Raw genomic sequence first — 47,492 nt, forward strand, 5'->3', positions numbered from 1 at the left:
GCCCTGACCTGCTACAAGAAACTCGCCAAAATCACCACGTAGGACACTGTCTAAGGCGTCCGCCGTGCTCACCGTCGGAGCCGCCGCTGTGGCGGCGGGAACCAGCGCCGTGGCACTGGTCCTACCTCAACATCAGTGAACCTTTTCCAGCAGCCTCGAAAGGCTGCTGGAAAAGGTTCAGTGTCCCGGAATCGCTGCCGAATCTCCTGCAACGTGCCGGTATCGGCCACCGGCCATGAGAGGTCGACAGAGCATGATGTATCGCACTTGCGGCAAGCCGGGTTCCTGGGCGGACGCCCGGAGCTCGCTCGCGTACACGTGTCCGAGGATGATCCGCTGCCGTCCCTTCGCGTGCCTTACGCTCGGCCTTGCCACTTCGGTCCGGAGGTGACGGATCTGCTCCTCCAGCTTCTTGAGCTGGCGGGCCTGCCGCGGGCACGGAGGGAGCCGTCCGGACACGTCTTTCAGGCGGCAGCTCCTCATGCCGCATCGGAGTGGCCCCGGCTCAGCAGTTCCTCGATGAGGGGCTGCAGCGGCCCCGCGTGGTCCATGGGGGCCGGGCTCGGTGCTTTCGGGTGGAGCATGGAGGAATCGGAGAAGGGCCCCACCGGCCGCCGATGAGCGGGCGCACGACGGTGTCGAATGCTCCGGCCGCCTCGAACGCGGCCGCCCGCCAGGACCGCCGGTGGACCCCGCCGACGCCGTCACCGTGTTCGCCGAGCCGTGGAGACGGCGAGCAGTCGGCCTGGGGCGACGACCTCGGTCCATTCGGCACTAGATGTCGAATTTATTCGAAAGAAGAGTGCACCCTCCACTTTCGATAGCGATGGGCATCACGAATGCCCAAAAGGGACGGATTGATAAAACCGTCATGAATCAGACTTATCAGCCATCTTCGGGAAATTTTAATAGTTATTAGTTTCTGTAAAGTGCTCTGGTGAGAGACTCAGGGAGTTGAGTGACTTTGCCGATGAAACGCGTGTCGATCGCGCTGGCGGCGGTGCTGGTGTCCACGTCGGGTGTCGGCATGACACTCGGGGCCGTACCGGCTGCGGCCGCCCCGGTTCACCCCGTGATGAACACCGGTGAGTACCCGCCGGACGGCGTGTACTTCCGCAACAGCCCCCAATGGAATGACACCAGCAGGATCAGCGGCTGGGGCGTTTACGCGGGCAACCGCGTACAGCTTCGGTGCTGGGGCACGGGCACCGACGTCCCGCGCCGCGACGGCGGCCGCAACACGCTTTGGTACAGGGCACTGAACGTCACCCGCCTCGGTGCCCCCGGCGGGCGCGAGAACAGCGGCTGGATCAACGCCCATTTCGTGAACGACGGGACCGGCCCCGGCCAGGTGGTGTCCGGTGTGCCGCGTTGCGGCGGCGTGACGACGGCAACGGCTCCCCAACCGGCCTCCAAGCCTGCGGAGGCGCCCCTGGTGTGGGCCGGTTCCCCGGTGGAGTCCCAGTGGGACGGCGGCGAGCCGGCCTCCCCGCCCTCGGTGCATCACTGGCTGGCCAACGCCAGGGACCAAGGCCACTGGGCCGTGGACCTGCCCACCGCCTCAGGCCAAAAGGTCGTTCTGTACGTGGCGCCGGAGGCACGGGGCACCGCCGTCACCACCAAGGTCGACCAGATCGGCGCGGCCTGCGCCAACGGACGCAACGGGGGCAGCTTCGTCACCGTCGGCATCTACTCGGGGAGCCTGAGGGCGGGGTCCATCACCTACGCCCACATCAACCCCTCGGTCAGGCTCGGCCAGACGCTGAACCGCTGGGGCTCCGTGGTGGGAACGGTCGGCAGCGGCTATCCCAGGAACAGCGCCTGCTGGACGGGGCCGCACGTACACCTGCAGATGTACTCCACCAAGCGCTACTCCTGCTACAACAAGGGCTACACCCACAACTACCCGGTTCACCGCACGAACTTCGTCGGTTTCACCGGCGGGAACAAGGCTTCCGCTCCCCGGCGGGCCTGCCCTTAGCCACCCGGACCAGCCGAGGAGGGTCCGGAGACGTCACTTCTCCGGGCCCTCCTCGGCGTCGGCAGGAGGTCGACCGGGCAGGCCGGGAACGTCGGTGGGGGCCTGACGGATCCGGTTCTTCGGCATCTTTCGGTGCGGATCCTGGAGACATCGTTCGGTAGCTGTTATCGAGTGAAAGATGATGTTCGTCGGAATCTGGTCGAATGGTTCGGACACGGGGCATCGTCCGCTGGGTGCGGGTCGTCGCCGGGCGGGGAGCGGAGGCACGGGTGCGGGCTGGGTTGGAGCTCGCCGGACGGTACCGGCTGGAGGAGAGCCTGGGGCGGGGCGGCTTCGGGGAGGTGTGGTCGGCCGAGGACCTGCTGCGTGATCGGCGGGTGGCCGTCAAGTTCCTGTACCGGGAGGTCGCCGAGAACAGTCCGGTGTGGTTGAGCAAGTTCCGGCAGGAAGCGCGGATCGCGGTCCGGTTGAACCATCCGGGCATCACCGCGGTCGACGACTTCGGGGAGTACGACGGGCAGTGGTATCTCGTCATGGAGTTCCTCGAAGGGGGGAACCTCGCAGAGGAGATCACCCGTCATCCGCAGGGGCTGGCGATACCGCGGGTGCAGGTGTTGAGCGTCCAGATCGCCGAGGCGCTCGCGGCCGCCCACGGGCACGGGATCGTCCACCGGGACCTCAAGCCCGCCAACCTCGTGCTCCTCGCGGGGGACCGAGTCAAGGTCTGCGACTTCGGCATCGCTCACATCGCGGAGTCCACGACCACCCACACCCTGATGGGCAAGCAGGTGGGCACTCCCGCCTACATGGCGCCCGAGCAGTGGCTCGGCGAGGACGTAGACCACCGTACCGACCTGTACGCCCTCGGCGGCATCCTGTACACGCTGCTGACGGGTCGGCCTCCGTTCCGCGGCGCGTCCGTTCCGGCGCTGATGGGCCAGCATCTCAACCTGGAGCCCGCCCCGCCCGGTGAGCTTCGCCCGGACACGCCGCCCCACCTCGACCGGCTCGTCCTGGCGCTGCTCGCCAAGAACCCCGCTGACCGCCCCACCGGCCGGCAGCTCATCGACGGCCTGGACCCGGACGGTCGGCCCCGGCAGATCGAGGACGCGGCGCCGCGGGAGGAGCCCGCCCCCACGCCCGCCCCCGCCGTCCGGGAGACGCCCGGCGCCGACGTCCAGGAGATGATCGATACCGGCGTCCGGCGGATGGCGTCCGGCGACCTGGGGGCCGCGCGTGAACTCCTCCGGACGGCCGTCGGCGCGGGCGACCCCGACCGGGTCCCGCAGGCGATGGTCCACCTGGGCGGCCTGGAGGAGAAGCAGGGCGACCCCGCCGCCGCCCGCGACTGGTACCTGCGGGCCGTCGACTCCCGCCATGCCGAGTGGACCCCGCGATCGATGACGCTTCTCGGCTTTCTGGAAGCGGACCAGGGGAACCTCCTCGCCGCCCGGGACTGGTACCTGCGCGTGGTCGACTCCGGCCACCCCGACCAGGCTCCGAAGGCGATGTTCGATCTGGGCGGCCTGGAGGAGAAGCAGGGGAACCCCCTCGCCGCCCGGGACTGGTACATGCGGGCTGCGAACTCCGGCCACGCCGAGTGGGCCCCGCGGGCGATGTCGGCCCTGGGCGCGGCGGCGAGTGAGTTGGAGGACGGCGGGACCGCCCGGTACTGGTACATGCGGGCCGTCGAGTCCGGCCACGCCGAGAGAGCCCTGGAGGCGATGGCCTACCTGGGCGGACTGGAGCAGGACGAAGGGCACTCCCACATCGCGCGGGGCTGGTACCTGCGCATGCTCGACTCCGGCCACCCCGACTACGTACCGGAGGCGATGATCTACCTGGGCGCGTTGGAGGAGGACGAGGGGAACCTCCGGGACGCCTGGGGCTGGTACCGGCGGATCGTCGACTCCGGCCACGCCGAGAGCGCTCCCGAGGCGATGGTCCACCTGGGCAAGCTGGAGGAGAAGCTGGGCAACGTCCGGTCCGCCCACGACTGGTACCGGCTGGCCGCCGACTCCGGCCACCCCGACCAGGCCCCCCAGGCGATGATCCACCTGGGAGCGCTGGCAGAGGAGCAGTACCGCTTCCCGGAGGCGCGCGACTGGTACCTCAGGGCCGTCGGCACCGGCCACGAGTGCGCCGCCGAGGCGATGATCTACCTGGGCGCGCTGGAGGAGGGGCAGCGGAACCTCCCGGCCGCCGTCGACTGGTACCGGCGGTCCGCGGACTCCGGCCACCCCGACTGGGCCGAGCGGGCCCGGGAGAAACTGGCCGCACTCGAGAAACGCTCACGACCCGGCCTCACCCGGCAGTGGTTCTCCAGGTAGCCGGCACCCTGCCCCCGGCCGCCGCCCGAACGGGGGAAGGCCACCAGTGCCCGGGCCCGACGGTAGCGGCCTTCCTTCGGCTATGCCGGTCACCGGCACCGATGCTCACGATCTGCGCGGCTCAAGCCCCTGATCGAAGCCATCGGCGAGCCGCCGGTTCCCGTTCCACCGGCCGCTCAGTGCGATGCGGCCTTCGCGAACGCGGCGAGCGCGAAGACGAGGAGAACGAAATACAGGATGAGAAAGCCGAGCTGACGATTCGTCATGGCGATACCAGTCCTTCTTGTTATGCCAGTCCTACCAGTCGCCCGGGATCCGGATTGAGTGAACTACTGCCGGGACATGCTCAAGCTGTGTCCCGCCCCGGCGGACCTCCTCCACGTCCCCGCCTGCCACGCCGCGTCCGGTGTATCGATTCCAAAAGTCCGTGGCGACGTTGCCCGCCGCCCGCGACACGAATCCTCCGCCACCTCCCCAGAAGAGCGAGAATGGCGGGAGAAACTCACCGTCGGCATGAATCAAGCGTTGAACGGTAAGATCGTTTCATGGTGGAATCTTAGGCCGCACCGGGTCGATAGTCAGAACTTCGCAATCGAGTACTCCGGAATCAAGCTCATGCTCATGACGACGTTGTCGAACTACCAGGCCTCTATCAAGAGCCTCGAAGGGGAGGCCCTGTCGGTGAGTCCTCCCGGCGGCTTTCCCGAGAGCGCGCGCAACCGGAACAAGTGGACTCCCACGTGATGATGATCCCGAGAATTTCCTGCCTGTCCGCGATGGCCGTGGTCTTCGCGTTGAGCGGCTGCTCTTCCGGCGAGCGGGCGGTGGAGCCGTCGCAGGCGGTTCCTCAGAGCTGGCATGCGCCTGATGCCTGCTCCCTGGTCGAAGAGGGGTTCCGGGACGAGTTGCTGGGGCAGCCGCAGGAGCCGGAGCGGTCCGTCTACAGCGGATGCCATTACGGCCGGAGAGATGTCCACCGGAAACTCGACATATCGGTGCGCGAAGGGCTGTGGGAGACGCAGGAGCGAGACCTGAAGTCCAACACGAAGGCGGCCCGGCGGATGTACTCCGAGGCGGTCTCCGCGCGTTCCATGCCCTGTGAACCACTTCGGGTCCAGGACGTTGACGAAGCCTGCTGGTCCAAGGCGTCCGACGGGTTGATCAGCATCGAGATGCTCAAGGCGGACGTCATCGTGTCGGTCGCCTACACGAATGACGAGTACACAGGAGTGAAGGACTCCGTGCTGGCAGAGGCCGCCCGGAGGATAGGGCTGCACATCGCGGAAAGGCTGTGAGCGCAGGACGGCGAACGATGACACCGCTTATGAGCTGCGGCAGATCGCCAGATCCGGCAAGGTCATCCAGGAGGCCGCTCTCCACTGGGTGGGCGCTGTCAAGGCGTTGGACAAGGCATACCTTTACCCAGGGACGTTCGGAGCAATGGTCCTGTTCGGAATCGCCAAGGTCTACGAGGAGAACGAAGAGACCCTCGAAAAGGAGATCCTCGATGCCCGCGGCGTGCGTCCGCCGAAGGGCATAGCTCCCGAGAGAAGGTATCCGGGATTCTTAACCTCGAATGGCCCTCCCACGGACTCCGCGCCGGTGAGTGAGCCGGCCACCGAGGACGTACGCCTTGGACGGGGAAAAGAAGCTCCAGGACGTCGGTCCCTCGGGCGTCTGGATGTCGATCACCGGCAAGCTCTACCGCCGGACGGCTCCACCTGGATCGGGCTGGTGTCCAAGTTCCTGGAAACCTGGTGCGAGCGCGACACCCGCCGACGGAGATCCCGGCCTGAGAACACCCGCCCAGGCGGAGACCGACTTCACCTCAACCGGCGAGCAGACCACAACGGTCGGTTCGCCGGTGTCGCCGAGGTGGTTGCTTCTACAGTGCTGTTCTCCAAGAGCTGAGGAGACAGCGCGTGAACGTACGTAAGGTGCTCGGCATGGTCGTGGCCTGCGGGTTGCTGGTGACGGCTCCGGCCGTTTCTGCGGAGGCGGCGCCCAAGCCCAAGGTGCTGAAAGTGACGCCCAAGTTGAAGGGCAAGCTGGCGAAGCTGTTTCACGCGAAGGTCCGCGGCTACGGCGGCAAGTACAAGAAGCTGCGCAACACCGACGTCCATTACGGCCGGATCGGTGACCGGTACTGGGCGCTGTCCTGCCTCTACTACGCCGACAGCCCGGTCGGTGCCACCGACTGCGGCACCACCTTCACCAGGAAGGGCTCCCGCGGCGTCTGGAAGATCAAATCTCTTGACGGCGGTTTCTTCTGCCCGGCGGTCCCCATGCCCCTCTACCGCGCCTGGAAGCTCAAAGGCACCCCCTGCTGACAGACCGATGCCCGAGAGGCCGGGATGTTTCCGGGATATCGCGTCCCGCTCCGACCTATCGTGAGGCGATGCGCACAGTGGGAGTGGATCTGGCGGCGGAGTCCGTCAGGACGGCGGTGGCCTGGATCGACTGGTCCGCCGGTGGCGCCCGGGTCGGCGGGGTCGAACTCGGCGCGGACGACGGCATGATCCTCGACGCTGTCGCGAATGCCGACAAAGCGGGTGTCGACTGTCCGTTCGGATGGCCCGACGAGTTCGTCGACTTCGTCATCGCGCACCGGGACGGGAACGTCGAGGTGCCGGTCGGGCCGACCGGCCGCGAATGGCGTCGTGGCCTCACGCTCCGGGTGACGGACCGGGCGGTGCACGAGCTGACGGGACTCACTCCGCTGAGCGTGTCCGCCGACCGTATCGGGCACACCGCCATGAGGTGCGCGGGCATTCTGTCCGGACTCGCACAGCGGGGCGAGCCGGTCGACCGCAGCGGCGCGGGCGTCGTCGTCGAGGTCTACCCGGCGGCGTCCCTGAACCGGTGGGGGTTGAAGCACCGCGGCTACAAGCGGGCGGCGAACGTCGGCAAGCTCGGCGAGCTGGTCGATGAACTGCTGACCGCGGCGCCATGGCTCGACCTCGGTGCGTACGAGAAGAAGTGCAGACTCTCCGACGACGCGCTGGACGCCGTCATCGCAGCCCTCACCGCACGTGCGTCAGCCCTGCTGATGACGACGGCCCCGCCCCCGGAACACATCGGCACCGCCCGCCGTGAAGGCTGGATCGCGCTCCCCACCGGACCTCTGTCGAAACTGCCGGAACAGTCCTGACGCGTGGGGGTGAAAGTCTTCTTACGGAGCGGATGAAGTTCCCGAGCCCGTCATCACGTCAGAGTGAGAGGCGCCAGAGGTGCACGCTGCCGTGGGCCGTGCCGACGGCGAGGGTCCGGCCGTCCGGGCTGAGCTCCATGAAGTGGATGCGGGCTCCGCTACCGGAGACGGGCTCGCCGATCATGGTGTGTTTCTGGGTGTCCCACAGGCGGAGGTCGTTGTTGCGGTCGGCTGTGATGAGGAGGCGGCCGTCGGGGGTGAGGGCCAGGGAATGGACGGGGTGCGGGTGGTTGAAGGCTGCCACCAGGGCGTGGGTTCCGACGTCCCAGAGACGGGCCCTGCCGTCGAAGCAGCTGGTGGCCAGGAGGCGCCCGTCAGGGCTGAGTTCGGTCTTGGTGACCCAGTCCACGTGCTGGAAGCGCTCGCCCGCCTGGGTGTGGGTTTCGGTGTCCCACAGGACGGCCCAGCCGAGCTTCTCGTCCGCGCAGCCGCCGCCGGCCAGGAGACGCCCGTCGGGGCTGAAGGAGAGGGAGGAGACGGGCAGGCCGTGGTGCAGGGCCTTGATCTGGACGCGTTGTTCGATGTCCCACAGGTTGACCACCGACTCGTTGCAGCCGACGGCCAGACGGCGTCCGTCGGGGCTGAAGGCCAGGCTGAAGACCGTGTTGTCGCCTTGGTCGAGGTCCACGTCGGTCTTGGCTCCGGTGGCCAGGTCCCATAGGTACACGTGGTTGCTGAATCCGACGGCCAGACGGCGGCCGTCGGGGCTGAAGGCCAGTCCGCTGAGGCTGCTGGGGTCGGTGAGGGTTTCGCCCGTCTGGGCGCGGGTCTTCACGTTCCACAACCGGAGCTCTCCGCGGTCGGGGAAGTTGCCGATGGTGGCGAGCGCCTTGCTGCTCGGGTCGAAGGCCAGTGTGAAGAAGCCCTCCTGGGTCAGACGGCCGAGCGGGGTGAGGGCCGGCGGGCCGTCCTTACGCAGGAGGAAGTAGGCGGCCGGGGGGACCGCCGCGGCTAGGAGTCCGGCGGCTCCCAGGCCGAGCAGACGCCGCCGGTCGAGGAAGGGCGCGGCGGGCGAGGGAGCGTGCCGGAGAGCAAGAAGCCGGTCGGCGCTCTGGGCGGCGGTGGGCCTGCGGGAGGGGTCCCGGCTCAGCAGTTCCTCGATGAGGGGCTGCAGTGGCCCCGCGTGGTTCATAGGGGCCGGGCCGTCGTGCCCTTCGACGGCGTAGCGAAGGCTCGTGCCGAGCCTTCGGAGGTCCTCCTCCGGTCCGCCTGCTTCGGCGAAGCCGGGGCCGGGACCGAGGACGACCCGTTCCCCGTCTTCCAGGATGGAGCCGGGACCGATGTCCCCGTGTGAGTCTCCGACCGCGTGCATTTCGGCGAGGGCCGAGGCGACCTGCGCTCCGATCCACACGACGCTCGGAATTGGCAGCCGTCCTTCTTCCCGGACGGCCTGCTCCAGGGAACGTCTCGGTGCGGGGACGGCGGTGTTCGGGAGCAGCGGCTCCGTTTTCTCCGCCATGGTCGGTCACCTCACCACAGGAAGACGAGGCCCGTCGAGATCCCGATGATCGATCGTGATGGGACCGAAGCCGTTGGCGATCGCCCAGGAGGCCCAAGACCGCCAGATGGTGAAGGCCTTCAGCGTCTCCGCAGATCCCCCGGATACAGCAGTTCGAAGTGATGCATGCCCGGAAGGGCCAAGGGGTCGTGAATTGAATCAACAAGATTAATTGTGGTTCCGTGATGTGGTGGTGGCGTTATCTGCCAGCTTCGGGCAGTAGCGAGTCCTCTGAATGTCACTGACAGTGCAGGCGGCTTTCCCGACCGTACGCACGCTTTGTGGGCTACTACCAGCGGATATGAGATGGTAATAATTTCGATCTTCGCGCTCTAGTGTTTACTCGGAGTGCGGGATGTAGTGTGACTTAGATACACATCTGATCTATATGAATTTTCAATCACCCGGAATCCGGGGAGCCAGGCAGGCGGCTGGCGGCGGGGTTGCCCTGGGTGCCTTGTCACGCTGTGGACCGTTGGAGCGCTGGAGAGACTGTGAAGAAGAAGAAGGAAGCCGCCACGGTGACCGCGGCCGACATCGCGCGGCTCACGGGGTACGGGCGGGCGGCGGTCAGCAACTGGCGGCGGCGGTACGACGATTTTCCCCAGCCTGTGGGCGGGACGGCGAGCAGCCCGCAATTTGCGCTGTCGCAGGTCGAGGAGTGGCTGGCCCGGCGGGGGAAGGGCGTGGAGGTCGCGCCTGAGGAGCGGATCTGGCAGCAGATCAGGTCGGTGGCCGACGATCTGTCGCTGGCGCAGGCCGTGGCGGACGTGGGGAGCTTCCTCGTCCACGGGAAGCGGAGCGGGCTCGTCGACGGGGCCGCGTCGGAGCTGACGGAGCTGCGGGAGGCCGGAGAGGCGCCGGAGTTCTTCGAGTTCGTCATCGACCGGTATCTGGAGGCGCATTCCCGGCGGGTGGCGACCACGCGTCGGGAGAGCGCGAAGTTGATGGTCTCGCTCACCGAGGTGCGGGGGGCGACGGTCCTCGACCCGACGTGCGGGACGGGGACGCTGCTGTCCGCGGCGCACGCGGCAGGGGCCGTCCGGCTCTTCGGGCAGGAGATCGACCCCGTGGCGGCGCGCATCGCGGAGACGCGGCTGGCGTTGCACGGCGTCGAGGCCGAGTTCCACGCCGGCGACTCGTTGCGGGTGGACGCGTTCCCGGAGCTGAAGGCGGACGTCGTCCTGTGCGATCCGCCGTTCGGGGAGCGCTCCTGGGGCTACGAGGAGCTGACGGGGGACGTCCGGTGGGCCTACGGGCTTCCGCCGCGCGGGGAGTCGGAGCTCGCGTGGGTGCAGCACGCGCTCTGGCACACCGCGCCCGGCGGCCATGCGGCCGTTCTGATGCCGGCGGCCGCGGCCGACCGTCGGTCGGGGCGGCGGATCCGGTCGCAGCTGCTGCGGTCGGGGGCGCTTCGGGCGGTGTTCGAGCTGCCCACGGGGATGGCCTCCGGATCGCCCGCGCCACCGCATCTGTGGTTGCTGAGGCGGCCCGCTGAAGGGGACCCGCTGCCCAACCTGGTGCTGATGGCGGATCTGACCCAGCTCGAGGACTTCCAGGAGCCCGCGCTGGAGGCCTGGAAGGCCGTGCGGCGCGACGTCCAGCCGGAGGCGGAGTTCGCCCGGGGCGTGCCGATCATCGAACTGCTCGACGACACCGTCGACCTGACGCCTTCCCGGCATCTCGTGCGGACGGTGGCGCGGGGCGTGGACTTCGTGAGCGCCAGGGACGGCTTCTTCACCCTGGTCGACGACCTGCGCAAAGCGGTGGAGGAGCTGCGGACGCTCACCGACGAGTCGCGGGAACTGCCGATGACGACGGTCGCGGAACTCGTGCAGAGCGGGCTCGTCTCCCTCAAGCAGCCGCCGATGCGTATGGAGACCGCTTCGGGGAGCATCCCGGTGCTGATGGGCAAGGACGTGATACTGGGCCGGGAACCGTCCGGACGCACCGAGGACGGCCCGGGAATCGTCAGACTGGAAACAGGTGACGTGGTCGTGGCATTGGGGCCGCGCAGGATGGAAGTCCACGTCGTCGACGAAGGCGGGGCGGCGGCAGGTCCGCAGACCCAGGTCTTCCGGCCGGAGGAGGGGCGTTGCGACCCTGGTTTCCTGGCCTGTTTCCTGCGTGCCGCGGGTCTCACGCGCGCCTCGTCGACCAGCACCTCCCGTTCGGACGTGCGCCGCGCGCCCATACCCCGCCTTCCCGTGGAGGCCCAGCGGCCCTACGGAGAGGCGTTCCGCCGGCTCCGGGAAGTGGAGAGGACTCTCGACACGCTGCGCGATGCGGGGGAGGTTCTGGTCAACCTGGGATATCAGGGACTGGCCGGAGGCGACCTCGGTCCGTGAGGAATTCTCCCGGAGTTCCGCCTTTCTGATCTTCCCGCGGGAGGCTCGCCGGACTACCTTCTCCGTATCGGGTTCCGCTCTCGGGGGCTGGCCGGAAGGTGTACGCGGTGCGTCTGCTGTCGGGCAGGTACGAGCTGCTGGATCCGCTGGGCGAGGGCGGGATGGGGACGGTCTACCGGGCCCGGGACGGGGAGCTCGGACGGATCGTCGCGGTCAAGATGGTGCGGCCTGAGATCCGGCGGACGCGGGACTACCTGGCGCGCTTCAAGAGGGAGGCGCGGTTCGCGGCGGGGCTCAACCACCCGAACATCACCGTGGTGCACGACTCCGGCGAGGAACGGGTCGACGACGAGGTCGTCCCCTACCTGGTGATGGAGTTCCTGGAGGGCCGGACGCTCGCCGCGCTGATGGAGGAGGACCCGCCGGGCCCGGCCGAGGCGGCGCGGATCGTCATCTCCGTCCTGGACGCGCTGAAGCACAGTCATGAGCGGGGGGTCGTCCACCGGGACATCAAGCCCTCCAACATCATGATCCAGGAGGGGGAGGAGCGGCCGCAGGTCAAGGTGATGGACTTCGGGATCGCCCGGCCCGTGTCGCGGGACGTCACCCGCGTCACGGAGATGGGGGCGCCGATCGGGACTCCGGCCTACATGTCGCCGGAGCAGGCCGAGGGAAAGCCCGTCGACGAGCGGTCCGACCTCTACTCCACGGGGTGCGTGCTCTACGAGCTGCTCACCGGGCAGCCGCCGTCGGGTCCGATGCGGCCGTCGCGGACGCGTCCGGACCTGAACCGGGAATGGGACCGGATCCTCATGACGGCACTGGCCCCGGACCCGGAGGACAGGTACCGGACGGCCGCCGCGATGCGCCTGGCGTTGCAGCAGGTCAAGGACGCGCCCCTGACGGAACTCGACGCGCCGCCGGAGACGTCACGGGAGCGGTGGCGGCCGTCCAGGCGGGCCTTCCTTCTCGCGGGAGGAGGTGCCGCCACCCTCGCACTGGGCGGAGGAGGGCTTCTGTACGCCCGGACGGCGGAGAGCCGGACCGGGCTTTTCGGCGGGGGCTGGAAGTCGTTGTTCATGGACGAGGACGTTCAGGAGATCTTCCGCGCGAAAGGCCTCGACGTGACGGTCAACGACATCTCCGGCGGGGAGATGGCCTCCCTGCGGGGGAAGGAGCTGGACGGCTACCAGTTCTTCCTCTGCCCGGACGAGGACACCGCCTCGGACGTCGAGGGGAGCCTCAGGGACACCGGCCACTCGCCGCCCAAGCCCGCCCTGGTGTTCCACGACCGGATGGTGGTCCTGGTCCACCGGGCACTGCTGGACAGCCTGGAGAAGCAGGCGCTGATCAGGTTCGAACGCGGCTACTGGATCTTCGACTCGGCCGCCTACCTCGAGCGGCGGCTGACCGAGGAGAAGTGGACGTGGGGGCGGATCGGCGGGCCGGACCAGCACACCCAGCGGGACGCCCATGTGGAGGTCGTCTCCGGCAGGCCGTGCGACACCGGGGGCGGCAACCTCTATCTCAGCCTGCTGGTGCACGTCTACCGGGAGAGGCTCTCCCTGCCCGAGGACCAGATGGTCGAACGGCTGGGGGCGCTGTTCCGCAACAGCTGGCCGGACAGCACCTACGGGCTGCTGCGGGAGCTCTTCCTGGACTTCCCGCAGTATCCGATGATCTTCGTCTACGAGCATGACGCGCTCAAGTACCTGAACGACAGGGCGTTGGAGGACCCGCGGTTCCGGCCCACCGACTACAGCTTCCTGTACCCGGATCCGGGCGTCATCTCCCGGCACATGTTCGTGGGGCGGCAGGAGGCCTCGCGCCTCGGCGAGATCCTCGTCAAGCCGTCCTCGGAACTGCAGAGGATCATGGCGCGGTCGTTCTTCCTGCGGGGCACCGACGGGGGAGCGCTGTTCGAGGAGAGCGTCCGGAGGAGGGGCCTGGCCGGCTGCGTCCGTCCGGGCGGCGGGGAGTCGCTGGACGCCCCGAACCCGTCGAGCGCCGCCGCGTTCCCCGGGGCGGACCGGATGGCCGAGTGGCGGGAGGCGATCGTCAAATGCTCCGGATGACGAGGCGCAGGTCCTGGCTCGCCGGTCTCGTGGCCGTCGTCGTCCTGGCCGGGGCGGTGGTGGTCTGGGAGAGGACCAGGCCCGAGCCGATCCGGATTCTGGCGGTTCCGGAGCTGGGGGATCTGCGGCCGGTGCTGGCGGAGTTCACGCGGGAGACGGGGATCCCGGTCGAACTGGTCCTGGAGGAGCACGTCCGGATCGCCCGGCGCGTGGCGGAGGGGCGGCCGGACTTCGACGCCGTCTGGTCGCACACGGATCCGGAGTCCGGCGGGCATGTGCTGGGTTCGGGGACCACCGTGATGTCGTCGCCGGTTCTGCTGGGGCTGCGGGAGCCGCTCGCGGAGTCGATGGGGTGGAGGGAGGGGGCGAACTGGACGGCGGTCGTGGACGCCGCGGGCAGAGGCGAATTCACGTTCGGGATGAGCGCGCCCGAAAGCTCCTTCAGCGGACGGGCCGTCGTGCTGGCGGCGGCGACGGGGCTGGTGGGAGCGGTCGACGGGCTGTCCGCGCGGGACGTCTACCCGGTGGCGGCCCCGCTGCACGTGCTCTCCAAGGCGGAGGCCTTCACCGCTCCGACCGACGCCGGGCTGGTCACGTGGTTCCTGAAGGACCGGGGGAAGACCGTGGACGGCCTCTTCACCTACGAGTCGGAGATCGCACGGCTCAACGACTCCGGCCGGCTCGCGCAACGGCTCGTCGCCGTCCGGGTCGAGGGAGCGGTCACCGCCCGGTACGCGCTCCGCACCCTGCTGAAGCCGCGCACGGCGGAGGCCGGTGAGGGGGTCTCCCGCCTCACCGGCCGCCTGCTCGACCGGGACGTCCAGCAGCGGATCTCCGAGCTGACGCACAGGCGCCCGGGCGCTCCCGGCGTCACGCCGCCCGAGACGCTCGCGGGTCCCTCCCCGAGACCGCTCGACGTGCCTGCGGACCAGTACGTCGTCCACAGGCTGGTCGACGCGTACTTGGGGAGATACCGCTACGACGTCCGCATGCTCTTCATCTTGAACGTGTCGTGCTCCATGCGGACGCACATGAAGGAACTGCGGGAAGCCGTGACGGCGCTCGCCGGATCCCCGACGATCGGCACGCCCCGGGGCGGTGACGGGCACCTGATCTTCCTGCCCTTCGGCTCCCGGCCCGCCGAGCCGAGGACGATACGGCTGTCGGCCGGGGACCCCGCGACGGGCCTGCGCGACGTGGACGCCCTGCTGGACGGGCTGGCCCCCCGGGGGAACGCCGCGCTCCATGACGCGCTCGTCGCCGGGTACCGCGAGCTGGAGAGGTTCCCCGAGGACGACCGCGTCGTCTCGATCATCCTGGTCACCGACGACGCGGGTTGGCGGGAGCGCGACTTGGCGAGGTTCCTGAGCCGTCACGCCACGCTCGCGCCCTGGCTCCGGGCCGTCCCGGTCTATCCGGTGATGGTCGGCGAGACGGGCACGCTCCCGCTGAAGAGGCTGGCCATCGAGACCGGCGGGCAGATGCTCAGCGCCCGCCGTCAAGACGACTTGGCCACGGATTTCCTCATTGCCCGTTCTGGGCGGCGGTGAAGGCCTCAAGGGCTTCGACGACGAGGCGTTCGCTCGTCTCCTTGGTGAGGCCGGTGGAGCTGAGGGGTCCTGAGCCGTTCTCGTGTTCGAGGAGGGCCAGGAGGATGTGCTCGGTGCCGACGTAGTTGTGGCCCAGGCGCAGGGCCTCGCGGAAGGTGAGCTCCAGGACCTTCTTGGAGGCCGCGTCGTAGGGGGTGAGCTCGGGCGGCTCCTCGGCGGAGGGCGGGAGGGCCTCGGTCGCGGCCTGGCGGACGGCGTCCAGGAGGACGTCCTGGGCGCGGATCATCTGGGCGGCGAAACCGTCGGTCTCGTGCAGCAGGCCCAGGACGATGTGGGCGGGCGTCAGCTCGGCGCTGCCCGCGGCATGAGCCTCGTTCGTCCCGGCGACCAGGACGTTCTGGGCGCGGGGGGTGAAGCGGCTGAAGCCCTGGCCGGGGTCGAGGGGGTTCTCGTCGGCCTTGGGGACGAAGCGTTTCTGGGCGGCCTGCTTGGTGACGCCCATGCTGCGGCCGATCTCCGTCCAGGAGGCGCCGGAGCGGCGGGCCTGGTCCACGAAGTGGCCGATGAGGTGGTCGGCGACGTCGCCGAGGGCGTCGGCGGCGATGACGGCGTTCGAGAGCTGCTCCAGTTCGTCGGAGCCGCTCTTCTTGACCGCGTCGATGAGTTCGTCGAGCCGTACCGGGTTGGTGAGCTTGAGCGGGTTCGTCATGCGTCAACCATAGGTTGACGATGATGGGTTCGTCAACCATGGGTTGACGATCGGCTCCCGGTTTCGGGTGGCGCTACCCCAGTTGGTCGCGGCGGCGCGTCAGCCAGGCGATCTCGGCGGTGTTGCCTGCCAGGTCGATGGCCTTGTCGTAGGCCGCGCGCGACTCGGGACCGCGGCCGAGGCGGCGTAGCAGGTCGGCTCGGGTCGCGTGATGGGCGTGATAGCCGGCCAACTCGTCCTCGAGACGGTCGACGAGCGCCAGCGCGACCTGCGGGCCGTCGAGCTCGGCGACCGAGATGGCCCGGTTGAGGGCGACGACCGGCGAGGGGTCGAGGCGGACGAGCCGGTCGTAGAGGGCGAGGACCTGTGACCAGTCGGTGTCGCGCACGTCGCGGGCGCTGGTGTGCACGGCGTTGATCGCCGCGAGGACCTGGTAGCGGCCCGGAGCCGCACCGGCGGCCAGGCGTTCGCGTACCAGCCGGTGGCCCTCGGCGATCAGCGCCCGATCCCAGGCCCCGCGGTCCTGCTCGTCGAGGGCGATCAGTTCGCCGCTCGGCGAGACCCGGGCGGTGCGGCGGGCCTCGGTCAGGAGCATCAGCGCCAGCAGCCCGGCCGCCTCGCCGTCCTGCGGCATGAGGGCGCGGACCAGGCGGGTGAGCCGGATCGCCTCGGCGGTCAGGTCGTGGCGTACGGGATCGGCATCGGGGCCGGTCGCCAGGTAGCCCTCGTTGAAGACGAGGTAGAGAACGGCCAGCACGCCCGAGACGCGTCCCGGCAGATCCTCCGCGGACGGCACCCGGTAAGGGATGCGAGCCGCCTTGATCTTGGCCTTCGCGCGGGTGAGCCGCCGCCCCATGGCGGTCTCCCGCACCAGGAAGGCGCGGGCGATCTCGGCCGCGGTCAGGCCGCCGACCATGCGCAGCGTCAACGCCACCCGGGTCTCCATCGCCAGCGCCGGGTGGCAGCAGGTGAAGATCAGCCGGAGCCGCTCGTCATCGATGGCGCCGAGAGGCTCGGGCGGGTCGTCGTACAACAGCCGGGCCTCCTTCTGCTTGCCGCCGCGCTTGCTCTCGCGCCGGACCAGGTCGATGGCCTTGCGGTTGGCGGTCGTCGTCAGCCAGGCGCCGGGATTGGGCGGTACGCCGTCGGCCGGCCACCGCTCGACGGCGGTCGCGAACGCCTCGGACGCCGCCTCCTCGGCGATGTCGAGGTCACCGAAACGCCTGGCCAGGGCGGCGACCACCCGGGCCCACTCCTCGTGGTGGGCCCGGGTGATCGCCTCTCGGACGTCGGCAGCGCTCACAGGAACGGCCGCACCTCGACCTTCCGATTGCAGGCCTTCGACCCCTCGGCCGCCAGCTTGAGCGCCACGTCGAGGTCAGGGGCCTCGATGATCCAGAAGCCGATGACGAACTCCTTCGTCTCCACGAAGGGGCCGTCGGTGAACAACGTCTCCGCACCGCGGTCGTCGATCACCGTGGCCGTGTCGGGCCCGCCGAGGCCGCCGGCGAAGACCCAGTGGCCCTCGGCCCGGAGCCGGTCGTTGAACACGTCGATCGCGGCCTCCTCGTCCGGGGTGGCATGGCCGGCATCGTCGGTGATCACAGAAACCAGGTACTGCATCTCGGTTCCTCCCGTGCTTCGGGGACGCCCCTCGCGGGCGGCCGCTCACCTGTACTACGAACGCCTCCGTCCCGATCCGACACCGTCGCCCGGATTTCTTTCAAGGGTTCTCCGGTATGCCGGATCATGGCCATGGACCCCGTCGGCCAGGCCCGGCTGTGGAAAACCGCCGCCCGGGGTGTCTCCGCTGGATACGCTCCGGGGTGTGGTGACTTGGTTCCCCTCGGTGACAGGCGAATACGTGCAGGACTGGGCTCTGGTGGACGTGGAGACGTCGGGGTCGAGGGCGTCGCGTGACAGGGTGCTCTCCCTGGCGGTGATCACCGTCGACCGCGACGGGCGGCAGACCGGGGAGTTCAGCACGCTGCTCGACCCCGGGTGCGACCCCGGGCCCGTCGAGGTGCACGGGCTGACGGCCGAGCGGCTGCGCGGGGCGCCCACGTTCGACCGGGTCGCGCCGCGGGTCGCGGAGCTGTTGAGCGGACGGGTCATGGTCGCCCACAACGCCCAGTTCGACTACGACTTCCTCGCCCGGGAGTTCACCGGGGCGGGCGTGGAGCCGCCCATCGACAGCAGGCTGTGCACGCTCGCGCTGAACCGGCGGATCGCGCCGCCCACCCCGGATCTGAGACTCGGCACCCTGGTCGGGCATTACGGCGTGCCCCGGCTCGAGCTTCACGACGCGCTGAACGACACCCGCATGCTGGCGGGCGTGCTGCGCGGCTCGCTGGAGGCCGCGTCCCGGCTCGGGCTGAGCCTGCCGTTCGTGCCGTGCCCGCCGCGGCGGAACCTCTCGTACGCCCCCGGCATCCCGAAGATCCGCTGCCCGTACCGGAACCCGGGGCCGTTGGTCGGGCCGCTCGTGCAGGGCATGAAGGTCGCCTTCAGCGGCGAGACGTCCCTTCCCCGCACCGAGCTCACCGTCCGGGCGGCCGGAGCGGGGCTCAACGTCATGGGCTCGGTCAGCCGGCACACCAGCGTGCTGGTCGTGAACGACCCCCGCTCCGAGACGGGCAAGGTGCTGCGGGCCATGGCCGCCGGAGTCCCCGTCATCGGCGAGGCCGCGTTCCTGCGGCTGCTGGAGCACGTCCAGCCCGGCGAGCCGATCGAGAGCGGGCTCCGGGTGCCCCCGCAGGCCCGGCGGGTGCCGGTCCCCGAGGGGCCGCTCACCGGGCGGCGCGTCCTGGTGCTCGGCGGCCCGCACGCCGAGGCCGTCAAGGCCCGCGCCCGCGTCGCCGGCCTCGGCGGGGCGGTCAGCGTCAACCTCTCCCGCACGGTGACGGACGTCCTCCTGCTGGACGGCGGGGAGAACGACCGCCGCCTCGGCAAGATCAAGGACCTGGGCCTGCCCGTCCGCGAGCCGTCCTGGCTGCGCGACCCGCAGGCCGTGCCGTCCGGCCCCTCGGCCCGGGTCCTGATCCGCGGCGCCGCCGTCGACCTGCCCGACGCCCCCGTCTGGACGATCGGCGTGAGCTGGGCGCAGCGCACGACCTGCGAGATCGACGTCGTCGCCTTCGCCCTGGACGGCGACGAGCAGGTCTCCGGCGACGGCGACTTCGTCTTCTACGGCGCCCCCGAGACCCCCGACGGCTCGATCCGGCTGTCCACCGACGGCCCCGTGGAGCAGTCCGTCACCGTCGACCTGGCCGCGCTGCCCGTCCAGATCGACAAGGTCGTCGTCGCGGCGGCCATCGACGGCCCCGACACCTTCGGCACGGTCGGCGCAGTCGAGACCACGGTCTTCCCCGGCACGTCCGCCCCCCACGCCGAGGCCACCCTGGACGCCGCCACCACCGAACGCACCCTGCTCCTCGCCGAGCTCTACCGCCGCAACGGCCTGTGGCGCCTCCGCGCCGTCGGCCAGGGCTACGACCACGACCTCGCCGCCCTCGCCCGCCACTACGGCGTGGACATCGCAGACTGACGCCTCCGGAAGGCCCGGGGTCGCGGGTCACCCGTCGGACGAGACGGTCTCCGGTTCGCGGACGGCGGTCTTCAGGCGGTCGGCGAAGCCGAACATCGCCTCCGGACGGCCCCGGCGGGGCCGTCCGGGCGCGCGGGTCACTCGCCGGACAGCAGGGCCTCCAGTTCGCGGACGGCGGTCTTGAGGTGGCCGGCGAAGTCGAACATGGCGGCGGCGACGGGCTGCGGGGTGCTGAGGTAGAGGTTGAAGCGGTCGGGGAGGAGGACGTAGGCGATGCCTATGCACTTGTCGCTGGTCGAGCCGAAACCGAAGTACTGGATGTTGACGGACGGGGCCGAGCTGGTGCTCAGGTAGTCGTCGCGGGTGACGGTCCAGCCGGGGGTGTCGTAGAGCGGGAGGTGCTCGGTGACGCCGAGCTCCTCGCCGCGGCGGCGCTGGATCCACTGCAGCTCCCACAGGTGTTGCTCGGGGGCGTCGCCGGCCTGGCACTGCTTGGCGCGCTCGACGTGCTTGTCGGCGGCGGCGCGGAACGCCTCGCGGCGGGCCGCCTCGTCGGCCGACGGGTCGTCCATGACGGCGACGAAACGCAGGATCTCCGGAGTGACGACGCGCATCGCCTCGGTGCGGCCGCGGTTGAAGTGCCGGGTGGCGATCGACTCGTACGTCGCGCCCGTGATGCCCTTGGAGCGCTTGTGGGCGAGCTGGTAGGCCATCTGGACGAACGCGTCCGGAGAGATCTTCAGCTGCTTGGCGCGGGACGTGCCGAAGTCCGGGAACGACAGGGTGGTCGTCGCGGTGTCGGCGGCGTACTGGGCGAACGAGTCGGCCGCCTCGCGGACGGTGGCGCGCAGCGCGCCGTCGAGGACGAACTCCACCGGGCGGACGGGCGGGACGCCCAGCGACGGCGTCTCGGCCTCCGCGGCCAGGACGTCCTCCACGAACGACAGGATCGTGGTGCCGTCCAGGCCGCAGTGCTCGACGTTGATGCCCGCCTGGCCGTCCTCGAAGACGATGAAGGAGACGGCCTTGTCGAACCAGCGGTTGCCGCTGTCGCCGTGCAGCAGGTGGTCGCAGGCCTCCAGCGTGGTGGAGGGCGCGAAGTCCTCCAGGCACAGGCAGAAGAGGGCCGACTCCACCTCCTCGAGCGCGGCCGGGTTCGCCGGGTCGAGGGCCAGGAGCGTGTCCCTGGTCTGCGCCCAGGCGGCGCGCGCCATGGTCGTGAGGTGCCCGACGGACGTGTCGCGCTCGGCGCGCACCTCCCCGGCCTTCAGGACGGCCTGGACGCCGGCGACGAGGTCCGCGCGCGAGTGGGGGCGGCCCTCGGCGTCCAGGACCTCCATCCGGAACATGTTGCCCCGATGGAACACCAGGATGTGCCGGGACTTCGACGGGCCGGGCTCGGCGGCCGAGTAGGGGGCGCGGACGGTGTCCTGCTCGGCGCCGGGAATGCGGGTCGCGGCGAACAGGAACTTGTTCTGCTCCATCGACAGGGCCTGCCCGCGCCGCAGGACCGGCGGGACGCGCTCGTCGTCCAGGCGCAGCTTGTAGTCGACGGCCGCCGCGACGAGCTGCGCCGCGCGGTCGACCTGCCCCAGCGGGGACTCCTCGAAGAGGAAGAAGAAGTTGGCGTTCAGCGCGATCCTGTCGCGGCGGCCCAGGTAGCGGGACGGCCAGAACAGGTCGAGCCAGCTGTGCACGCCCTCCTGCGCGTCGTACTCCTCCAGCGCGGCGTGCAGTCTGCGGCCGGCGCCGCCGGGGCGCAGGAACTCCTCGACGGCGCTCTTCGTCTCGGCGAGCTGCTCGTCGGTCAGGAGCGGAGAGCACCACTCGATGAAGCGCTCGCACGTGTGGTCGAGCGTCGGGACGGGAACCCGCGGCAGCCCGTCCTCCAGGGCGAAGGTGCGGGCGGGCGTCTCGTTGCTGCTGGTCACTTTTCCTCTATCCGGATGGGGGCGGGGCGAGCTTCCTCGCGGGGACGGGAGACAAAGAGTCGCGCATAGAACCAGCCGTCGGCCTCTCTGCCACGCGGGTCCAGGCCGATCTCCGCAAGCCTGTCGAGGACGAGCGTGCGCTCCTCGTCGGTCGCGAACCGGCGCTGGCGGAAGAGCTCCTCGGCGAGGACGGTCTCGTAGCCGGCCTCGGCGAGGGTCTCCTCGATCGGGTCGAACGGGAACATGCGCAGGACGAAGTGGGCCATCCAGGGACGTCGCCCGTCGAAGGCCTCGATGAGCCGGGAGATGCTCTTCTCTCCGACGTAGCCGAGGCAGCCGGTGGAGACGACCAGGTCGGTGCCCGCGAGTGTCGCGCGCTGCTCGGCGGTGGGGTCGGCCGATTCGAAGTCGGCGTGGACGGCGTCGTCCAGGAAGCCCGCGGCCAGGGCGTATTCGAGGGCCGGGCCGGAGACGTCCAGGCCGGTGAAACGCACGTCGCTGGGAGTACGGGAGGCGACGAACTCCCGGTCGAGGGCGAGGACGGTCTCGCCGGAAGCGTCGCAGTAGCGCTCGTACAGGTCGTCCATCGCGGCGCCGTATTTCACGAGTGCGGCGTTGATGCCGTACGAGCAGCCGATGTCCAGAACGCGGGGGACGGTGACTCCGGTGGTGCGGCGGTACTCGTCGATGAGCGCCTCGAAGTGGGGCTTGGCCGCCTGCGGCACCTGGTATTCGAGTCCGCGCAGGGTGCTGAAGTAAGCGCGGGGGTCGGGTTCGGTGTAGATGTGATCCAGTGAGACTTTTCCTGTGCTGTCAACGCGCACGGTCTCGTTTTCCTCCTTGGTGGTGCGGGCAGTCGGACGACCGCAGCGAAGCGAGGATCGGCTGACTGCTCTCGGGGGTCCGGGGGTCGTCCCCCAGGCGGGCAGGTGGGCTGGGGGATCTTCAGTCGAGCAGGAGGTCTCCGCGGACGGCGCGTCCGGCTTCCAGGTGCACGGGGAGGACCCGGCCGAACAGCTGCTCCGTGCGGGAGACGCTGCCGATCACTCCGGGGCGCTCGCTGTAGGCGAAGATCGCCGAGTGCCGTGCGGTCCCGCCTTCCACGGGGCTCACGCGGTGCAGGGAGAACCTGCCCTTGAACAGCTGGAGGTCCCTGGGCCTGAGGGTGAGGCGGCGGACGAGGCTCCCGCCCCGGCCGTCGAGCACGTCGCGGACGTCGTCGAAGTTCTCCGCCTCCTCGGACCTGATGCCGGGGCAGTACTCGAAGACGCCGCCCGCGTCGGGCGACTGCGTCAGCATGCTGACGGTGAACTCGTTGGTGTCGAAGTGCCAGGGGTGCTCCATGCCCGGCCGGACGACGTTCAGGCACAGGCCCGAGAGGGGGTCGGCGAGTTCGTGGACCCGTTCCAGGCCGAAGCAGTCGGCGACGAAGCGCTGGAACGGAGCGCTGGTGTAGAGCCGGTGGATGATCGCTTCCTCGGGGACGAGGTCGCGTGCGACGAAGGCGTTGCCCCGCTGGAACTCCACCCGCCCCGGGTGGTCGGCGGGGAGGTCGTCGTCCACCGCGATGTTGTAGACGTTGACGGTTTCGACGTCGTAGTGCGCGCGCGGGGCGATCTCGGCGCCTTCGCGGCGAAGTGTCTCTTCCCATTCGGGCCGGACGAAGTCGGTGAGGACGCAACATCCGGTCTCGGCCAATTCCGCTCTGACCTGGGAGATCACGCCTTTCCACTCGGCACTGTCCACCTCGGTGAGGGGATATCGTCCCGTGTCGACCACTTGATCAAGCATGGTGAACGATCTAACCGTGCCCTCTTGCGGGACTCCATCCCCTGAACAGGGAAAAACGGAGAAAATCCCCTTCTGGGTTTCCTTGGAGGGATTTCGCGGTCAGTCCAGGCCGGTGACGAGCGCGTCCCAGAAGGCCGTCTCGTACACGTGCAGCGTCTGCGCCGCCCGCAGCGCCTCGACCGGATCCTCGCCCGCGGCCAGGCCCTCGGCGACGGTGGCCTCGGCCTGCTCCAGGAACCCCGGGGGAGGCGTCGCGAAGAAGCGGAAGAAGCCCACCGCCTCCTCCGAAAGGCCGTACCGGGAGGTCAGCGCCTCGGCGATCCGCCCGCAGAAACCGCCCCACTCGTCGAGGTTCGCGGCCATCGCCAGCGCCACCGCGCTGCGCGTCCCGTAGACCGCGCACGAGGCGAGGTAAGCCGGATAGACCTGCGCGAACGGCAGCGGAGCGTACCCCTTGAGCTCCTTTTCGCCCCAGCCGAGCGCGGAGGCGAACTCCAGCAGAAGACCGGACGCCTGGGCCTCCCCCTGCGCGAGCCCCAGGAAGAGGCCTCCCGCCGATCCGTCGGGAAAACGCGAAGCGAGCAGCGAGAAACTCCGCTGATCACTTCTGATGATTCGGAATTCCTCTCCGGCCAGCCAGTTCAACCGTTCTTTCGGAAGTTTTCCGGCTTCCAGCAGTTCGACGAACCGGTTCTCGTCCGGCCGCGCGGCGATGTCGTCACATGCCTGCCTGACGAGGTCGGCGGCGAATTCCTCACTCATTCCCCCACGGCATCATCGGAGGATCGGCCTGTCAACGACCGGAGGTATTTCTCTATGCTCACCCGGAAGTCCTCGGCGATCTCGTAGCGCGCCAGCTCGCCGAACGGAACCCACCGGGCCTCGGCCACCTCCGACGCGTCGAGCCGCAGAGCCTTGTCGCGGGCCCGGAGGACGAAATCGAAGAAGACGAAGTGGACCGGCCGCGTCCTGCCGTCCGGATCGATCAGCTCACCCCAGTGGACCAGCCGCTCCAGCGTTAGCTCGGCGAGCCCGGTCTCCTCCTCGGCCTCCCGCAGCGCCGCCGCCGCGAGCTTCTCCCCGGGCTCCACGTGCCCGCCCGGCGGCGTCCACAGGTCGCCCCACTTCGGCTGCCGGATCAGCAGGACCTCATCGTCGGGACTGACGATGAGCGCGGACACGATGACCTCGACGCCTCGGGGGAACTCCACTCGCGTTCTCGCTCTCTCTCGGTCAGGCCAGGGGGAGGAGGCCGCGTTGGAAGGCCACCGCCACGGCGGCCGCCCGGTCGTTGACGCCGAGTTTGGCGTAGATGTGGAGGACGTGGGTCTTGACGGTGGCCTCGCTGATGAAGAGGTGGGCGGCGGTCTCCCGGTTGGTGTCGCCCTGGGAGATGTGGTGGAGGATCTCCAGCTCGCGGGGGCTCAGGGGGGTCACGGGGGTGCGGACCCGGCCCATGAGTCGGGTGGCGACCGAAGGGGAGAGGGCGGACTCGCCTCGGGACGCGGCGGTGACGGCGCGGACGAGTTCCTCGCGCTGAGTGTCCTTGAGGAGGTAGCCGGTGGCGCCGGCCTCGATCGCGGGGAGGACGTCGCTGTCGGTGTCGTAGGTGGTGAGGACCAGGACCCTGGCCCTCAGGCCCAGCCTGGCCAGTTCCCTGATGGCCTCCACGCCGTTCATCCTCGGCATGCGCAGGTCCATGAGGATGACGTCGGGGTCCAGGGCGCGGGCCAGTTCCACGGCCCGGGCGCCGTCGTCGGCCTCGGCGAGGACCTCGAAGCGGGGGTCGCCGGTGAACATGCCGCGGATGCCGTCGCGGACTATGGGGTGGTCGTCGGCGATCAGCAGCCGGATGGGGGAGTCAGGCACTCTGGTGTTCCTCGGAGGTGGCGGGGACGGCGGGGATGACGGCGGAGATCGCGGTGCCCGCGCCCGGTTCGGACTCGAGCGAGAACTCGCCTGCCAGGCGGGCCACGCGGCCCCGCATCGACGCGAGGCCGAAGCCGCCGCCGTCGGGGGCGCGCTCCGGGTCGAAGCCGGCTCCGTCGTCGCGGACGTCCAGGACGACGACGTCCTCCATGTACGACAGCGTGAGTCCGACTCGGGACGCTCCGGCGTGCTTGGCGATGTTGGCCAGGGCTTCCTGGGCGATGCGGAGAAGGGTCGCCTCGACCTCCGGGTGCAGGGCGCCGGCCGGGCCCGTCACGGTGAATTCGGCGCGTACGGAGTTCAGCTCCGACCACTCGGCGGCGAGTTCGGAGAGGGCGTCGGGCAGCGGGGCGGACTCGAGCCGCGCGGGGCCGACGGCGTGGACGGACCTGCGGGCCTCGGCGAGGCTCTCCCGGGCCAGGCGGGTCGCGACGTCGACGTGCCGCCGCCGGGTGTCGGGGTCGGCTTCGGCGTGCACGGCGGCCTGGAGCTGGGTGACGATGCCGGCCAGGCCCTGGGCGAGGGTGTCGTGGATCTCCGCGGCCATGCGCTGGCGCTCGTCGAGCACGCCCGCCTCCCTGGCCTGGACGAGGAGCTGGGCGTGCAGTCCTGCGTTCTCCCGCATCGTCTCCTCCAGCCGCGTCACCATCCGCTTGCGTTCGGCGCTGCGCTCGGCGGTGATGTCGCCGGAGAAGCTGAACAGGCTGACGACGGCCACGATCGCGGCGATGAAGAGCAGGTGGGTGAGGATCGCGGACGGTGTGGGTTCGGGAAGCCCGCCGGTGTAGGCCGTGATGGTGATCGCCGCCGTGGCGGTGAGCCCGGCGAATCTCCACTTGCCTTGGAGCATCCACCAGGAGTGGAGGTAACCGGTGAAGGCGAAGAAGCTGGCGAACCACATCGACCGCGTGCAGAGCACCGCGATCAGGATGACCAACCCGGTGACGTGGACGGCCGGATGCCGGGGGGACACCACCCGGATCCAGGCGGCGGCGAACGCGGCGAGGCCGAGCGTGACGATCTGGTGGGTCCACGCCCGGCCGTCGGTGAGCAGGGAGAGCGCCGCGGAGATCGCCAGCAGGAGGAACGGGACCGCGCCCAGGAGCCTTCCCAGGAGGTGCTCGCGCCGGTCCAGGCGTGTCACCGTCGTCATCGGTCACTCCCAGCGGAAGAACCTGGCCGCGGCGAGGCTGACGATCACCGCGTAGGCAGCCATGACGCCCAGCAGGAGGGGGGTCGGCGACGTTCCCGTCCAGACGTCCTGAAGACTCTGCCGGAAAGCACCCAGCGGGGTGTAACTTCCGACTTCCGCCAGAATATCGGGCATCTGGTCGGTCGGCTGCATCAGCCCGGCGAGGAAGGCCATCGGGAAGTACAGCAGCACACCCACCCCGTTGGCGGAGCGCCCGTTCGGCGCGAGGGCCGCGATGAGCAGGCCGACGGCGAACATCGCGGCGGTGCCGAGCAGGAAGACGGCGGCGAGCGCCGGCACCTCGGAGGGCAGATGCGCGCCGAGGACGGGCCCGCCGACGGCGATCAGCAGGCCGGCGGCCGCCAGCGCGAGGACGAACTGAAGGACGAGCTGCACGGCGAGCAGGCTTCCCGGACGCACCGGAGTGAGGGAGAGCCTGCGCAGGATGCCCCGCTCCCGGTACGTGGCCAGCGTGGTGGGCAGCAGGTACATCGCCACGAGCCCGACGGAGATCGCCAGCGACATCGGCAGGAGCACCGTGTCGCCCGGCTCGATCGAGCTGCCGAAGACGATCAGGATGAAGAGCGGGATGAGGAAGGTGAACACCGAGCCGGGTTCGCGCACCAGCAGCTTGAGCTCGACGTGGGTGAGTTTGGCGAGAGCGGTCATGGGAGCTCCTCAGAGGTGGAACGAGCGGCCGGTGAGAGCGACGAACGCGTCGTCGAGGGTGCGCTTGTCGATGCGCAGGTCCGCGACGGGGATGAGCTCGCGGGCCAGGACCGAGGTGACGGCGGTGGCGAAGTCGCCCCGGCCGGTGACGGTGACCCGCTTCCCGTCGCGGACGACGCCCGTCACGCCGGGCAGGTCGCCGAGCAGGGCGGCGGGGTCGCGGGTCTCGCCGTCCATCAGCGTGAACCGCATCTGGTGGTCGGCGTCGACGCCGTCGATCAGCCCGGCGGGGGTGTCGAGCGCGACGACGCCGCCCCGGTCGACGACCGCGACGCGGTCGCAGAGCTCCTCCACCTCGTCCATGAAGTGGCTGACGAGGATCACGGTGACGCCGGACGCGCGCACCTTCTTGATCAGCTCCCAGGTGGCGCGGCGGGCCTGCGGGTCGAGCCCGGTGGTGAGTTCGTCGAGGAACGCCACCTCCGGGCCGCCCACCAGCGCGAGCGCGATGAACAGACGCTGCTTCTGACCGCCCGACAGCTTGCCGAAACGCGCGTTGCGCAGTTCGGCGAGGCCCCAGTCGTCGAGCAGCCCGCGCCAGTCCTTCGGCTCGGCGTAGAAGGAGGCGTAAAGGTCGAGCGCCTCCCAGACCTTGATGTTCTCCGGCAGGTGCGTGTGCTGGAGCTGAACCCCGATGCGCTCGTGCAGCTCCCGGCTCTGCCCGGCCGGGTCGAGGCCGAGCACGCGGATCGTCCCGCCGTCGGGCTTGCGCAGCCCCTCCATGCACTCGACCGCGGTGGTCTTGCCCGCGCCGTTGGGGCCGAGGATCCCGAAGATCTCGCCCTCCTCGACGGAGAACGACACCCCGTCCAGGACCGTCCGCCCGCTGTACCCCTTGGTGAGGCCGCTGACCTCGATGATCGCCATGGATCAATCATGATTTTTCCGCGTGCGAAAGGGATCGCCCGGCCGGCCATGATCCGGCAGGGAAGCGGTGGATCCGCATATCAACCGATCGGTGGATGGCGGCGCGCTCACCGCCTGGCGTACCAGGCGACGAGGACGCCGTTGCCGAGGTCCTCGTCCGGGAGGGGTCGCGCGGCCTGATCGGGCAGACGGTGAAGCGCCTCCTCCCGGACCGCGTCCAGCCGGACTGAGGCATCTTCGAACCCGGCCCCCTCTGAAGGCGTCTCACTCTTGGAAATCAGGCTTCTCTGGATTGCTCCCGGCAAACAGCACATTCGTTTGACATCTGGATAAGCACCTAAAATCTGCTCTTGCAGGAAGGTGCGAAAAATGGCACAAGAGTCGGGCGGCAATCTCCTGGTGTGGCGGGTGCTGGTCCTCGTCGGCGTCGCCGGCGGCCTCATCGGAGTCTTCGGCGAAATCTACGAGCTGTCCTTGGTGTTCGTCCCTCTCGCGATCATCAGTTTGGTCCTCCTCAACGTGAACCGGCGCAAGCACTCCTCCCCGGCGGCTCCGGCGGCGCCCAAGAAGCCCGCCGAAACCGACCAGGAGCGCATGCGCGGAGACCAGATCCTCCGCAGCTGGCTGACCGCTGCGCAGGCCGGCGACCCCGAGGCCAAGGCGAAACTGGCCGAGGTGCTCGGCAAGGCCGGCCGGAACGACGTCGACGGCGTCGACTCCGTCCCCGCCCTCCGCCGCCTCGGCATCGGCCCGGAGGACTTCGGGAACACCCAGGCCCCGCAGAACACGCCCACCGACTGAGGCCGCCCGACGCGGTCCCGCTCACGTCCGGGTGGCGCTGGAGGCCTCCAGCGCCACCCGGACGAACCCGCACACGTCCGTCGGAGCCGGCGGTGGGCCAGAAGTGCTCCAGCGGACACGCAAGGCGTCGTTAGTCTGGCGTCCGTGAGTTTCGTGGAGCGGGCACTGGCCGTCCGGAGGTGGCGGAAAGACGGGAAGCGGGCTCCGCACAAGCCCTTGCTGCTGCTCTACGCGTTGGCGCGCTTCCAGAGGGAAGGCGACGCCCCCATCGTCTACTCCGCGGTCGAAGGCGAACTGGCGGCGTTGGTCAGGGAGTTCGGGCCGCCCAACCCCACCGGCCTGCACTACCCGTTCCACCATCTGACCGGCGACGGGCTGTGGACGGTCACCACGCGCGACGGCGGGCCGAGTCCGGGCCCCTCTCCGTCGAGGCTCCGCGACTCCGGGGCGCGGGGGCGTTTCGCCCCTGAAGTGGTGGACGAACTGCGGCGGCGACCGGAGGTCGTCGTCCAGGCGGCGCACGCGCTGCTCGACGACAACTTCCCCGAATCGCTGCACGAAGGCATCTGCGAAGCCATCGGCCTCGACCTTCACGAGACGGTGCCGGTGCAAGCCGGTGTCGTCCGTGCCCGTCGCCGAGATCCGGGCTTCCGGCGGGCGGTGCTGCGGGCCTACGAGTACATGTGCGCCTTCTGCGGTTACGAAGGACGCCTCGACGACAGCGCGAGCGTCGGACTGGACGCCGCGCACATCCGGTGGTTCGCGCTAGACGGCCCCGACACCGTGGACAACGGCCTGTGCCTGTGCTCGCTGCACCACGTCCTGTTCGACAAAGGCGTCCTGACGCTCACCGACGACCACCGCGTCGACGTGACGGGGGCCTTCGTCGGGCGGACGCCCAACACGCGGGCCCAGGTTCACGCCCTCGCGGGTCGGCGCGTCGAGCCGCCCCGGCAGGGGATCGGACCGGCGCACCTCCTCTGGCACCGCGCCGAGGTCTTCCGAGGAGCCGGCATCGCGGCCTGACGGTCTCCTGGAACGGCACCCAGCCCTTCTCTCGTCTGGCGTCGCGGGGGAGGCGGGCTGTCCGTCGTGATGTTGAATATGTCGGTTCTGTCCACTGGAGTGGCGGTTGTCGCTACGGTGACCCATGGTCTGTCCGGACTCGTGACCCAGGAGAAGGGCGAGGCGGCTGTGGACGAGTTGGTGGAGGCGTTCGAACGGCATCCGGGGGAGGCCGCGGTCGTCGCGGTCTGCGTGCTGGCGGTCGTGCTGGTGGGCGGCTGGGGGGCCGTCCGGATCGGTGCGGCGGTGCGGCGCGGGAGGATCGAGGGGCAGCGGGTGGTGACGCTGCTGGGGGCGGCGATCGCGACCGGGTTGTCGGCTCAGGGCATGTACGTGTTCTTCCGGGATTCGGTCGAAGTGCCGCCGGTGCTGCGGGTGGTGTTCTTCGCCTTCCTGGAGATCATGGTTCTGGGATCGGCGCTGCGGGCCAAGTCGTCGATGCGGGAGAAGTACAGCGCGGGCATCGACGGGATCGCGATGTGGGCGTTCACCGTCCTGTCGGCGATCCTGGCCGCGACCCACGCGCACGGGCTCGGGGAGACGCTGTTCCGGCTGTCGGTGCCGCTCGCGGCGGCGTGGGCGTGGGAACGGGAGATGCAGCTCGAACGGCGGCGCCGCACCGGGCGCACCGGGCTGAACTGGACGCTCACCCCGGAGCGGATCCTCATCAGGTTCGGGCTGGCCGACCCGACGGACCGCACGGCCTCCGAGGTGGGCGCGCAGCACCGGCTGATGCAACTGGCGCTGGCCGCCAAGAAGGCCAGGGTCGCCCGGGAGAGCGGGAACCGGCGGGCCTACGTCAAGGCCCTGCGCAAGCTGGACAAGGCCATGGACCGGGCGACCGAGCTGACGGGACTGGGAACGGATCCGAGCGGATCGCAGACTCCCGAGGAGATCCTCGTCGGCAGGCTCTCGGTGCTCTACAACACCGAAAGCCTGCTGGACCTGCAGCCGCCCCCTCCGTGGGCCACGCCCGCTCCCGAACCCGCGCCCGCGCCCGAGCCGGCCCCGGAGCCGGTGTCCGAGAAGGCGGCGGCGCCCGTCGAGCGGCCCGTCGTGCCCAGGCCGCGGCGGCGCCCGGCAGGCGACCGGCTGCCCCGGCCGCTCGCTCCCGACCTGTCCCGGGCGATGCCGGGGGAGAGGCCGGTGCCGGTGGGACAGCAGGTCAACGGGACGGCCCCGCCGACGGTGAAGACCGTGGCGGGGGCGGTGGCCGCGCTCGTCGGACAGGGGGTGACCGAGCTCGACGACGTCGCGGCGCGGGTGCCGTCCCTGCTCGGACGGGACGTCACGCGGGCCACGGTCGCGCAGGCGCTGCGCCGTCAGCGTGACCGGCACCTCCGCCCGGAACGGCCCGCGCCGGACGATCCGCCGGTCGGCAACTACCTGTGACCCGTGGCATCGCCCCTGCCTCGAGAGCCGCGTCCCCCGGCCCTGACGTCTTGATCACTTGATCAGGGGGACCAGGCGAAGAGCCAGACCTTCTTCACCGTGGTCGTCCTCCCGTCACGGGAGACGGTGAGGGTGCCCGGGGCGGTGCGGTCGCGTCCGGCGAGCGTGGCCTCGCCGCCGTCTTCGGCGAACCGGGACATGACGACGCCGCCGCCCGTCCGCACCCAGGCGCCGGATCGCAGCTCGAAGAGGGCCGAACCGTTCGGCACGCTCGGGTCGGCGTCAGGGCAGGTCCTCTCCTGGGGAAGGAAGGACGCGTTCAGAACACCGGACTCGTCATACCAGGCGCCGTTGACGGTGACGTAGCCGTCGGGCATGTCCGGAGCGGTCAAGGCGGCGGTGGTGAGATCCACGAGCCGGACGGCTTCGTAGTGCTGGCAGTATCCGCCGCGCTCGGCGCCGGTGTAGACGAGAGTCCTCCCGTCCGGAGCCACCCATTCCGCGTGGGGCGCGACGTTTCCGGGGGCCTCGAAGAACTTGGTGGCTCGGCCTTTCCCGGAGACGCGGTAGTACGTGACGGGGCCTCCGTAGGCGCTGGTGCCGATCCCGTGGGTGACGATCACCGAGTCCTCCGTGGCGGTCGCCAGGTAGGGGCTGGTGAAACCGTCGTCCGTGTACGGGTCCCGGGGCAGGCCGGTGATCGCGGTTCTTTCCGGGATGCCGCCGTCGAGGGGATGGAGGACCAGCTCGGGCGGACGGTCGACGGTGAGCGCGACGGTGACGAGCCGGTCGCCCAGGAAGGCCGCCGAGCCGCAGCTGTCGTCGGAACAGGTCCAGGAGTGCACCTTGCTCCCGTCCGCGGCCGCGAGGTGGACCCTTTCCGGCGAGATGGAGCTCTGCGAGGCGGACGTCGTCCAGGCGAGCCATTTCCCGTCCGCCGACCAGACCAGCGAACCTCCGGGCTTCCGCCCCGACAATGGCGCGATCCTGCGGGATCTCCCGTCCGGGCCGCCGACCATGACGGCACTGGTCGTCATGTAGGCGAGAGATGGCCGGGGCGGAGCGGAGGCGGCCACCACCGGCCGTGCGGGCGACCGGTCTCCGGTGAGCTTCTGTACCGCGAAGACCCCCACGCCGGCTGTGACGGCCGCTCCGAGGACGGCGCTGATGACGGTCAGGGAGGCGCCTCCGAGGAGGGTGGTGCCCAGTCCCGTCCCCGCCGCGGTGGAGGAGGCGGTCGCGGTGGTGGTTCCCAATCCCGCGGACAGCAGGGTGCCGCCGAGCATCCCGGCCGCGACACCGCCGAGCACGGCGCGTGCCCGGACCTCCCAGTCCGGCCCGTACGCGGTGGACGCGGCGGTTTCCAGCTCGGCGACGAAGCTCCCCGCGGAAGGAGGGCGTTCTGACGGATCCTCGGCCATGCCGCGTATGACGAGCCCGCGCAGCGGCTCGGGAACCTCCTCCACGGGGACCTGGGCCAGAGGGCGCGGGTCGGAGAGCGGGTCGCCGCGGAAGGGTCGGCGGCCGGTGACGCACTCGAAGAACACGCACGTGGCGGCGTACACGTCCGTCGCCGGGGTGGCGGCTCCCCTCATCCACTGCTCGGGCGCCATGTAGGCGGGCGTCCCGGAGCCTCCGCGGCCGCCCGTGAACACCGCGACGCCGAAGTCGATGAGCTTGCTCTTCCCTTCGGTCGTCACGATCACGTTGGCGGGCTTGTAATCGCGGTGCACGATGCCGAGCCGGTGGGCGGCGTCCAGGCCGAGCAGAGAACCCTTGAGAATGAGCAGCGCCGCTTCGGGAGCGAGTGTTCCGTGCGCGTCCAGCAGAGCCCGCAAAGACGTTCCGTCGACCGCTTCCATGACGATGGCGGCCCCGCGGGGGAGTTCGCGGAACTCATACAAGGCGGCTACGTGCGGGCTTTGGACGCGCTGGAGCAGCACAGCCTCGTCCCGGAAGCGCACCACCGCCGATGCGTCCGCATCGTGCAGGTATTTGATGGCGACGAGGTGCCCGGACGGGCCGTACCGCGCGAGCACGACTCGTCCCTGGGCTCCCGAGCCCAGCTCCCGCAGTTCTGTGTACCCCGGAAGACCGCTCATATTGGCAACTTAGTGACTATCCGGCTGCTCGTGCAGACAGTTTCTCCGGTCGGTGCCGTCCGCGCTCGGCCGTCCAGGCGGTTCGCCGGGAAGGCCGGTTAGACTCCCCTCCCATGCGGCGCTTCGCGGGCTTTTTTGCGGCCCTATCGCTCTTTGGGTGGTTTTGTGCTGCTCCGGCTTGGGCCGAGCCGGGGGAGGGCCGGGCGGACCTCCTGGCGCGGCAGCTGAAGCAGAATCCCGTCCAGGTGACCGACCACGAGCCGAGGGCGATCCCGGAAGGGGCCGCGGAACGGATCGAGAAGGCGCTGTCGACACTGGGGGAGCCGTTCTTCGCGGTGGTGGAGACGTCGGGGCTGTACGACATGGAGAAGGCGAGGCCCCGTGAGCTGATCCCCCTGCTGCACGACAGGCTGAGGAAGGACGGCGTCTACCTGGTGGTCGACTCGTCGGGCAGCGGGGAGGCGCGGCAGTACGGCGGCTCCCGGCCGGTGGAAGACGCCTGGCGCGCGGCGAGGCGGGAACTGCCCTACGACGCCGACGTGGTGCGGCACGTGGAACTGTTCGCGGAGATCCTGCGGGCGCCCGACGTCAACGCCCGGATCGAGGCGTCGCGGAAGGCGCCGGAACCGGAGTACGAGAGCGCATCCGAGAAACGCGACCGGGCGGAGATGACCGCGCTCGCCGCCGGCTCGGTGCTGGGCGGGCTGGCGATGATCATCTTGATGTCCTTCACATCGGGGCGGAAGAAGGCACGCAGATGAGGGCGGTTGCGTGCTGGCTGGCGGCCGTACTGGTGGTGCTGCTGGCGCCGGGCGGCCGGGCGTCCGCCGACGACCCGCCCCACGCGCTGGTCCGCATGGATCGGGTGGCCACGGCTCTGAACGAGGACCCGCTGTTCGTCGACGGCGACTTCGCCGGGATCCTCGACGGCGGGGAGCGCAAGCAGATCAGGAAGGCGATCGACGACGCGAGCGCGAGCTTCGGCATGCCCGTCTTCGTGGTGATGGTCCCCAACACGAGGGAGTCGGAGTCCCAGGGCTACAACGACGTGTTCCTGCACGGGCTGCACGAGCAGCTCGGCAAGGACGGCCTCTACCTGATGGTCGACCAGGACGGGGAACTGGAAGGCGTTCCGTTCAAGGTCCCGCGCGAGCTCGGATACGAGGTCATACCCCGGGCGCTGGACACCCCCGTCGACCGGAGGAAGCCCTTCGAGGGCCTCGCGTCGAGGATCGGGCAGGCGCTCGCCCTGGCGGCGGAATCACCCCCCGGCGAACCCGAGACGCCCCGCCTGTACATGACGGCCGACCCGTTCGGGCAGGAGGACCGGCCCTCGTCGACGGACGAGCCGGAGTTCTCCGACCTCTTCTGGCTCTTCTTCGCCGGCCTGCTGCTGGTGGGCCCGCTCGTGGGCCCGATGCTGTTCGGTCTGTTCTTCGCGGTTCGGGCGGTCTACCGCTCATGGAGGCATCCGGTCGTTCCGACCAGGCCCCGGATGAGGCGCCTGCGCGCCCTGGCCGACAAGGAGCTGGCCCTGCTGGCCGAGCTCCTGCCTCCCCCCGACGACGCCCCGGGCCGGCTGGTGGCTTTGCGCTCCTACGACGCGGCCCGGCTCCTGTCCGACGATGTCGGACGCAGTCCCGCCGCCGATGACGCCCTCGCGGCGCTCGACCTCGTCGGGGTCGCCGTCCTGGCGAGGCAGGGCCGCGAGGTCCTGGAGAAGGGGCTGGACCGGCCGCTCGTCCCCTGCCATGCGAACCCTCTGCACGGTCCGGGCATCCTGAAGCGCCAGATCATCGGGATGCCCCAGGGCAAGGTGTGCAAGGAGTGCGCGGCCCTCAAGACGCACGAGCGCCTCCATCGGGTGCTCCAGCTGCCCGGTGGGCGCCGGTACAACGCGCTGGAAGGCCGCTGGAAACGCGGCTTCAGCGATCAGAATCTGGCCTCGAGAGTCCTGGAGTCCCTGGGTGTCGAGTGAACCCTCTCCCGGAACGAAGATCGCCGCCGCGCTGCGCCGCTCGCCGGTCTACGCGGACCCGTCACTGGAGTCGGTCCTGTCCAAGGGCAGGCTCGCGACCCTGCTGGCCCGCATCGAGGCCGCGCCCGTGCCGGTCTTCGTGGTGCTGGTGCCGTTGATCAAGGGCGGAACCTGGGAGGAGTCCGACGAGCTGCTCACCGTCGTCCACGACAGGCTCGACCGTGACGGCCTCTACATCAGCCTGTCGTCCTACGGGAACCAGCTCGACGCGCGCCGGTGGGGCGGCACCCGCGAGGAGATCCAGGACTCCGAGTACGCCGTCCGCCTCCCGTTCTTCCTGCCCGAGTTCAAGGACGCGATCCTCGTCGACAGGCTGATCAAGGCCGTCGAACTGGTCACCGCGGGCGGCGGGTACGCCGCCTACGAGAAGGCCACCGCGCATCTGCACTCCCGTTCCAGGACGGATGCGGTCAAGGAAAGTCTGGGAGGGGACGGGTCCCCGGCCCTGCCCATCACGCTGGGCGCGGCCACGGCCGCGGTCGCCGGCCTGGCCGTCTGGCGCTGGCGCCGCTCGGCCCGCGTCCGGCGGGAGCAGCGCCCCCTGCTCCTGCCGCGCGAGGTCCTGACCGCCGCCGGCACGGCCGACCGGGCCGAGCTGCGCGGACGGGTCGAACACGAGGTCGTCGCCTTCGGGGAGCTCCTGGAGGGCGTCGACCTGGACTCCGACGCCTCCCGGGTCCACGATCTGATGACCCTCGCCCTGGACGCCTACCAGGCCGCGGCCAAGACCCTCGACTCCGCCGGCGGCGTCCCCGACCTGGTCGGGGCGCTCGTCCTGGTCGACCGGGGCCGCGACGCGCTGGACTCCGCCCGCTCCCTGGCCGGAGGGCGTCGTGAGACGCCGCCCAGTCCGCTCTGCTTCTTCAACCCCCTCCACGGCGACGCCGCCGCGGGCACCGTCACCTGGCGCGAGCTCGGCAGCCGGGACAGCCTGCGCGTGCGGGCCTGCGGCGCCTGTGCCAAGGCCGTCCGCGACCACCGGGTCCCCGAGTCCCTGCCCGACGAGGTGGACGGCAAGGCCGTCCCCTACTACGCGGCCCCCACCCTCTGGGCCCGTACCGGTTACGGCCAGTTCGGCGACGACCTCGTCCACAGGGTCCTCCGCGGAGACCTCCGCTCCTGAACAATGGGGGCATGGATGTGGAGCGGGGAAGGCCCGTGGTCGTGGTCATGGGAGTGTCCGGGAGCGGGAAGACGACGGTCGGACGGCTGCTGGCGCGGAGGCTGGACGTCGAGTACGCGGAAGGGGACGAGTTCCACCCGCCGGCCAACGTCGCGAAGATGACCTCGGGAAGCCCTCTGGACGACGAGGACCGCCGCCATTGGCTGGACACCGTCGCGGAGTGGATCGAGGAACGCCTCGGGAGCGGCCGGGGCGGCGTGGTGTCCTGTTCCGCGCTGAAGCGCCGCTACCGGGACGTGCTGCGCCGGGCCGGATCCGGGGTGTGGTTTCTGCAACTGGACGTCGACCTGGAGACGATAGAGGCCCGGGTCGCGGAACGTACCGGACATTTTATGCCGGTCTCGCTGGTGGAATCCCAGTTCGCGATGCTGGAGCCTCTGGGCTCGGACGAGAGGGGGGCCGTCGTCGACGCCAGATCGTCTCCGGAGGAGACCGCGGAGAACGCGGCGGCACTGCTGGCGGAATGATCGAACCGATCTTTTCCGGCAACTTGACGGGTGGTGGACTGGCGCGATTCGTCCCGTTGACTTCGTTCGCGGCAATCGGCTCTGTTTGTGCGAGTGCTACCCCTCCGTACGGCATATGATCGCCTTCTGGAATTCGGTGACCATCGGGGAGACATCCGTGAGCGAGCCTGGGTCCGAGTGGGACTTCACGTCCATCAGCAGCGACCGTGCGCCGATGAGTCTGGACACCACCGTCGCGCACCCGGCCAGGATGTACGACTACTACCTGGGCGGAAAGGATAATTTCGCCGCAGATCGGGCAGCCGCCGATGCCGCGATCGCCGCCGCGCCCGATATGAAAGTGACGGCTCAGGCCAACCGCGCCTTTCTCGGACGCGCCGTGCGTTTCCTGGCACAGAGCGGTATCAAGCAGATCATCGACATCGGCACCGGCATTCCCACCGCGGGCAACACCCACCAGGTCGCGCAGGAGATCGATCCCTCCATCCGCGTCGTCTACATCGACAACGACCCGATGGTGCTCATCCACGCGCGGGCGCTGATGGAGGCGCAGAGCCAGGGCACCACCACCGTCATCCAGGCCGACCTGCGCGAACCCCGGGACCTGCTGTCCCACCCGCAGGTGAGGTCGCTCATCGACTTCGGCGAGCCGGTGGGCGTCAACCTCGTCGCCATCCTGCACTTCATCAAGGACGAGGAGGACCCCGGGAAGATCGTCCGCACCCTGCGCGACGCCCTCCCCAAGGGGAGCTGCCTCGTCATCTCCCACTGCACCCTCGACTTCACCGAACCCGAGGTCGGCGTGGCGCTGCGCGCGATCTACGGCAAGGCCACCGCGCCCCTGGTGCCGCGCGCCCACGCCGAGATCCTGGAGTACTTCGACGGCTTCGACCTCGTGGAGCCCGGGCTCGTCCACCTCCCCCTGTGGCGTCCCGACAGCATCGTCGCCCCTTCACTGCTGGAGCGCGTGCACTTCTACGCGGGCGTCGGACGCCTCTCCTGATCACGAGGCCCAGGTGAAGAGGAACACCTTCTCCACCTGGGCCGTTCCTCCCCCGCGGAAGACGGTGAGTGTGCCGGGAGGCGAGCTCCCGGGCCGGTGACCCGGCCGACGCCCGGATCGGCTATTTCTGGCGTTCGCGGGCGCGGCGGCTGACGGTCGGACCTTCCGCCGGAGTGGAGAGGTGTCCTTCGGCCAGGCGGTTCAGGGCGCGCAGCAGGACCTCGCGCTCCTCGCCTGAGAGGGAGCCGAGGGCGGCCCGGTGCACGCCGTCGACGATCTCCTGGCTCCGGTGGGCGAGTTCGGCGCCCTTCTCGGTCACCGCGATGATCCGCGCCCTGCGGTCCGTGCCGGAGGGGCGCCGCTCGGCGAGCCCGGCCTTCTCCAGGGCGTCGACGGTCACGACCATGGTCGTCTTGTCCATGTCGCCGATCTCCGCGAGCTGGATCTGGGTCCGCTCCTCCTCCAGCGCGTGCACGAGAACGCAGTGCATCCGGGCGGTCAGTCCGATCTCGGAGAGGGCCGCCGCCATCTGCGTCCTGAGCACGTGGCCGGTGTGGTCCAGCAGGTACGACAGGTCGGGCGCGGTACGTGAGGGGACCATGGCAGTCATGCCGCCAGCCTAGGCGATCGTCCGAAGCCAGATAATCCGTTATTCGGCTATATGTCCGATGGGTCTGCTGGTGAACCCCGCCTCCACCCCTCGCCCCGTCAGGCCGGGTTCGCCGGGGCGGTGGTCCCGTCCGGGCGGCGCAGGGCGGCCCACCCGCAGCCTCCGAGCAGGACGGCTCCCGTGCCGACCCCGGCGGTCAGCGCGATGCTCTCGCGGGATGCCTCGGCCACCGCCATGCAGACCCCGGCCGCGCCCAGGACCGCGACCACGCCGCCGATCCAGCCGATCGACGGCTCCCGCCACACCTTGGCGAGCACGACGAAGTGCACGCCGACCACGAACGCGATCCAGGCCGGCACCGCGTCCGGCAGGTCGAGGGGCCCGTTGAGCAGCGCGTTGCCCCCGAGGAAGGCGACCGCCTCGGCCGCCACCACGAGCCAGTAGTTCCGCCCGAAGCCGGGCCGCCCGTCCGCGCCGCCCGTCCGCGCGTCCCTGGACCGCCACAGCGCGGCGAGCACGCCGAGGAAGACGAGGGCCCCGAGGATCCGCAGCACCAGGTCGACGGGAGACGGAGCCGCTCCCGCGTTGACCTCCACCCACACGAGCCCGAAAGCCGCTCCGATGACCAACCCCAGCCGATCCGGCGTCATGCCCCGTCCTTCCACCCCGCACGGTCTGAGCCGGATCCGGCGACCCGAGGCTTCCCCGACCGTATTGAAGTACAGCAGTATGTACCGATTTGGCCGGTCAAAAAAGGCGTAGACGGCGCATCAGGCTCGGGGTGCCGGGTGGGGTGTGCGAAAGAGGGCAAAGCCTGGTTTGAGGTTCCTTGACGTGAAACGAACCTGACCGTTTAGGTGCTTAAGCTCTATTTGCACGATAGATGTCTGTATTGGGGGTTTGATTCGTAGGCTGAGGGGATTATGGACCAAGCCCTGACGAAGGACCAGATCGTCGAGGTCGCCACGCGGCTGTTCGCGGGCCTCGGCTACGACATGACCTCCCTCGAACTCATCGCCGACGCCGTCGGCGCGCCCAGGTCGTCCGTCGAGGAGCTGACCGGGGGCAAGCGCGAGCTCTACCTGACCGTGATGGAGCGGGTCTTCGAGGCCAAGCGGGTCGAGATACAGGCCGCCGTGGACGGGGCCGCGTCGGAGTACGAGGCGGCGCACCGGATCGCGGACGCCTACCTGGACTTCTACGCCCGCGACCCACAGCTCCTGGCGTTGTGGAGGCACCGATGGGTGTCGGACGCCGCCGAGCTCACCGACATCGAGGACCGCTTCATGCGTCCCCTGCTGCGTCTGGCCGCCCGCAAGGTCCGCAATGTGGTGCCGGAGGACCTCGGCCCCCACGCGTTCCTGGGCGCCGTGCTGTGGAACATCAACGGCTTCCTCGGCACCGGCCTCCTGGCGCCGGAGCGGGGGATGAAGGGAAGCGAGGACCGCGAGGCCCTGAAGCAGTTCCGCGCCGTGCTGCACATCGTCATCGACCGGCTGCTGGCCCCTCCTCCGGACTCCGCTCAGGCGTCGGGCGCGGCGTGGACGCGGGTCCCGTCGACGTAGGTGAGGGCGACGCGGGTGTCGCCGACGGCCTCGGCGGGCCCGGCGAAGGGGTCGCGGTCCAGGACGACGAGGTCGGCCCGGTGGCCCGGACGCAGGCTGCCGGTGTCGTCGAGGCGGTTCACGTGGGCGCTGCCCGCCGTGTAGGCGGCCAGCGCGGCGGTGAGGTCCAGGGCCTGCTCGGGCAGGAAGGGCTTCTCTCCGTGGCCGTGGACGACGCGGTTGACGGCGACGTGGACGCCCTGGAGCGGGTCGGGGCTGCTGATCGGCCAGTCGCTGCCCGCCGCCAGGGTCGCCCCGGCCCGGAGGAGGTCGCCGAAGGGGTACTGCCAGGAGGCGCGTTCGGGCCCGAGGAACGGGATGGTCAGCTCGTCCATCTGCGGTTCGTGGGCCGCCCACAGGGGCTGGATGTTGGCGGTGGCGCCGAGCTCCCGGAAACGGGGCACGTCCTGGGGGTGGACGACCTGGAGGTGGGCCAGGTGCGGGCGGGTGTCGCGCCACCCGTTGGCCTCGCGGGCGGCCTGGACGGCGTCCAGCGCCTCGCGGACGGCCCGGTCGCCCAGGGCGTGGAAGTGGACCTGGAAGTCGAGCGCGTCGAGTGAGGCGACGTACTCCCTGAGCGCGCCCGGCTCGACGAAGCTGATGCCGCTGTTGGCGGTGGCGCAGCCGCAGGCGTCCAGGTAGGGGCCGGTCATCGCGGCGGTGAAGTTCTCCGCGATGCCGTCCTGCATGATCTTCACGGTGTCGCAGCGCAGCCGGCCGTGGGTGAGCCGCTCGCGCCGCTCCAGCAGGTCGGGGATCTGCTCGGCGCCCCGCCCGCGGGTCCACCACAGCGCGCCGACGACGGACGCGGTGAGCAGGCCGTCGCGGGCCGCGGCCAGGTAGGCGCCCGAATGGTCGGGGTAGCCGTCGGTGCCGGCGAGCATGGCGTCCTGCCAGGCCGTGATCCCCAGGCCGTGCAGGAGTTCCTGGGCGCGCAGCAGTCCGGCGAGGTACTCCCGCTCGGTCGGCTCGGGAATGTGCCCGGTGACCAGGGCGATGGCGCCCTCCTGGAGCATGCCGCGGGGGGAGCCGTCGGCGTCCCGCTCGATCCGGCCGTGCTCGGGGTCGGGGGTGGCGGCGGTGATCCCCGCCAGCTCCAGGGCCCGGCTGTTGACCCAGGCGCCGTGGTGGTCGCGGTTGACGAGGTAGACGGGCCGGTCGGGGACCACCGCGTCGAGCAGGTCCCGGGTGGGGACCCCGCCGTCGAAGCTCTCCATCGACCAGCCGCCGCCGACGATCCACTCCAGCCCGGGGTTCGCGTCGGCGTAGGCGCGGATCCGCCGGAGGTACTCCCGCGGGTCGGTGGTCCCCGTCAGGTCGCACTGGCCCAGCTCGACCCCGCCCGCCACCGCGTGGATGTGGGCGTCCTGGAATCCGGGGAGGAGCGGCCTCCCGCGCAGGTCCACGACCTCGGTGCGCGGCCCGGCCAGCTCCTTGACCTCGTCGTGCCCCACGGCGAGGATCCGGCCGTCGCGCACGGCCAGGCTGGTGGCCCGCGTGCGCGCGGAGTCCATGGTCAGGACGGGGCCACCGGTGAACAGCAGGTCGGCGGGCGAGTACATCATGGGAACACTCTCCCACCGGTCCGCGTGGAACCGGGGGCGGACGCCTCAGGGGCGCCGCCCTACGCCCGCGTAGACGGGGGCCTGTTCGACCGGGCGCGGTTCGACGCCCGGCAGCGGACGCCAGTGGCCCGCGTGGACCACGCCGGGATCCACCAGCTCGAATCCCTCGAAGAACGCCGTCACCTGCGCGCGGTCGCGCAGGAACAGGGCGCTGCTCGCCCGCTGGGAATAGGCGTCGGCCACCGCCTCGGAGTTGTCGCGCTCGATGTCGGAGGTGCCGTGGGAGAGGGCGAGGTGACCGCCGGAGGGAAGCGCCGCGTGGATCTCGGCGACGAGGGGATAGGGGTCCTGCTCGTCGGTGAAGAAGTGCAGGACGGCGCTGAGGAGGACGGCTACCGGACGGGTGAAGTCCAGCACCTCGCGGGCCCGCTCCAGGATGTCCCCGACGTTCGCGAGATCGCCTTCCATGATGGTGACGTTCTCGGTGCCGACCAGCAGGGCGCGGCCGTGCGTCATGACGATGGGGTCGTTGTCGACGTACACCACCCGGCAGTCCGGATCGACGGCCTGAGCCACCTGGTGCACGTTCTCCCGGGTGGGGAGCCCCGCCCCGATGTCGAGGAACTGGCGGACGCCGGCCTCCTCCGCCAGATACCGGACGGCCCGTCCCAGCCAGGCCCGGTTCTCCTGAGCGGTGTCTGGAGCGTACGGGTACATCGCGGTCAGCAGTCGGACGACCTCGCGATCGGCGGCGTAATTGTCCTTGCCGCCGAGCATCGCGTCGTAGATCCGGGCCGGAGAGGGAACAGAAGGATCGATGCCCCGAGGTGCGGTCTCGTTCGTCACTCCGTGATCCTAGGCTCCTTCCGTTCTGGCGCACCATGAGAACGGACGGTGGAAAGCGGAGCCATTCCCGCAGAATCCGGTTTTGTCTTTCAATGGCGGGTGACGGCCCTTTTGGTGGCCAAAGTGACTGGAGTGGCCGGTTTCGGACTGGGCCTGGTCCCGGGAACGGCGAACAACGATGATCACGGGAGTCTCTCGGGGAGGTTCTGGTGGTCCGGAAACTGTTCGCCACGCTGTGCGCGGCCCTGGTGGCGGCGGTGCCGTCCGTGGCGCGGGCGGACGTCCCGCCGCCGGCCAAGGTGCTGTCGAACTTCGAGACGGCGGCGCCGGGCAACGTCGCGAGCCGGGACTGCGGCTACAGCGAGAAGCTGCCCGGCCTGCAGCAGAGCCTCTGGCTGTTCTGCGACTCCGTGTGGTCGGGGACGTCGTCCGGGTTCTGGCTGGGCGCGACCGCGGCCCGCGGCCCGTTCACGGCGGGCCAGGTGCCCACCGGGCTGACCGAGCTGCCCACCCCGCCCGCCGCGGTGGGGACGCTCCCCTCCAGCCGGCCTCCGGCGGGTTTCCTGCCGAAGCCCACCGGGCTGGTCCTGCCGGACGGGACGCCCTGCTCGGTGCCCGGCTCGGCCTACTCGGCCTCCTGGATCAGCGGGGTGGCGCGGGAGCCGTCCACCGCCGATCCCAACAAGCTGCTCATCGTCTACGCCGACGTCTGCGTGCACCCGGGCGGCCTGCCCTCCGAGGGTTTCGGGCTGGTCGAGTACCTCCCCTCGTCGAACACCCTGAGCGGCCAGACGAGGGTGTTCACCCAGCTGAGCGGGCTGCCGTTCCAGAAGATCCTCGGCTCCCCGGTCTTCCGCGGCGGATACCTCTACCTCTACGGCTTCACCTGCGACTCGAACGCGTGGGGGGCGTGCGGGGCGGGCAGGACGACCGTCGCCAGGGTCGCGGCCGACCCGACGTCCTGGAGGAACGGCTCGGCCTACCGCTTCTGGACGGGGAGCACGTGGAGCTCCGACCACACCGCCGCGGCGTCGGTCATCCCCTCCGCCACGCCGCTGGCCGTCCACGTCGACGACTTCAGCGCTTTGGGCAAGGGCCTGATCCTGATCGAGCAGCCGGACATCTCGGGTGCCTTCCGGGTCTGGCAGGCGAGCTCGCCCACCGGCCCGTGGACGCAGCTGACCACGGGCACCGCGCCCTGCGGCGCCCAGTCGGGACTGAACCTGTGCCGCGCGTACTTCGGCCACCCGGAGCTGAGCACCTCGTCCTCTCTGATGATGTCGTATTACGACCCCACCGATGACCACGTCTCCGTCATGTCCGTGCCCTGGTGAAAAGCCGGCGCGTGATCTTAAAGAGGTCGCGGCTGATCTCGGATTCGCCTTCCCGGCCGGTGATGGCGCCCGAAACTCGGTTGTCACCGTGCTTCCGATGAATGTCAGAAAGAAGAGGATCAACGACATTCCAGGGGCTATGGTGAGAATTCAGCAAGCGGTGGTTCCGGGGGCGGAACCGAGGAGCTGGGGTGATCCGGGCGGAGTTCGGTTGGGCGCTCCGGGCCAGCCACGAGGAGTACACGGTGCTCGCCTCGGGCGGCCCGGTGCCGGGTGCGGGGGACCTCGCGGAGGCCTTCTCCCGGTGCGCGCCGGACGCTCCGGCGGACGGGAAGGACGAGGATCCGCCGTCCCGGGTCGTGCTGGACGGAGTCCGTGACGGCCGATTCGGGCTGACCTTTCACGAGTGGTCGCGTGATATCGACGCGGTCGGACGCCCCATTCCGCTCAGCCGGTACTTTTCCGTTCCTTACGCGGTTCTCGCGAGCGGCGGAATCACCTACCGGGATCTGTACGCGGCGCTTCACGCGGTGGAGCAGCCCCGGAACGGCGGAGCCCTGCGGATCGAGCTGCCCGGGACTCCGGCGGGGGAGCAGGCGGCCGCGGTGGGGCGTTTCGGATTCGGGAGGGTCGCCGCCGCCGCGTCATCGCTGCTGGACGGCCCGGTGACCGTCACCCGAGCCGAGGAGCTCACCGTCGAGGAGCGGCTGGCCTTCTTCGACGCGGTGGCGGCGCTGCTCCCGTACGGGCGCCGCGCGCATCTCGTCGCGAGCACCTGGCACGACGGAGCCGGGGGGGCCGGAGGGGAGCCCGGCCTGGCCTTCGCCGCGCGGACACTGGACGGCTCGTCGGAGCTGGACTGGAGGGCGCCGTCCCCGGCCGTCGGGACCACGGCCGCGGCCGGGTACCTGCGGCGGCTGTCCGAACTGGCGGAGAGACGGCCGCCGTCCGCGATCGTGGCGTACCTCGCGGAACGAACGGAGCCGCTCGCCGGAACGGACGCGGCCCGGACCTTCCAGATCCTGGACGAGCTGGATATGCCGGACGCGGTGCTGCGGAAGGCGAGGGAGGGGCGGTTCTCCTACGACGCGCTGCACAGGCTGTTCGCGTCCGGCAGGTTCCGGGAACTGCCTTCGGACGAGGACCGCCGGTACCTGTTCAACGAGCTGGTCCTCCGGGGACGCATCGAGGACCTCGAGGTGGTCGAGCCGCTCTGGACGGAGGCCGGGGGAGACTTCGAGGCCCTAGCCAAGGCCGCGCGGGCGAAGCTGTGGCGGCTGGAACCCGAGCCGGCGACGGTGCGCTACCTCTGGTCGGCCGAACGGCTGGGGTTCGCGGACGCCTTCCTGGCAAGGCTGACCGAACGCCCCGACCCCGAGAGGAGCCTGGAAGGGGCCCCGGGCGGCGAAGCGGCGGTGGCGCGACTGGTGCGCACCCGCAGCAAGGCGGAGTACACGCTGACGTTCAGCGCCCTGGCAGGCAACGGGCCGGTTTCGTACGAGCTGTTCCACCAGTTCGCGTCCGAGCCCGGAACGGACCTGGACGACTGGTACGAGCGGCTGAAGCGGTTCGTCCCGGCGGAGGTCCTCCTGCCGTTCTTCCGCGTCCTGCGCGAGGACGGCGCGCCCGTGGACGCCGACGCCCTCTCCAGGATCGCCGCCCGGGGGCCGGGCTGCCTGAAGATGCTGCTGCGTACGGCGGCGGCCGGCGGACGGCTGGAAGGGGTCCTGCCCGCTTTCGCCGCCCTCCTGTCACTGGGGGCCATTCCGGACCCCGGTTTCTGGGCCGTCGAACTCACCGCGCTCGACTCCGCCCGAGCGGGAGAGCAGGGCATGCTCGACGCGCTCCTGATGCGTCTGGACGGCCCGCCCCGCCACCTGGAGAACGCGGCGGCGGGCGACTGGCCGAAGTACCTGGAGGCGTTCGAGCTGATCTGCGGCCTCCCCGGCATGGCGGACCCCGTCGCAGCCCGGCTCACCGACCACCTGCGCGACTGGTCCTGGCAGCGGGACCCGCGCCGCGCGGCCGCCGTGCTCGGGCTCGCCTCCGCCCGGGAGGACGTCCCGGACCTGGCGCGCGTGCTCCTCGCGGGCCGCGCGGCAGAACCGTCCCTGATCGAGGACGCGCGGTACGCGTCCTGGCGCCGGAGGGTCCTCACCCGCCTGCCGTACCTCGCGGCGGAGGAGGCCGCGCTCACGCTGGCCGCCCTGCGGCCGGAAGCCGAACCCGAACAGGTGGCCAGGCTCTGCGCCGAGGCCATCGACCGCCGCACTCCGCTGGAGGAGGTGGTGGACCACCTCACCGGGTCGGCCTGGCGGCTCGGCGGCGACCAGGTGGTCCGCCTGCTGAACGGCATCCGGCACGCGTTCACGACGCTCGGCTGGACCCGTCCGGACGCCGAGGAGTTCGCACTGGCCCTGGCCAGGGCGATCGTGCGGACCCGGCACCCGGCGCTGGTGGAGGAGATCCGCGAGCACACCGCCCGCCAGACCCTCCTGGAAATCGAGTACCAGTACCAGCTCCTGCAGAACGTCATGATGGACCCGCTGGACGACGAGGTCCTCCACCTGTCCGACCGGACCCGCGCGGACCTGGTGGAGCTCGCCGAATGGGTGATGTCGCTGGCGAGGTCGAGCAGGTCCCGCACCTGGTTCGGGTGAGCCGCGGCCCGTCAGTCCTTCGGCTGGGGGTTGGCCGCCAGCCACTTCTCGAACTTCGCCTTGAGCTTGAGGAAGTGCTCGTAGCTCACCGCGTACTCGGTGAGCCGCTCGTCGGGGTCCGTCGCCACGAAATACAGCCACTTCTCACCCTTGGTCGGGTTCAGCGCGGCCTCGATGGCGGCGGTGCTCGGGCTGCCGATCGGCCCGGGCGGCAGTCCGTCGTTGAGATAGAGGTTGTAGGGCGACTTGATGGCCTGGTGCCTCTCCCGGACGTCGAGCGTCCGCTTCTGCCACGCGTACAGCAGAGCGGTGTCGAACTGGATCCGCATGCCGGCCTTCAGGCGGTTCTGGATGACCCGCGAGATCTTCGGAAGGTCCTCGGGACGTCCGGCCTCCGCCTCGACGAGGCTGGCCACGGTGACGACCTCGGCGGGGGTGAGCCCGACCTTCGCGTCACGGCCGAAGTCGATGCTCCGCGTCTCCTTCTTGAACCGGGAGACCATCATCTTGAGCAGCCGCGCCGCGGTCGCGTCCGGCGGCAGGTCGTACCGTCCGGGGTAGAGGTACCCTTCGACCCTCCCCTTGGCGGAGGCCGGAAGCCCGAGTGAGCGCGGGTCGACCTTCTTGAATTTCGAGACCGGGATCCCCGTCGCCTTCGACAGCTGCGTGTAGATCTCCAGAGCCCATTTCCCGGGGGCTATGTCGATGATCCCGGACCGGGCCTTCGGGTCGAGCATCAAGGTCACCGCGGCCTCGGCGGACATCTGGCGCCGCAGGACGTAGAAGCCGGGTTGGAGCCCCTGGAGCCTGGTCCCGGCCGCTTGGACGAACGCCTCGACGGACTTGACGACGTCCGCCTCCACCAGCGTCCGCCCCACGTCGGCGGTGTAGTCGCCCTCCACCACTTCGACGGTGACGCTCCCGGACCCCTGTCCGGAGTGGTCCGGCGCCCCCGTCCGGTCCATCAGCTCGGTGTAGCCGAAGTAGCCGGCTCCGCCGAGCGATGCCAGGAGGATGAGCACCGCGAGCGCGGTCACCGTTCCGCCGGCCCACCGCCCCTTGGGGGACCGCTTCCTGCCGGACCGCCTCTCCCCGGGGGGCCGGTGCTCTCCGCCGGGCCGCCGGGCCGGCGGC

Annotated in this window: 41 protein-coding genes; 22 read left to right on the top strand and 19 right to left on the bottom strand. The window is 70.2% G+C overall.

Annotated elements, in window-relative coordinates; genetic code table 11:
* The first annotated feature begins 970 nt into the window (after positions 1 to 970).
* The 7 genes from ABD327_RS18010 (at position 971) to ABD327_RS18040 (ending at position 7,462) form a co-directional block, all read left to right on the top strand.
* On the top strand, positions 971 to 1,981 hold the full coding sequence (locus ABD327_RS18010) for a M23 family metallopeptidase (RefSeq protein ID WP_344451597.1): 1,011 nt from the start codon (positions 971 to 973) through the stop codon (positions 1,979 to 1,981).
* A gap of 203 nt (positions 1,982 to 2,184) precedes the next feature.
* Entirely contained in the window at positions 2,185 to 4,311 is a 2,127-nt protein-coding gene (locus ABD327_RS18015; RefSeq protein ID WP_344451599.1) for a serine/threonine-protein kinase, read from the top strand.
* A 342-nt stretch (positions 4,312 to 4,653) separates the two neighbouring features.
* Entirely contained in the window at positions 4,654 to 5,055 is a 402-nt protein-coding gene (locus tag ABD327_RS18020; protein WP_344451600.1) for a hypothetical protein, read from the top strand.
* Positions 5,052 to 5,606, top strand: a complete 555-nt coding sequence (locus ABD327_RS18025) for a hypothetical protein (protein WP_344451601.1) — start codon at positions 5,052 to 5,054, stop codon at positions 5,604 to 5,606. The genes ABD327_RS18020 and ABD327_RS18025 overlap by 4 nt, the downstream gene beginning before the upstream one ends.
* An 88-nt stretch (positions 5,607 to 5,694) precedes the next feature.
* Positions 5,695 to 6,222 carry a hypothetical protein gene (locus tag ABD327_RS18030; protein WP_344451603.1) on the top strand — a complete coding sequence of 176 codons (528 nt, stop codon included), beginning with the start codon at positions 5,695 to 5,697 and terminating at the stop codon, positions 6,220 to 6,222.
* 11 nt (positions 6,223 to 6,233) lie between these two features.
* Positions 6,234 to 6,641 carry a hypothetical protein gene (locus tag ABD327_RS18035; RefSeq protein WP_344451605.1) on the top strand — a complete coding sequence of 136 codons (408 nt, stop codon included), beginning with the start codon at positions 6,234 to 6,236 and terminating at the stop codon, positions 6,639 to 6,641.
* Between the two features lie 68 nt (positions 6,642 to 6,709).
* Complete coding sequence (locus ABD327_RS18040; protein WP_344451606.1) at positions 6,710 to 7,462, top strand: DUF429 domain-containing protein; 753 nt, start codon at positions 6,710 to 6,712, stop codon at positions 7,460 to 7,462.
* A 58-nt stretch (positions 7,463 to 7,520) separates the two neighbouring features.
* Here the strand turns inward: ABD327_RS18040 and ABD327_RS18045 are convergent, their stop codons facing one another.
* Positions 7,521 to 8,981 (bottom strand): protein kinase family protein, encoded by a 1,461-nt coding sequence (locus ABD327_RS18045; RefSeq protein ID WP_344451607.1) that lies wholly within the window; start codon positions 8,979 to 8,981, stop codon positions 7,521 to 7,523.
* 533 nt (positions 8,982 to 9,514) lie between these two features.
* On the opposite strand from ABD327_RS18045, the gene ABD327_RS18050 reads away from it, so the two are divergent.
* The 3 genes from ABD327_RS18050 to ABD327_RS18060 all read left to right on the top strand — a co-directional run bounded on the left by ABD327_RS18050 (position 9,515) and on the right by ABD327_RS18060 (position 14,993).
* Positions 9,515 to 11,368: an N-6 DNA methylase gene (locus ABD327_RS18050; protein ID WP_344451608.1), complete on the top strand. Its 1,854-nt coding sequence runs from the start codon at positions 9,515 to 9,517 to the stop codon at positions 11,366 to 11,368.
* 107 nt (positions 11,369 to 11,475) lie between these two features.
* Entirely contained in the window at positions 11,476 to 13,443 is a 1,968-nt protein-coding gene (locus ABD327_RS18055) for a protein kinase domain-containing protein (RefSeq protein ID WP_344451609.1), read from the top strand.
* Positions 13,440 to 14,993: a hypothetical protein gene (locus tag ABD327_RS18060; RefSeq protein ID WP_344451610.1), complete on the top strand. Its 1,554-nt coding sequence runs from the start codon at positions 13,440 to 13,442 to the stop codon at positions 14,991 to 14,993. Before ABD327_RS18055 ends, ABD327_RS18060 begins: the two co-directional genes overlap by 4 nt.
* Here the strand turns inward: ABD327_RS18060 and ABD327_RS18065 are convergent.
* The 3 genes from ABD327_RS18065 to ABD327_RS18075 form a co-directional block, all read right to left on the bottom strand.
* The gene (locus ABD327_RS18065; RefSeq protein WP_344451611.1) at positions 14,968 to 15,702 is read right to left on the bottom strand and encodes a Clp protease N-terminal domain-containing protein; all 735 of its coding nucleotides are present in this window, start codon (positions 15,700 to 15,702) and stop codon (positions 14,968 to 14,970) included. The two genes, ABD327_RS18060 and ABD327_RS18065, sit on opposite strands and share 26 nt — an antisense overlap.
* 73 nt (positions 15,703 to 15,775) lie before the next feature.
* A complete protein-coding gene (locus tag ABD327_RS18070) occupies positions 15,776 to 17,005 on the bottom strand; it encodes an RNA polymerase sigma factor (RefSeq protein ID WP_344451613.1) in 1,230 nt (409 codons plus the stop codon).
* Complete coding sequence (locus ABD327_RS18075; RefSeq protein ID WP_344451614.1) at positions 17,002 to 17,325, bottom strand: YciI family protein; 324 nt, start codon at positions 17,323 to 17,325, stop codon at positions 17,002 to 17,004. Before ABD327_RS18075 ends, ABD327_RS18070 begins: the two co-directional genes overlap by 4 nt.
* Positions 17,326 to 17,530: 205 nt before the next feature.
* On the opposite strand from ABD327_RS18075, the gene ABD327_RS18080 reads away from it, so the two are divergent.
* Positions 17,531 to 19,249, top strand: coding sequence for a TerD family protein (locus tag ABD327_RS18080; protein WP_344451615.1), 1,719 nt, complete (start codon positions 17,531 to 17,533; stop codon positions 19,247 to 19,249).
* Positions 19,250 to 19,386: 137 nt separating this feature from the next.
* On the opposite strand, the gene ABD327_RS18085 is transcribed toward ABD327_RS18080, so the two are convergent.
* The 9 genes from ABD327_RS18085 to ABD327_RS18125 all read right to left on the bottom strand — a co-directional run bounded on the left by ABD327_RS18085 (position 19,387) and on the right by ABD327_RS18125 (position 27,688).
* Positions 19,387 to 21,180: a choline/carnitine O-acyltransferase gene (locus ABD327_RS18085; RefSeq protein ID WP_344451616.1), complete on the bottom strand. Its 1,794-nt coding sequence runs from the start codon at positions 21,178 to 21,180 to the stop codon at positions 19,387 to 19,389.
* On the bottom strand, positions 21,177 to 22,004 hold the full coding sequence (locus tag ABD327_RS18090; RefSeq protein WP_344451617.1) for a class I SAM-dependent methyltransferase: 828 nt from the start codon (positions 22,002 to 22,004) through the stop codon (positions 21,177 to 21,179). Before ABD327_RS18090 ends, ABD327_RS18085 begins: the two co-directional genes overlap by 4 nt.
* Positions 22,005 to 22,125: 121 nt before the next feature.
* The gene (locus tag ABD327_RS18095; protein WP_344451618.1) at positions 22,126 to 22,971 is read right to left on the bottom strand and encodes a HalD/BesD family halogenase; all 846 of its coding nucleotides are present in this window, start codon (positions 22,969 to 22,971) and stop codon (positions 22,126 to 22,128) included.
* Positions 22,972 to 23,070: 99 nt separating this feature from the next.
* Positions 23,071 to 23,733, bottom strand: coding sequence for a thiaminase II/PqqC family protein (locus tag ABD327_RS18100; protein ID WP_344451619.1), 663 nt, complete (start codon positions 23,731 to 23,733; stop codon positions 23,071 to 23,073).
* Positions 23,730 to 24,182, bottom strand: a complete 453-nt coding sequence (locus ABD327_RS18105; RefSeq protein WP_344451620.1) for an NUDIX domain-containing protein — start codon at positions 24,180 to 24,182, stop codon at positions 23,730 to 23,732. The genes ABD327_RS18100 and ABD327_RS18105 overlap by 4 nt, the downstream gene beginning before the upstream one ends.
* A gap of 22 nt (positions 24,183 to 24,204) precedes the next feature.
* On the bottom strand, positions 24,205 to 24,840 hold the full coding sequence (locus tag ABD327_RS18110) for a response regulator (RefSeq protein ID WP_344451621.1): 636 nt from the start codon (positions 24,838 to 24,840) through the stop codon (positions 24,205 to 24,207).
* On the bottom strand, positions 24,833 to 26,053 hold the full coding sequence (locus tag ABD327_RS18115) for a sensor histidine kinase (RefSeq protein WP_344451622.1): 1,221 nt from the start codon (positions 26,051 to 26,053) through the stop codon (positions 24,833 to 24,835). Before ABD327_RS18115 ends, ABD327_RS18110 begins: the two co-directional genes overlap by 8 nt.
* Positions 26,054 to 26,056: 3 nt before the next feature.
* Positions 26,057 to 26,761, bottom strand: a complete 705-nt coding sequence (locus ABD327_RS18120; RefSeq protein ID WP_344451623.1) for an ABC transporter permease — start codon at positions 26,759 to 26,761, stop codon at positions 26,057 to 26,059.
* 9 nt (positions 26,762 to 26,770) lie between these two features.
* Complete coding sequence (locus tag ABD327_RS18125; protein WP_344451624.1) at positions 26,771 to 27,688, bottom strand: ABC transporter ATP-binding protein; 918 nt, start codon at positions 27,686 to 27,688, stop codon at positions 26,771 to 26,773.
* A 369-nt stretch (positions 27,689 to 28,057) separates the two neighbouring features.
* On the opposite strand from ABD327_RS18125, the gene ABD327_RS18130 reads away from it, so the two are divergent.
* From ABD327_RS18130 to ABD327_RS18140, 3 genes are all read left to right on the top strand, one after another.
* The gene (locus tag ABD327_RS18130) at positions 28,058 to 28,489 is read left to right on the top strand and encodes a hypothetical protein (RefSeq protein ID WP_344451625.1); all 432 of its coding nucleotides are present in this window, start codon (positions 28,058 to 28,060) and stop codon (positions 28,487 to 28,489) included.
* 144 nt (positions 28,490 to 28,633) lie between these two features.
* Positions 28,634 to 29,515, top strand: coding sequence for a phosphorothioated DNA-binding restriction endonuclease (locus tag ABD327_RS18135; RefSeq protein WP_344451626.1), 882 nt, complete (start codon positions 28,634 to 28,636; stop codon positions 29,513 to 29,515).
* A 141-nt stretch (positions 29,516 to 29,656) separates the two neighbouring features.
* Positions 29,657 to 30,946, top strand: coding sequence for a hypothetical protein (locus ABD327_RS18140; RefSeq protein WP_344451627.1), 1,290 nt, complete (start codon positions 29,657 to 29,659; stop codon positions 30,944 to 30,946).
* A 62-nt stretch (positions 30,947 to 31,008) separates the two neighbouring features.
* On the opposite strand, the gene ABD327_RS18145 is transcribed toward ABD327_RS18140, so the two are convergent.
* Positions 31,009 to 33,048 carry a protein kinase domain-containing protein gene (locus ABD327_RS18145; protein ID WP_344451628.1) on the bottom strand — a complete coding sequence of 680 codons (2,040 nt, stop codon included), beginning with the start codon at positions 33,046 to 33,048 and terminating at the stop codon, positions 31,009 to 31,011.
* Positions 33,049 to 33,293: 245 nt separating this feature from the next.
* On the opposite strand from ABD327_RS18145, the gene ABD327_RS18150 reads away from it, so the two are divergent.
* The 5 genes from ABD327_RS18150 to ABD327_RS18170 all read left to right on the top strand — a co-directional run bounded on the left by ABD327_RS18150 (position 33,294) and on the right by ABD327_RS18170 (position 37,739).
* Complete coding sequence (locus ABD327_RS18150; RefSeq protein WP_344451629.1) at positions 33,294 to 33,809, top strand: hypothetical protein; 516 nt, start codon at positions 33,294 to 33,296, stop codon at positions 33,807 to 33,809.
* On the top strand, positions 33,806 to 35,026 hold the full coding sequence (locus ABD327_RS18155; protein WP_344451630.1) for a TPM domain-containing protein: 1,221 nt from the start codon (positions 33,806 to 33,808) through the stop codon (positions 35,024 to 35,026). Before ABD327_RS18150 ends, ABD327_RS18155 begins: the two co-directional genes overlap by 4 nt.
* Positions 35,016 to 36,209 carry a hypothetical protein gene (locus ABD327_RS18160; RefSeq protein ID WP_344451631.1) on the top strand — a complete coding sequence of 398 codons (1,194 nt, stop codon included), beginning with the start codon at positions 35,016 to 35,018 and terminating at the stop codon, positions 36,207 to 36,209. The genes ABD327_RS18155 and ABD327_RS18160 overlap by 11 nt, the downstream gene beginning before the upstream one ends.
* Before the next feature lie 11 nt (positions 36,210 to 36,220).
* Positions 36,221 to 36,736: a gluconokinase gene (locus ABD327_RS18165; RefSeq protein ID WP_344451632.1), complete on the top strand. Its 516-nt coding sequence runs from the start codon at positions 36,221 to 36,223 to the stop codon at positions 36,734 to 36,736.
* A 157-nt stretch (positions 36,737 to 36,893) separates the two neighbouring features.
* Entirely contained in the window at positions 36,894 to 37,739 is an 846-nt protein-coding gene (locus tag ABD327_RS18170; protein WP_344451633.1) for an SAM-dependent methyltransferase, read from the top strand.
* A 121-nt stretch (positions 37,740 to 37,860) separates the two neighbouring features.
* On the opposite strand, the gene ABD327_RS18175 is transcribed toward ABD327_RS18170, so the two are convergent.
* Complete coding sequence (locus ABD327_RS18175; protein ID WP_344451634.1) at positions 37,861 to 38,349, bottom strand: MarR family winged helix-turn-helix transcriptional regulator; 489 nt, start codon at positions 38,347 to 38,349, stop codon at positions 37,861 to 37,863.
* A 98-nt stretch (positions 38,350 to 38,447) separates the two neighbouring features.
* Entirely contained in the window at positions 38,448 to 38,999 is a 552-nt protein-coding gene (locus ABD327_RS18180) for a hypothetical protein (protein ID WP_344451635.1), read from the bottom strand.
* Positions 39,000 to 39,272: 273 nt separating this feature from the next.
* Here ABD327_RS18180 and ABD327_RS18185 point away from each other — a divergent pair, with 273 nt between their 5' ends.
* Positions 39,273 to 39,914, top strand: coding sequence for a TetR/AcrR family transcriptional regulator (locus ABD327_RS18185; RefSeq protein ID WP_344451636.1), 642 nt, complete (start codon positions 39,273 to 39,275; stop codon positions 39,912 to 39,914).
* On the opposite strand, the gene ABD327_RS18190 is transcribed toward ABD327_RS18185, so the two are convergent.
* Together ABD327_RS18190 and ABD327_RS18195 are read right to left on the bottom strand one after the other, a co-directional pair.
* The gene (locus ABD327_RS18190; RefSeq protein ID WP_344451637.1) at positions 39,872 to 41,518 is read right to left on the bottom strand and encodes an amidohydrolase; all 1,647 of its coding nucleotides are present in this window, start codon (positions 41,516 to 41,518) and stop codon (positions 39,872 to 39,874) included. The genes ABD327_RS18185 and ABD327_RS18190 overlap by 43 nt on opposite strands.
* A gap of 45 nt (positions 41,519 to 41,563) precedes the next feature.
* Positions 41,564 to 42,364, bottom strand: a complete 801-nt coding sequence (locus ABD327_RS18195) for an SAM-dependent methyltransferase (protein WP_344451638.1) — start codon at positions 42,362 to 42,364, stop codon at positions 41,564 to 41,566.
* 209 nt (positions 42,365 to 42,573) lie between these two features.
* Here ABD327_RS18195 and ABD327_RS18200 point away from each other — a divergent pair, with 209 nt between their 5' ends.
* Both ABD327_RS18200 and ABD327_RS18205 read left to right on the top strand, forming a co-directional pair.
* A complete protein-coding gene (locus ABD327_RS18200; RefSeq protein WP_344451639.1) occupies positions 42,574 to 43,698 on the top strand; it encodes a glycoside hydrolase family 183 protein in 1,125 nt (374 codons plus the stop codon).
* A gap of 191 nt (positions 43,699 to 43,889) precedes the next feature.
* Positions 43,890 to 46,358 carry a hypothetical protein gene (locus ABD327_RS18205; protein ID WP_344451640.1) on the top strand — a complete coding sequence of 823 codons (2,469 nt, stop codon included), beginning with the start codon at positions 43,890 to 43,892 and terminating at the stop codon, positions 46,356 to 46,358.
* Positions 46,359 to 46,369: 11 nt separating this feature from the next.
* Here ABD327_RS18205 and mltG read toward each other — a convergent pair.
* On the bottom strand, positions 46,370 to 47,492 hold a 1,123-nt coding region (gene mltG / locus ABD327_RS18210), incomplete at its 5' end, for an endolytic transglycosylase MltG (RefSeq protein ID WP_344451642.1).

It is taken from the genome of Actinocorallia aurantiaca (assembly GCF_039533685.1).
In the GTDB taxonomy this organism is placed as follows: domain Bacteria; phylum Actinomycetota; class Actinomycetes; order Streptosporangiales; family Streptosporangiaceae; genus Actinocorallia; species Actinocorallia aurantiaca.

Coding starts and splice junctions, on each gene's coding strand:
- ABD327_RS18125 (WP_344451624.1), bottom strand. CDS start 27,688: ATGGCGATCATCGAGGTCAGCGGCCTCACCAAGGGGTACAGCGGGCGG.
- ABD327_RS18155 (WP_344451630.1), top strand. CDS start 33,806: ATGAGGGCGGTTGCGTGCTGGCTGGCGGCCGTACTGGTGGTGCTGCTG.
- ABD327_RS18190 (WP_344451637.1), bottom strand. CDS start 41,518: ATGATGTACTCGCCCGCCGACCTGCTGTTCACCGGTGGCCCCGTCCTG.
- ABD327_RS18060 (WP_344451610.1), top strand. CDS start 13,440: ATGACGAGGCGCAGGTCCTGGCTCGCCGGTCTCGTGGCCGTCGTCGTC.
- ABD327_RS18175 (WP_344451634.1), bottom strand. CDS start 38,349: ATGACTGCCATGGTCCCCTCACGTACCGCGCCCGACCTGTCGTACCTG.
- ABD327_RS18020 (WP_344451600.1), top strand. CDS start 4,654: ATGCTCAAGCTGTGTCCCGCCCCGGCGGACCTCCTCCACGTCCCCGCC.
- ABD327_RS18100 (WP_344451619.1), bottom strand. CDS start 23,733: ATGAGTGAGGAATTCGCCGCCGACCTCGTCAGGCAGGCATGTGACGAC.
- ABD327_RS18145 (WP_344451628.1), bottom strand. CDS start 33,048: ATGAGCGGTCTTCCGGGGTACACAGAACTGCGGGAGCTGGGCTCGGGA.
- ABD327_RS18010 (WP_344451597.1), top strand. CDS start 971: ATGAAACGCGTGTCGATCGCGCTGGCGGCGGTGCTGGTGTCCACGTCG.
- ABD327_RS18095 (WP_344451618.1), bottom strand. CDS start 22,971: ATGCTTGATCAAGTGGTCGACACGGGACGATATCCCCTCACCGAGGTG.
- ABD327_RS18185 (WP_344451636.1), top strand. CDS start 39,273: ATGGACCAAGCCCTGACGAAGGACCAGATCGTCGAGGTCGCCACGCGG.
- ABD327_RS18065 (WP_344451611.1), bottom strand. CDS start 15,702: ATGACGAACCCGCTCAAGCTCACCAACCCGGTACGGCTCGACGAACTC.
- ABD327_RS18045 (WP_344451607.1), bottom strand. CDS start 8,981: ATGGCGGAGAAAACGGAGCCGCTGCTCCCGAACACCGCCGTCCCCGCA.
- ABD327_RS18180 (WP_344451635.1), bottom strand. CDS start 38,999: ATGACGCCGGATCGGCTGGGGTTGGTCATCGGAGCGGCTTTCGGGCTC.
- ABD327_RS18015 (WP_344451599.1), top strand. CDS start 2,185: ATGGTTCGGACACGGGGCATCGTCCGCTGGGTGCGGGTCGTCGCCGGG.
- ABD327_RS18165 (WP_344451632.1), top strand. CDS start 36,221: ATGGATGTGGAGCGGGGAAGGCCCGTGGTCGTGGTCATGGGAGTGTCC.
- ABD327_RS18130 (WP_344451625.1), top strand. CDS start 28,058: ATGGCACAAGAGTCGGGCGGCAATCTCCTGGTGTGGCGGGTGCTGGTC.
- ABD327_RS18040 (WP_344451606.1), top strand. CDS start 6,710: ATGCGCACAGTGGGAGTGGATCTGGCGGCGGAGTCCGTCAGGACGGCG.
- ABD327_RS18075 (WP_344451614.1), bottom strand. CDS start 17,325: ATGCAGTACCTGGTTTCTGTGATCACCGACGATGCCGGCCATGCCACC.
- ABD327_RS18115 (WP_344451622.1), bottom strand. CDS start 26,053: ATGACGACGGTGACACGCCTGGACCGGCGCGAGCACCTCCTGGGAAGG.
- ABD327_RS18120 (WP_344451623.1), bottom strand. CDS start 26,761: ATGACCGCTCTCGCCAAACTCACCCACGTCGAGCTCAAGCTGCTGGTG.